Raw genomic sequence first — 57,671 nt, 5'->3', positions numbered from 1 at the left:
GGGCGGTCGGCGGCATCAAGGCCGCGATTCCCGGCGCGCAGGTGATCTTCGATGCCGCCGGGACCTCCACCGGCTCGACCGGGCCGGCGGTGCTGTCCGCGCAGACGCAGGCGGACATCAAGAGTGCAGACCTGGTGGTGGAATTCGTCGGCACGGACGGGTCCGTGGCGAACGAGGGCCACGACCGCAGCACGCTGGCGATCCCCGGCAACTACCACTCGCTGATCACGCAGGTCGCCGCGCTGGGCAACCCGAACACGGCGCTGGTCGTGCAGTCGGACGGCCCGGTCGTGCTCGACGACGTGCAGGGCAGCGTGCCGTCGATCCTGTTCTCCGGCTACAACGGGCAGGCCCAGGGCGCGGCACTGGCGGACGTCTTGACCGGCAAGCAGAACCCGAGCGGCCACCTGAACTTCACGTGGTACAAGGACGATTCGCAGCTGCCGCCGATGAACGACTACGGCCTGGCGCCGTCGGCCACCAACGGCCTCGGCCGGACGTACCAGTACTTCACCGGCACGCCCAGCTACCCCTTCGGCTACGGCCTGAGCTACTCGACGTTCGCCTACTCGCCGGCGTCGATCGACAAGTCGACGGTCAACGCCGACGGCACGGTCAACGTCTCGTTCACGGTGACCAACACCGGTAGGACGGCCGGCGCCACCGTGGCGCAACTCTATGCGGCGCAACAGTTCACCGTGCCGAACGTGGAGCTGCCGATCAAGCGGCTGGCCGGCTTCGCCAAGACGAACGTGCTCAAGCCGGGGCAGTCGCAGAAGATCACCATTCCGGTGACGATCTCCGACCTGTCGCTGTGGGACGGCACCCGCCAGACGGTGTACGACGGCGTGTTCCAGTTCCAGGTGGCGTCCAACTCCCGGGACGTGGCCGGCTCGGTGAAGACCACGGTGACCGGGGCCATCACGCCCAAGATCTCCTACGTCACCGTGCAGCCGGGCCAGGTGGAGTTCCGCGCCGGCGACACGATCGACCTCACCGGCAAGAACAAGTGGATCGCCGACGACACCGGCCAGCAGCACGCCGTCGCCGACGACATCGTCATGGCCGTGAACAACGACCAGTCCTTCGTGGACCTCTCCAAGGCCAAGGTCACCTACGCCTCCAGCAACACCGCGGTGGCCACGGTCGACGCGAAGGGCCTGGTCCGGGCGGCCGGCGACGGCGTGGCGACGATCAAGGTCACGGTCAACGGCGTCACCGGCACCGCGGTGGTCGTCGTCGGGCACTCGCTGACGCTGTCCATCCCGCCGATGGTCCAGGCGGGCAACAGCATCACCGCGACGACGTCGTTCGCCAACGGCGGCAACACGGCCATCACCAACGTGACGATGTCGATCACCGCACCCGCCGGCTGGACGGCGACGGCGACCTCGCCGGCCTCGTTCCCGTCGGTGGCCGGCGGTCAGACCGTGAAGACGACGTGGCAGATCACCGCACCCGGATCGGCGACGCCGGGGGCGTACGCGTTCAGCGCGTCGGCGACGACAAGTGCCGGCACCAGAACGGATGTCGGCCAGGTGTCGGTGCCGTACGGGTCGCTTTCCGCCGCGTACGACAACGTCGGCATCAGCGACGACCACAACACCGGCGCCGCCAACCTCGACGGCGGCGGCCTGAGCTACTCCGCGCAGGCGCTGGCCGCAGCTGGGGTCGCCTCGGGCGGCGCCGTGCAGCACGACGGCCTGACCTTCACCTGGCCGACCTCCGGCAACGGGCAGCCGGACAACGTGCTCACCGGCGGCCAATCGGTGCTGCTGACGGGTTCCGGCAGCAAGCTGGGCTTCATCGGCACCGGTGACTCCGGCACGCCGTCGGGCGGCGGCACGATCGTCTACACCGACGGCACCACACAGCAGTTCGCACTGGGCTTCAACGACTGGTGGTCCTCGCCGTCGATCCCCGGCGAGGACGTGGTGGCCGGGCTGCCGTATCTCAACAACAGCGGCGGGCAGCAGACGCAGCACGTCAACATGTACTACGCGTCGGTTCCGTTGCAGGCCGGCAAGACGGTCGCGGTGGTGACCCTGCCCAACGTCACCTCGGTGGCCACCCAGGGCCAGCCCAAGCTGCACGTCTTCGCCGTCGCAGCTGGCTGACGGACGTTGTGGGCGCCCCGCCCGGTCAGTGCCGACCGGGCGGGGTTTCCGCATGCCCAGAGTCGCGCATGTCGTAATCTTGCGCAAAGTAGTAGATCTATTGCAGCTTTCTGTTCAGAAGCCTATGGTCGTTTCACATCCGTGTTACATCGGCTTCCGAATGGACCCTGCCATGCGAAGCTTGAGAAGCCTGGTCGCCGTCCTCACCCTGCTCGTGGGAACGCTCGTCGCCGCCCACGCCCCGACGGCGCTGGCCCGTAACGCCGCTGGACTCTCCGACAAGGTCCAGCTCTTCTACTACCCCTGGTACGGCAGCCCGACCGTGAACGGCAGCTACCGGCACTGGGACCAGGGCGGGCACACCCCGCCCGACGACATCGGCTCCAACTACTACCCCTCGCTCGGCCCGTACGACTCCGGCGACGTCAACGGGGCCGTGGACCAGCAGATGGCCTGGGTCGCCCGGTCCGGCGCCGGCGTGATCATCTACAGCTGGTGGGGCCAGGGGTCCTATGAGGACGGCCTGGCCGCCGGCACGCTGGCCGCCGCCGCGCGCCACGGCGTCCGGGTCGCCTGGCACATCGAGCCGTACGGGGGCCGCACCGCCGCGTCCGTGGTGTCGGACATCAACTACATCGACTCCCACTACGGTTCGAGCCCCGCCTTCTACCGGGATCCCTCGCACGCCGACAAACCCGCGTTCTACCTCTTCGACAGCCTCGACATCGCCGACTGGTCCCCGCTGGACTCCGTGACCGGCTCGAACATCGTGCTGGCGCAGACCACCGACACGTCCAAGGTCGCGCACTTCAACGGCATGTACACCTACGACGGCATCGCCGCCGCGACCGCGCCCGGCTGGGCCGATGCCGGCGCGTACTGCCACCAGCACGGCATGGTGTGGGCCCCGTCGGTGGCGCCCGGCTACATCGACGACCGCGCGGTGCCCGGCAACAGCACGCCGACCGTCGACCGCGCGAACGGCGCCGAGTACGACAAGACGTGGAACAACGCGCTCGACCCCGGGATCGGCGGCAGTCCGGACTGGGTGTCGGTGACGTCGTTCAACGAGTGGCACGAGGGCTCCCAGATCGAACCGGCCAGCTCGAATCCGCCCGCGGGGCACGGATATCTCACCTACAGCGGCGCGTACGGGCAGACCGGCACCGCCTCGTCCACCGCGTACCTGGACCGCACCAGGTACTGGGTCGACAGGTTCGATCCGGGTTCGATCGGGCCGTCGCCCGTGAACCTGGCCCTGGGTAAGGCGATGACCGCCAGCGGCTCGCAGGGCGGCTTCCCGCCGGGCAACGCCAACGACAACAACACCAGCAGCTACTGGGAAAGCGTCAATGGCGCATTTCCCCAGTGGTTGCAGGTCGATCTCGGCGCCGCCGACGCCGTCAACTCGATCACGTTGACGCTGCCGCCCGCCACGGCCTGGGGCGCCCGCACGCAGACGCTCGCCGTCGGCGGCAGCAATGACGGCACCACCTTCTCGACTCTCGTGGCCAGCAACGGATATCGCTTCGATCCGGCCACCGGCAACACCGTGACGATCTCGCTGCCCGGCAGCGCGCAGCGCTACCTGCGGCTGACGTTCACCGCCAACACCGGCTGGCCCGCCGGCCAGGTGTCCGAGTTCCAGGTCTACGGCACGCCGTCGGCCCCGCCGCCGCCCGGTTCGCCGGAGCAGCGGGCCGACGCGCTGCTGGCGCAGATGACCACCGACGAGAAGCTGACCATGATGCACGGCGGGGCGTCCTGCGGCTACGGAGCCTGCGTGGATCCCATACCCCGCCTCGGGATTCCCGGCCTGCACCTGCAGGACGGGCCGGCGGGTGTCGCCGACGGCGCCGTCGGCGTCACCCAGCTGCCGGCGCCGGTCGCCGGGGCTGCCACCTGGGACACCGCGCTGATGAAGCAGTACGGCGGCGTGATCGGGTCCGAGGAGTGGGGCAAGGGCGCGAACCTCGTCCTTGGTCCAACGATCAACATCGTGCGGGATCCCCGCTGGGGGCGGGCCTTCGAGTCGCTCGGCGAGGACCCGTACCTGGCCGGCCAGCTCGGCGCCGCCGACCTGCAGGGCATTCGCGCGGCCGGCCCGATGACGCAGGTCAAGCACTACGCCGTGTACAACCAGGAGACGTACCGGAACACCCCGCAGGACAACGCCGTCGTGTCGGACCGCACCGAGCAGGAGGTCTACCTGCCCGCGTTCCAGGCCGCCGTGCAGCAGGGCCGGACCGACTCCGTGATGTGCTCGTACGCGGAGATCAACGGCACCTTCGCGTGCGAGAACGGCCAGCTGCTCAACACGATTCTGCGCCAGCAGCTGGGTTTCTCCGGCTTCGTCACGTCCGACTGGGGCGGCACCCACTCCACGGTTCCGGCCGTCACCAACGGCATGGACATGGAGATGGACGGCAGCCAGTACTACGGCGCGCCGCTGACGCAGGCCGTCGCCGGCGGTCAGGTGTCCATCGCGACCATCGACAGCCACGTGCGGGCCATTCTCGTGGCGATGTTCCGGGCCGGCCTGTTCGACCATTCCCCCACCGGCACCATCAACTCCGTCGTCACCTCGGACGCACATGCCTCGGTGGCTTCGCAGGTCGCCACCGAGGGCAGCGTGTTGCTGAAGAACAGCAACTCCGTGCTGCCGCTGGGTTCCGGGTCCATCGCCGTGATCGGTGATGACGCCGGTCAGAACGCTCTGACCGCCGGCGGCGGCTCCGCCCACGTCAACGCCCCGCACGTGGTGACGCCGTACCAGGGCATCAAGGCTCACGGCGGTTCGGTCACCTACTCGCAGGGCGTCGCCGCCCCCAACGGCGAGATCGTCGATCCCTCCGCGTTCGGCAACGGGCTGACGGCCACCTTCTACAACGGCACTTCCCTTTCCGGGCCGGCCATTCTGACCCGGACCGACCCCGACATCGACTTCATCTGGGGCACCCAGCCGCCGACCTCGGGCGTGCCCGCCACCAACTGGTCCGCCAAGTGGACCGGTACCCTCACGCCGCCGACCACCGGCACGTACACGTTCTCGCTGACCAGCGACGACGGCAGCCGACTGTTCGTCAACGGGCAGCAGGTGATCGGCAACTGGGCGGACCAGCCGCCGACGACCAGGACCGGCTCCATCGCCTTGACCGCCGGGCAGCCCGTCAGCGTCGAGGTCGACTACTTCCAGGACGGCGGCGGGAGCCAGCTCAACCTGGGTTGGCAGATCCCCAACCAGGATCTGTTGGGCCAGGCGGTTGCCGCCGCCCGGAACGCCTCCACCGCGGTGGTTTTCGTCAGCAATTCCGGCTCCGAGGGCGGGGATCTCCAGAACATCGACCTGTCGTCGGATCAGAACACCCTGATCAGCCAGGTCGCGGCGGCGAACCCCAACACCGTGGTGGTCGTCAACTCCGGTTCGGCGGTCACCATGCCGTGGGCCGGTTCCGTTCGGGGCATCGTCGAGAACTGGTTCCCCGGCCAGGAGGACGGCGCCGCCATAGCGTCGCTTCTGTTCGGTAACAGCAACTTCTCCGGGAAGCTTCCCGTGACCTTCCCGAACTCCCTCAACGACGTGCCGGCTCATTCCGGGGCGCAATGGCCCGGTCAGAACGGGAGTGTGCAGTATTCGGAGGGACTCGACGTCGGCTACCGGTGGTACGACAGTCAGCACATCGCGCCGATGTTCCCGTTCGGGTTCGGTCTTTCCTACACGAGTTTCGGCTACTCGGGGCTGTCGGTATCTGCTCCGGACGCTGCCGGCGACGTCCAGGTCGGGTTCACGGTCACCAATACCGGTTCCCGTGCCGGCACCGAGGTCGCCCAGGTGTACGTGTCGCAGCCCGCAGCCGTCGGCGAGCCGCCCGACAACCTCCGTGGCTTCTCGCGGGTGGCTCTGTCACCGGGCCAGTCGCAGCACGTCTCCGTCACCTTGGACGCGCGGAGCTTCCAGTACTGGAACAACGGGTGGACCAAGGCTTCCGGCGTCAACACCGTGTCCGTCGGCGGTTCGTCGCGGTCGCTGCCGCTGTCCGGCACCGTGACGATCTCGTAGATGTTTTGGGGTGGCCGGCCGGTTCCCTGTCCCAGCCGGCCACCCCTTCTGCCCCGGACCTACATTCGTTGTGTCCGAGAGCGCGACTCGCCGGGGTGCAGCTGCCCTCGATGGCCGACCGACGGACCTCGACGGCGGGATGCAGCCAACTCACGGGAGCCTCCACGGCAGGATCACGGCGAGGTGCAGCCGGCTCACCGCCGGCTCGGCAGGGGGATCACGGCCAAGTCCACGGCGAGGTGGATCTCGCCGGAGAACTCCTTGGCCGCCTCCTCCCGGAACCTCTCCGCCTCCTCGTACGGATAGCGCTGCGAGAAGTGGGTGAGCACCAACTCCCGCGCGCCGGCCTCCGCCGCCAGCCGGCCAGCCTCGCGCGAGGTCAGATGCCCGTACCGCCAGGCCAACTCCCGATCGGCGTCGACGAATGTCGACTCGGCGACCAGAAGGTCGGCGTCCCGGGCCAGCTCCAGGGCACCGGCACACATCCGCGTGTCCATGACGAAGGCGAAGACCTGGCCGGGGCGAGGAACGCTGACGTCCTCAAGGGCGACCCGCCGCCCGTCGACCTCGATCGCACCCAGGCGCTGGAGCTCGCTCACCATCGGCCCCCGCACCCCCAGCGCCGCCAACCGGTCCGGCAGCATCCGGCGGCCGTCCGGTTCGGCGAAACGGTAGCCGTAGCAGTCGATACGGTGATCGAGCGCCGCAACGGTGAGCGAGGAGTCGACGGGACCGTCAGCGGCCAACGGCACGGGCACCACATTCGCCCGTTCGTGGTACGAGGTCGAGTACCTCAGCCGATCGAAGTACACCTGGCCGGATTCCGGGTAGTAGCACCGGATCTCGTGCGGCACGTTGTCCAGCGACAGGCGCTGCAGCACGCCGGCCAGACCCAGACTGTGGTCTCCATGGAAGTGGGTGACACAGATCCGCGTGATCTCGGTGGCCGACCGCCCGGCCTGGATCATCTGCCGCTGGGTGCCCTCGCCCGGGTCGAACAGCACGCCCTCGCGGTCGAATCGCAGCAGGTAGCCGTTGTGGTTGCGATGCCGGGTCGGCGTCTGGCTGGCCGAGCCGAGCACCACGAGTTCACGCTGGGACACGACCCCATCCTCGCCGACCGACGGCCCGGCGCAACCAATTACTCACGGTGACTGGACTTCGACCGCACTGAAGGCCCTACCGTGAAAACCATGGCCGTCGAACTGAACCACACCATCGTCCCCGCCTCCGACCCGCACAAGTCCGCCGCATTCCTGGCCCAGGTGCTCGGGGTGGCCGACCCGATCACGTTCGGCCCGTTCCAGGTCGTCGCCCTGGCCAACAACCTCAGCCTCGACTTCATGCGGCACAGCGGCGACATCCCCGAACTGCACTACGCCTTCAAGGTCGCCGACGACGAGTTCGAGCCGATCCTCGAACGGATCCGCGCCGCCGGCCTGCCCTACTGGGCCGACCCCGGCCACCGGCGCCCCAACGAGATCAACACCAACGACTGCGGCCGGGGCTTCTACTTCCCCGACCCGGACGGGCACAACCTGGAGATCCTCACCCGTGACTACGGCAGCGGCTCCTGACCAAGATCAAGTGACCATTGCTGACGTTCAACGGCCAGGTTGTGGCCCCTTCCTGACGTTGAACCCGAAGGCCCTTCCTGACACAAAATGGGCTATGCGGGTTCGCCGATTCGGGAGCGGAGCTGGCGGGTGTCGCGCGGGAGGTTCCAGCCGACGACGCCGGTGACCCTGCCGTCGTGCCGGTACAGCACGGCGAACTTGCCGGCGCCGACGTCGCCGGCGACGACCTCGGGCACGGCGTCCTCGGGGAACAGGCCGTACGCCTGGATCTTCACGTCGTACTGGTCGGTCCAGAAGTACGGGATCGGCGCGTACGGCTCCCCCTTGCCGAGCAGCGTGCGCGCGGCGGCCATGCCCTGCTCGGTGGCGTTCATCCGGTGCTCGACGCGGATCCGCCGACCGTGCACGGGATGCGTCCACGACGCGACGTCGCCGGCGGCGACCACGTTCGGCGCGGCCCGGCACAGCGAGTCGCAGTCGACGCCGTCGGTCAGTGAAAGTCCGCTGCCGGCAAGCCAATCCGTGTTCGGCACGGAGCCGATGGCGACGAGCACGACGTCCGCCGGCAGCACCACGCCGTCGGCGAGCTCCACGCCGGAAACGCGACCGTCCCCGCGAAGCCCGGTGACGCCGACGCCGAGCCGCATCCGCACCCCGTGGTCGGCGTGCAGCTTGGCGACCAGACCGCCGAGCCATGGCCCGAACTGGCGGATCATCGGCGCGGGCAAGGGATCCACGACGGTGACGTCGGCTCCCATACCCGAAGCCACTGCGGCCACCTCAGAGCCCATGAAGCCGGCGCCGACGATGACCACGGACTTGGCCGCAGCCAGCTCCGCCTTGAACGCCAAGGCATCCGACAATGTCCGCAACGTGTGCACACCGGCCAGGTCCGAGCCGAACGGCAGCCGCCGCGCCGACACGCCGGTGGCGATCACCAGCTTCTCGTACGCCAGGTCGTCCCCCGTGGACAGTGCCAGCCGCCGGCCGGGGACGTCCAGCCCGACCGCCCGCACCCCCAACATCCACGATGCGTCCACAGTGGACGGAAGCGTGACCTTGGCAGGCTCCCACACACCGGAGAGCACCTGCTTGGACAGCGGCGGACGGTCGTACGGCATGTGCTCCTCGTCGCCGACGACCGTCAGCGGCCCGTCGTAGCCCTCCCGGCGCAGCGTCTGGACCGCGGTCAGACCCGCGGCCGACGCCCCGACGACCGCGATCACGACTCGGCCAGCTCGATCGCCAGTGCCGGGCACACCTGGGCCGCCTGCCGCACGGCATCGTGCAGCTCGGCCGGCGGATTCTCCTGCAACAGCACGACGACGCCGTCCTCGTCGCGCTGGTCGAAGACCTCCGGCGCGAGCAGCACGCACTGCCCGGCGCCGACGCACTTGTCCTGATCGATGACAACCTTCATGGCCAGAAGTCCTTACCAGGTAACGGGAAGCGAGTGGACGCCGTACACGACCATGTCGTGCTTGAACTGGACGTCGTCGAACGGGATGGCCAGCTCCAGCGTGGGAATGCGGCGGTAGAGCGTGCTGTAGACGACCTGGAGCTCCATCCGGGCCAGCGGCTGGCCCAGACACTGGTGCACGCCGTAGCCGAACGCGATGTGGTGGCGCGCCTGCCGGTGGATGTCGAGCCGGTCGGGCTCGGGGAACGCGGACTCGTCCCGGTTGCCGGCGTCGTTGGCGAGGATGACGCCCTCGCCGGCGCGGATGAGCCGGCCGCCGACCTCGATGTCCTCGGTGGCCACGCGCCGCCGCCCGCTGTGCACGATGTTCAGGTACCGCAACAACTCCTCGACGGCGTTGGCGATCAGCCCGGGATCATCGGCGTCACGGATCTCGGCGAGCTGCTCCGGGTGCTCCAGCAGCGCGAGCGTGCCCAGCGCGATCATGTTGGCGGTGGTCTCGTGCCCGGCGATCAGCATCAGCGACGCCATGCTGGCGACGTCCTCGCGGCTGAGCTCGCCGCTGGCCATCTGGTCGGCGACCAGCCGACCGATCATGTCGTCGGTCGGCGCCTTCTCCTTGGCCGCCACCAGGTCGAGCAGGTAGACGCGCAGGTCCTCGCCGGCCCGCAGCGCCTCGTCGGCGGGCGTCGAGCGGGCGACCAGCTTCTTGCTGCACGCCTGGAAGAAGTCGTGGTCGGCGTAGGGCACGCCGAGCAGCTCGCAGATCACCAGCGACGGCACCGGCAGCGCGAACTCGGTCACCAGGTCGGCGGGCTTCGGGCCGGCCAGCATGGCGTCGATCAGGCCGTCCACGAGCTCCTGGACGCGCGGCCGCATCGCCTCCACCCGCTTGATCATGAAGTTGCGGGTGAGCATCTTGCGCTGGCGGTCGTGCTCCGGGTCGTCGAGCACGATGAACGGCCGGCTCGTCCGCCGCCGGGCCAGCACGGCCTCGGACTGCACCGGGTAGCCGGGCCTGGTCGTGTCGGCACTGAAGCGCTGGTCGGCCAACACCGCCCGCTGCGTCGCGTAGTCGGTGATCAGCCACGGCGTGTCGCCGTTCCAGATGCGGACCCGGCTCATCGGCTCGGCCGCCATCAGCTGCGGCGGCGGGTCGAAGGGGCACTTGGCGTCCCGGGTCATGGGGAACGCGGGCAAGGCTTCGGGCCCGGACATGGTGTCGGTCATTGTGACCCCCAGTCACCAAACGATCGTTCACTGACTTGGGCAGCATAGCGCTATTTGGTTGCGCTATCCAACTAGTGGCGGGATATGGGTGACTCAGGTCACTCCGTGACCAGCGAGACCAGCTCGTCGACGAAGTCGAGGATGGCGTGGGCGTGCGTGGGGTCCTCGGAGGCGTGCCAGAGCGCCACCCGGCCGTGCGTGCCGACGAACACCATCACCGCGGCCCGCTGCGGCGGGATCCGCAGCCGCACGCCGGCCCGCTCGCAGCGCTCGAACCCCTCGATCATCTGCCGCACGATGCCGATCAGCGGCCCCGTCCGGGACACCGGCCGATTGTTGATCATCAGGCGGTAGTGGCCGGGGCTGTCCAGCGCGAACTGGCAGTACGCCTTCATCTGCGCCCGCACCCGGTCCAGCGGGGCGTCCTCCGGGCACTGCTCCTCGGCGGCCGACATGGCCGCCGACAGCTGCTCGTAGTCGTAGTCGATCAGGCCCTTGACCAGCGCCGACTTGTCGGCGAAGTGCTGGTAGATGCTGGCCGGCGCGATGCCCGCGGCCCGCGCCACGCCCCGAATGGTCAAGCCCTGCTCGCCGCCCAGCTCGGACAGCAGCCGCGCGGCCGCCTCCAGGATCTCCAGGCGCAGCCGCTCACCCTGCCCCCACGGGTTGCGCACGCGCTGCTCGGCCACGAGGCACTGTAACCGCTACGACCCGATCCGACGGACGATCAGCGCTGCCTGCACCCGGTTTCGCACGCCGAGCTTGCCCAGCAGGGCGGAGACGTGGCTCTTCACGGTCGCCTCGGTCAGCCGCAGCTCCGCGGCGATCGCCCCGTTGGAACAGCCGCTGGCCAGCAGGTCCAGCACCTGACGCTCCCGTGTGGACAGACCCTGCAGCAACTCGTTGTCCGGCAACGGGTTGCTCCGCAGCCGCGGCAACAGCGCGGCGGCGACCCGGGGGTCGAACACCACGCCGCCGGCGGCCAGGTCGAGCACCGCCCGCACCAGGCTCTCCGGCTCCGCGTCGGTGAGCAGGAACCCCTGCGCGCCGAGGTCGATCGCCCGGTGCACGGCATCGTCCACAACGGACGGCGCGAGCACCGCGACCGGCACGCCGGACAGGCCGCGCAGCGCCGACACGTCGTTCACCAGCACCACGTCCGGCCGCCGCGCGCGCACCACCGCCGGCAGCCGCGGCCCGGGATCGACCTCAGCGACGACCTCCACCCGGCCGCCGGACTCCAGCAGCAGGCGCAGGCCGGCCCGCAGCGCGGGCTCGTCCTCGGCGAGCACCACCCGTACCGCCATGCGCTACCCCTTGCGCGGCTTCTTCTCTCGCACCCGCACGGAAATCTGGATCGGCGTGCCGACGAAGCCGAACTGCTCGCGCAGCTTCCGCTCGATGAACCGGCGGTAGCCGGCCTCCAGGAAGCCGGACGTGAACAGCACGATCGTCGGCGGCCGGGTCTGCGCCTGGGTGGCGAACAGGACCTTGGGCTGCTTGCCGCCGCGCACCGGCGGCGGCGTCGCGGCGATCAGGTCCGACAGCCACGAGTTCAGCGCGCCGGTCGGGATCCGGGAGTCCCACGAGGTCAGCGCCGTGCGCAGGGCCGGCGCCAGCTTGCGCACCGAACGCCCGGTGGCCGCCGAGACGTTGATCCGCTGCGCCCACGGCACCCGCACCAGGCCGCGCTCCAGCTCCTTCTCCAGCTGGTCGCGGCGGTCCTCGTCGACCAGGTCCCACTTGTTCAGGGCCAGCACCAGGGCCTTGCCGGCCTCCACGACCATGGTCAGCACGCGCAGGTCCTGCTCGGCGATCGGCTCGCTGGCGTCCAGCAGCACGATCGCCACCTCGGCGGCGTCGATGGCGGCCTTGGTGCGCAGCGAGGCGTAGTACTCGGTGCCGCTGGCGAAGTTGACCCGCTTGCGCAGGCCGGCGGTGTCGACGAAGCGCCAGATCTCGTCGTCCAGCTCGACCAGCGAGTCCACCGGGTCGACGGTGGTGCCGGCGACCGAGTCGACCACCGAGCGCTGCTCGCCGACCAGGCGGTTGAGCAGGCTGGACTTGCCGACGTTGGGCTTGCCGATCAGCGCCACCCGGCGCGGGCCGCCGATGCGCTCCACGAAGTCGTCGCGCGGCGTCTCCGGCAGCGACTTCAGGATCGCGTCGAGCAGGTCGCCCGAGCCGCGGCCGTGCAGACCGCTGACGGGGTGCGGCTCGCCCAGGCCCAGCGACCACAGCGAGGCCACGTCGGCCATCAGCCGGTCGTCGTCGACCTTGTTGGCGACCAGCAGCACCGGCCGCTTGGACCGGCGCAGCACCTTGGCCACCGCCTCGTCCGTGGCGGTCGCCCCGACCGACGCGTCCACCACGACCAGCACGGTGTCGGCGGTCTGCATCGCCAGCTCCGCCTGCTGCGCCACCGACGCCTGGAGGCCGCTCGCGTCCGGCTCCCAGCCGCCGGTGTCCACCACCGTGAACTTCCGGCCGCTCCACAGCGCGTCGTAGGCGACCCGGTCCCGGGTCACGCCGGGGGTGTCCTGCACGACCGCCTCGCGGCGGCCCAGGATGCGGTTGACCAGCGTCGACTTGCCCACGTTGGGGCGGCCGACCACGGCCAGCACCGGCTGCGGCACCGCGCCCGCGTCACTGTCCCCCTGCTCCGCACCACCGTCGACGACGGCCCACTCGGCCTCGTCGCTCCAGGTGCCGTCCAACTCACTCACGCGTCCTCCTTCGTCGGCCACGTGAGTGCAAGCACTACTGTGCCCAATGGTGAGCTCGCAAGCTCCCTCACGCCTCGTGCTCCTTGCTCATGCTCGCCGGCGGGCTGCCCGCCCGCAGACGATCCAGTTCGGCGACGAGGGCCGCCAGCTCGACCCGGACCCGCTCGGTGGCGGCGGTCAGCGCGGCGCGGCCCTTGTCGGCCGGAAGTTCGAACGGCTTGCCCACCAGCACGTCCACGTGCGGACGGAAGCGCCGCTTGGTCGCGGCGGCCGGGCGCAGCGTGCCCCGGCAGGCCACCGGCAGCACCACCGCGCCGGCCGTGCGGGCCAGCCAGGCGGCGCCGTTGTGCGCCTCGTCGACGTCGCCGTCGCCGCGGGTGCCCTCGGGGAAGATGCCGACCATGCCGCCGGCCTTGAGCAGCCGGACCGCCGTCATCAGCGCGCCGCGGTCCGGCTCGCCGCGGGTGATCGGCACCTGGCCGATCTTCGGCAGCAGGAAGCCCAGCGGGCCCTTGAACATCTCCCGCTTGATCAGGAAGACCTGCCGCCGCGGCAGCACCGCGAACAGCACGGGGCCGTCGACCATCGTGCTGTGGTTGGCGATCATCAGCACCGGGCCGGTCCTCGGCACGTTCTCCAGGCCGTACGCGCGCAGCCGGTAGAAGGGCGCGAAGATGAAGGTACCGAGCCAGCGGGCGAAGTCGTGCAGCCGGCGCCAGGAGCCCCCTGGGAGATCAGCGCTGCGAAGGTCAGTGCTCACGTGAGCTCCCGGTCGGGACCGCCCGCAGGCCGCGGTCCTCGACCATCGCCAGCAGCTCCGCCAGCACGCCCGGCAGGTCCAGGTGCGTGGTGTCCAGCTCGACCGCGTCCTCGGCGGCCATCGCCGGCGACACCGCGCGCGTCGAGTCGTAGTTGTCGCGGCGGCGCACGTCCGCCAGCGTCGCGTCCACCGTCGCCTGGCGCCCCGCGGCCGTGTCCTGCCTGGTCCGGCGCTCCGCGCGGGCCTGCGCCGACGCCGTCAGGTACACCTTCAGGCCCGCGTCCGGGGCCACGGTGGTGCCGATGTCGCGGCCCTCGACCACGATGCCGCCGGCCTCGGCCAGCGCCGTCGCGATGATCGACCGCTGCTGCGCGACCAGCTGCGCCCGCACCTCCTTGACCGCCGACACCGGCGACACGGCGGTGGTGACCTCCTGGCCGCGGATCTCCGCGCTGACGTCCTCGCCGTCCAGCGTGGTGGCCTGGGCCTGCGGATCCGTCGTCACGCGGAGGTCGGCGCGGGCGACCGTGTCCCGCACGCGGTCGGCGTCCGTCGGGTCGACGCCGGCCCGCAGCACCGCCACCGTCGCCGCCCGGTACATCGCGCCCGTGTCGAGGTAGCGCGCGCCCAGCTGCGTCGCGAGCCTGCGGGCGACGGTGGACTTGCCGGTGCCGGAGGGCCCGTCCAGGGCCACCACACCACGCAGCTCGCCGCGTTCCACCGTTCCGCCTCCCGAGTTCGCCGACCGTCCACACCATTCTGCCTGGTGCCCCGGCCCAAGAACGAATCAGGTCAATGCAGGGAAGGACGCCTTACCCGCATTCAGCGAGGGTAAGGCGTCCTTCCCTGCATCAAGTCAGTGGGGAAGATCGGTGCGGAGGGCCGCGGCGCCGCGGAGGTAGGCGTGCTTGATCTCGGCCCGCGTGAGGTCCGTCTCCACGTGCGCCAGCAGTCGGATCACCCGCGGCATGGCGCCGGTCACGTCGATCTCCGTCGCCGACAGCAGCGGCACGTCGGCCAGCCCGGCCATCCGCGCAGCGTAGGCCGGGAACTCGGACTTGATGTCCGGCGTCGCCGTGAGGACCACGCTGATCAGGTCGTCGGGCACCAGCCCGTTCCGCTTGAGCACCTCGTTGACCAGCTCCGCGGTCGCCTCGAGGACCTGGTCCCGCTCGTCGGCGTCGATCTGCGTCGCGCCCCGCACTGCCCGGACTGCCATGACCCGACACTAACCGACGGTCACGTCACAGCGCCGCGAGGAGCAGGCCGCTGCGGGGTTTCGGCGTGAAATAGGTTGCCTTTCGAGGCATGCGGCGGCCCTCGGCGTGCACCGCGAGCACGTCCGCGAACGGCACCGGGGCCACCTGCACCAGGGCATCGGCGTCGGCCGGCACGGGGCGTCCGGTCGGGAGCGTGCGAAGCGAGGGACCGTCAGGATCGACGCCGAGCGCCTCCTTGATCAGCACCTGCTCGATCACGCCGTGATCGATCTGCGGCTTTTCCGCACCCATGTCCGGCAGCACGACCCGGAGCACGTCCCCGCCGGCGAGCACCACCACCACGCCCGGCAGCAGCGGCGGCGCCGGGTCGCCCCCGCGCGTCACCGTGAGGCCGATCTCCTGCCACCGTCGCTGCAACGTGTCGGCGTCGAGGCCGGTGCCGGTCAGCACGCGGTGGATCGCCCCGATACGCAGAGCGGGTCCGGCGGTGATCAGGGCCAGTAAGGACCCGGTGCTCGCGGCCGCGGCGACGCGGTGGTTGCCGTCGGCCACCAGCAGCGACTGGTCCTGGAGCAGCGTCAGCAGCTCGTCCTGGCGGCTTCCCTTGCCCAGCAACCACATCCGGTGGTCGCGGCCGGCCGAGTCCACAACGGACACCGCCGGCTCGGCCAGTTCCTCGCACACGTCGGCGAGCAGCGACGTCAGCACCGTGCCGTCCGCGACCGGCACGAGCATCGCCGCGCTGGTCGCGCAGCCCAGCTCCGACAGCACCGCCGACCGCTCCGCGACGACGTCCGGGAACACCTCCTCGGTGTGCCGGACGCGGCCCACCTCGGCCGGGTCGACCATGCACAGCACGCCGTGGGCGCAGCCGTCCGGACCGTCCACCCGGTACGGCGCGATGACGTCCCGCACCGCGCGATAGTGGTTGGCACGCAGGTGATCCAGCGCCTCTCGGGCGATCGGCAGCGCGTCCGTGAGGCTCAGCCGGCGGGCCCGCGCTGCCGGCGTGCGGTGCGGGTGCTGCACCGCCAGCAGCGTGCCGGTCGCCGCGCCCGGCGCACGCAGCGCCGCCGCCACCTGCTCCGGCTCGGCGAACTCGTCGACGTCCGGGCCCGGCACGAAGTCCCGGACAACCCAGCCCGATTCCACTGGACGCACCCAGCCGTTCATGACCACCATGATGACTCGTTACCGTGCGATCACTGGAGGCACCGGCGTGAAGCCGTTTCGAATTTCGGTCCCCACCCGTGACCTGGACGACCTGCGCGAACGGCTGGCCCGCACGAGACTGGCGCCCGCGCTGTCGGACGACTGGACGCACGGGACGCCGCCGGCCTACCTGGCCGAGCTCGTCGAGCACTGGCGGACCAAGTTCGACTGGGCGCGGGCCGAGCGGCGGCTCAACGAATTACCGCAGTTCACCGCGGCCGTGCAGGGCAGCGACCTGCACTTCGTACGGGCCGAGGGCGTCGGGCCGGAGCCGCTGCCGCTGCTGTTCAGCCACGGCTGGCCCGGCTCGTTCTGGGAGGTCAGCAAGATCATCGGCCCGCTGACCGACCCCGCCGCGCACGGCGGCGACCCCGCCGACGCCTTCACCGTCGTCGCGCCGAGCCTGCCCGGCTACGGCTTCTCGGCGCATCCCGGCACCCCCGGCATCAGCCCGGCCGCCATCGCCGAACGCTTCCACACGCTGATGACCGACGTGCTCGGCTATTCGCGCTACGGGGCGCAGGGCGGGGACTGGGGTGCCGTGATCACCGCCTGTCTCGGCCGGGACCACGGCGACCAGCTCGCCGGCATCCACGTGAACATGATGGCCGCTCGGCCCGTGGTCGGCGAGCACTCCGCGCCGCTCACCGAGGCCGAGCAGGCCTACCTCGACAACTCGTCGAAGTGGCGTGACCAGGAGACCGGCTACATCGGCATCCAGAGCACCAAGCCCTCGACCCTGGGCGCCGGGCTCTCCGACTCGCCCGCCGGACTCGCCGCGTGGATCGTGGAGAAGTTCCGGACGTGGAGCGACTGCGACGGCGACGTCGAGTCCGTGTTCAGCAAGGACGAGCTGCTCACCAACATCTCGCTGTACTGGCTCACCAACACCATCGCCAGCTCCACCCGTCTGTACTACGAGGCCTTCCGCGACCCGTCGACGCCGATGATGAGCCCCGGGTACATCGACACCCCCACCGGCTTCGCCAGCTTCCCCAAGGAGATCTCCCGGCCGCCGCGCGAATGGGTGGCGCGGGCCTACAACCTCCAGCGCTACACCGAACTCCCGCGCGGCGGCCACTTCGCCGCCCTGGAGCAGCCCGCCGCGCTGGTCACCGAGATCCGGGAGTTCTTCCGACCACTGCGCTGAGGCCGCCGCTCCTGACGTCCCCTCCGCGCCAGGGTCGGCGGCATCCGAAGTCTGACGGACGGGACTGCCTGCGGCCTTGCACAAGTCATGAATCCGCAGGTCGGAGCCTTCATGGCTACAATGTAGCCGGGTGTAGTAGCCTGGCGTCGTGCAGAGAAAAGGCCCCGTGAACGTCCGGTTCACCTCCGCGGTCGAGCGCAGGCTCGCCGCGTTCGTCGCCACGCACCCGGGACTGTCGCTCTCGTCCGCCACGAACCGGTTGGTGGACGAGAGCCTCCGCATGGGCGAGCACCCCGGCGTGATGTTCCGCGAGGGTCCCGGTGGTCGCCGGGCCGGCCTCATCGGCGGGCCCGACGTGTGGGAAGTCGTGCGGGCCGTGCGGTCGGCCCGCGCCGCCGAACCCGAGCTGTCCGAGGACGCCGTGGTCGATGTCGTCGCCACCAACGCCGACCTGCCCGGCCGGCTCGTACACGTCGCCGTGCAGTACTGGGCGACGTATCCGGAGGAGATCGACGCCGAGATCGACGCCGCCGACCACGCCGAGGAGCAGGCGGAGCAGGCCTGGCTACGCACCCGAACCCTGCTCGGTCGCCCGTGACCCAACAAGGCGCTGCTGGACGAGATGCTCGGCGAACGCCTCGCCCGCAAGCTCCGCGACCGCGGTCATGACGTCGTTTCCGTCGTCGCCGACCACCGTCTGGTCGGCCGATCCGACGACCAGATCCTGGCCCACGCCGCCGGATCGGGGCGTGCCGTGGTCACGACCAACATCCGCGATTTCGTGCTTCTCGACGGCCAGTACCGCGATCGCGGCGCCAGTCACGCGGGTTTGGTGCTCGTATCGACAAAAACCTTCCCGCAGGACGGTTCCTTCCAAGGCGCGATGCTGACGGCTTTGGACAAGCTGCGGTCCCAGGAGGACGTTTTCACCGGAGGGCAGGTCCGCTTCCTCGAGCGTTGAGCTAGAGGCTGATCACGACCTTGCCGAAGCGGGAGCCGTGCGCGAAGTGCTCGTACGCGGCCGGCGCCTCGTCGAAGGGGAAGACGCGGTCGATCACCGGCCGGAGCTCGTGCAGGCCGATTACGCGGTTCATCTCCTCCAGGTCGCTGCGGCTGCCGACGCCGATGGTGCGCAGGATGGCGACCCGGAGGAGCAGGTCCATCAGGTCGACGGCCTCGCCGGGACCGGTGAGGCTGCCGACCAGGGCGACGGTGCCGCGCAGGGCGAGGGCGTTGAGCGACTGGGTGATCGCGCCGCCGACCTCGACGACCAGGTCCACGCCACGGTCGTCCGTGAGCTTGCGAACGGCGGTTCCCCAGTCCGGCGTGTCGACGTAGTTGACGACATCGCTGGCGCCCAGGGCCTGGAGTTTCTGGGCCTTTGCCTCGCTGGACGTGGTGGCGATGACGCGCGCGCCAGCGGTCCGGGCGAACTGGAGCGCGGCCAGCGAGACGCCGCCGCTGCCCTGGATCAGCACGGTGTCGGCGGGGCCGACGCCCGCCACCGCGGACCAGCCGGTCAGGGCGGCGCACGGCAGCGTCGCCGCCTCCTCGAAGCTGAGGTGCGCGGGCATCGTGACCAGGGCGTTTTCGTCGACGACGACGTATTCGGCGAGCCAGCCGTCGATGTCGGTGCCGTACATCTGGCCGAACTCGCGGAGCGGGCCGCCGTACCAGGTCGGGGCGAACGAGTTGACTACGCGGTCGCCGACCCGGAAGCGTCCGGTGTCCGGTCCGACGGCCTCGACCACGCCGGCGCCGTCGGACAGCTGCACCAGGTCGGGCAATGCCGGCCACGGGTAGACGCCGGCGGCGATCATCGTGTCACGGGCGTTGAGGGAGGCGGCCTTGACGCGGACCAGCACCTGGCCGCGTCCTGGCGTCGGCACGGGGCCGTCGACCAGCTCGAGGGTGCGGGCGGCGTTCAGTCGATAGGACTTCATGGCGTTGACGCTAGGGTCCACGGCCTGGACGAGCGGTATCCTAGCGTCCAGCGTTTGCTACCGATCGTCCAGAGGAGAGCCCGTGGATCTCGTCGACGACGTGCTCACCACCATGAACATCGGGCCCTCCCAGTACGCCCGCGTCGAGGCACAAGCGCCGTGGGGCATCGCCTTCCGGCCCCGCGACTCCGCGCGGCTGGTGCTGGTCGTCGAGGGTTCGTGCTGGCTCACCGCGCAGGCGTCGCAGCCGCAGCGACTCGTCGCCGGCGACTGCTTCCTCGTGCAGAGCGACGTCGAGTTCACCCTCCGGGACGCCCCCGGCAGTCCCGTCGTCGACTGCGAGACGATCTTCGCCGGCCACACCGCCCGGCACGGCGGCTCCGGCGACCGGACCGTGCTCGTCTCCGGACGTTTCACGTTCGACACCACCGCCGCCGAGCCCCTGTTCTCCGCCCTGCCGCCACTGCTGCGACTCGACGTCGACAACGCCGCCGGCCGGTCCGTCCGCGCCACCTTCGACCTGCTGGAAACCGAGGCCTCCACCGGCGGCATCGGCACGTCGCTGATCGCCAGCCGCCTTGCCGACGTGCTCTTCGTGCAGGCGCTGCGCGCCTGCTGCGCCTCCGTCGGGGGCGGCGCCGTCAACTGGCTCGCCGCGCTCCGCGACCCCCAACTCTCCGCCGCCATGCAGGCCCTGCACGGCGACCTCGCCCGCCCGTGGACCGTCGCCGACCTCGCCCGCCTCGCCGGCATGTCCCGCTCCGCCTTCGCCGCCGCCTTCCGGGCCAAGGCCGGCGACACTCCCCTGGGCTACCTCACCTCGTGGCGGCTCTACCGCGCCAAGACCCTCCTGCGCGACACCCCGTTGAGCGTCCAGGAAATCGCCGTGCGCGTCGGCTACGACACCGGCACCGCCCTCAGTCGCGCCTTCACCCGCCACGTCGGCGTCACCCCCGGCGCGTGGCGGAAAAATCGGCGGCAGTCGCAGGCTGCCTGACCTACAGTCCCCGTCGTGGCAGACGAAGGCTTCACGCATCCCCGGCTGGCCGCGTTCTACGACGTGCAGGAGGGCGATCGGTCCGACCTCGATCCCTACCTCGCGGCCGCCGCGGAGGCGCGCAGCGTGCTGGACATCGGCTGCGGCACGGGGGTGCTGGCCCTGATGTTGGCGGATCGGGGCGTCGAGGTCACCGGCGTCGACCCAGCCGAGGCGTCGCTGGACGTCGCGCGGGCGAAGCCGGGGGCCGAGCGCGTGCGCTGGATCCACGGCGACGCAAGGGATCTGCCGCCGATGCAGGTGGACCTGGCCGTGATGACCGCCAACGTGGCGCAGGCCATCGTCGATCCCGCCGACTGGTCGGCAACCCTCGCCCACGCCCACGAGGCACTGCGCCCCGGCGGCGTCCTGATGTTCGAAACCCGTGTGCCCGCAAGGAAAGGCTGGCTGGGCTGGAACCGTGAGAACACGTTCCAGGAGCGCGACGGCGTTCAGGCCTGGGCAGACCTCCTGGCCGTCGACGGTCCCCTGGTGTCGTTCCGCTCGACCTGGATCTTCCCCGACGGCGAACGGCTCACCTCCGACTCCACGCTCCGCTTCCGCGAACGGGACGAAGTCGAGGCCGACCTCCGCGCCCATGGCTTCGCCGTCACCGACGTGCGCGACGCCCCCGACCGCCCGGGCCGCGAATACGTCTTCCTGGCAACAAAACTCACGGCCAGGTAGCCGCGCGAGCACGGCGATGCTCGCACAACCAGCGAATTCGCCCTCAGGATTTCCGACGCAGAATCGCCGCCACCAGCAACGCGGCGCTGATCACGGAGCGAAGACGCAGAACCCCGTTCACCCGATCACGACGCCGCGTCGGCTCCGCGTTCGCCGGTGCGAATCCGCACCGCCAACAGGACCTCGGTCACCCAGAGCATGCCGTCGCCGGCGCGCCCGGTGGCCGCCGCCCGGGAGATCACGTGCGCGACGTCGTGCACGTCCGGGTCCGTCACCAGGACCTCGATCTTGATCCTCGGAGCCAGGTCGAGGAGCCACTCCTGGCCGCGATAGATCTGGATGGTGGGCTGGCCACCGCTGCCGTACGCCTCCGTCACGGTCAGGCCCTGCACGTCGAACATGGCCAGGGCATGCTTCACCGTGTCGAAGACGGCCGGGCGGATGATCGCGGTGACCAGCTTCATCGCATCAGGTCGACTTGTCGCTCGCGACCGGGGCGGGCGCCGGTGCGGGGGTGGCCGCGGTGCCGGCCGTGCTCAGCGTCTCCGCAGGCAGCGCCTCCTCACCGTGCACGCCGAGATCACCGGACTCCAGCACCGGATCGGGCAGTCGCAGCTTCATGAACAGCCCGAGGAACTTCAGGATCAGGAATGTGATCAGCGCGTCCCAGACGATCACCGTCAGGGCCGCGCCGGCCTGCACCAGCAACTGCTGGGGATTGCCGTAGAACAATCCACCGAAGGACACGTCGGCTGCGCCCTTCTGGCCGAGATAGACGATCATGCCCGGATCGGCGAACAGGCCGACCAACAGGCCGCCGCACAGGCCGGCGACGCCGTGCGTGTGCACCACACCGAGCGCGTCGTCCACCCGCGTGAACAGCTTGAGCTTGCCGAGCTTGTTCCAGGACAGCCAGACGATCGCCGACGCGACCAGGCCCATGATCAGCGCGCCGGCGCCGTTGACGTAGCCCGCGGCCGGCGTGATCGCGACCAGACCGACGATCATGCCGTTGACCGCGCCGAGAAACGCCGGCTTGTGCTGCGGCGTGAATGCCATGTCCATCAACAGCCAGGTCAGCATCGCGGCCGCGGTGGCCAGGTTGGTGTTCAGCACCGCCGCGGCGGCGTCCGCGCCGGCGAAGTACGGGTCACCGCCGTTGAAACCGTTCCATCCCAACCACAACACGCCCGCGCCGACCGCCGCGAGCGGCAGGTTGTTCGGCGCGGCATGCGCGCGGTCGCGGGCCAGCCGCGGACCGATCACCGCGGCCGCGACGAAGCCGGACGTGCCCGCCGCCAGGTGGATGACGTAGCCGCCGCTGTAGTCGAGCGCGCCCTGCTGCGCCCACCAACCGCCGCCCCACAGCAGGAAGGCGTTGACCGAGTACGCCAGCGTCGACCACAGCGGGACGAAGATCAACCAGACCTTGAAGCTGATCCGCCCGATCACACTGCCCAGGAACAGCAGCGGGGTGATCGCGGCGAACACGAACTGGAAGTAGACCAGCGTCGACTGCGGGAACCGGAAGTCGGGCAGCAGCCCGTGCAGCAACGGAATCGCCGCCTGCCCCTGCTCGCTGGTCGGCCCGAGGACCGGCCCGGGTATGCCGACGATGTTGCCGAGCACCCCCGGTCCGAGCGGCAGCGCCTCGCCGAAGCCCATCCGGAACACCCACAGCACCCAGACGATCAGCACCAGGCCGAAGCCGCTGAACGCCATGACCATCGTGTTGACGGCCCACTTGCGTTGCACGATCCCGGCATACAGCACCGCGATGCCGGGAATGCTCATCAAGCCGACGAGCGTGGCGGCGATCAGCTGCCACGCGTTGTCGCCGGCGTTGAGCCAGTTGGGGTACGGTATCATCCTGCCCGTTTCCTCCCTCGTTGTCGGTTCGGGAGAAACGGCCCCGTAGAGCCCCCAGCGCGGAGCCGCTGACCTGGTGAACGGTCGAAGACATTGGCACCGAGGCATTTCCCGGGTATTTCCGCCTTGTTACCGTCAGAACAATGCGCCGGAGGTCGACCGATTACTTGTGACGCAGCCGGAAGACAGCGGCGGCCAGGAGCCCCGCACTGATCACGGAGATGATCGCTGCCAACAGGTGCAGCCCGCCGTCGGTGGCGTGGTCGCCGAGCCCCAACCCCACCAACGTCGCCGCCAGATTGGCACCGACGTACTGGGACGTGCGGTACAAGCCTGAAGCCGTGCCGACCTGACCGTCGGGAGCGGCGGCGTACATGGCCGTCTGGTTGCCGAGGCTGTTGAAGCCGTTGGGAATGCCGAGCACTGCGGAGACGATCACCAGCAGCAGCAAGGGGGTTGAGGCGCCGACGAAGAGGAGGACGAGGCTGCCGACGAGGAGTCCGGCGGAGCCGATGACGAGCAGGGGCCATCCCGAGCGGCGGGTGGCGATCACTGTGGCGACGATGCCCATGCCGGCGATGGGCAGCACGACAAGGCCGGCAACGGCGCTGCTGAGCTGACGGCCCTGTTCGAGCCACTGGGGAACGCCGTAGAAGACGGTGTAGAAGACGACGTAGGTGACGGCGACGCGACCGTAGGTGCGGCTCAGCGGCCGATTGGACCACAGCATCCGGACGTCGAGGAACGGCTGTGGGACGCGAAGTTCCCACCACAGCAGGAAGATCGCCAGCACCACCGACGAACCCAGGAACAGCCAGCGGAAGTCCAGCAGGAACACGAGCAGGCCGACCATGGCGGCGGCGAAGAGCAGGATTCCCAACGGGTCCAGGCCGGCCGAGGTGGACCGTGGGGCACGGTCGCGGGGCACCCAGAGCAGCACCAGCACCAGGGACGCTGCGGCGAGGGGCAGGTTGACCCAGAAGATCGACCGCCAGCCGGCGAGCAGCACCAGCAGACCGCCCAGCGGCGGCCCCAGCGCGACGGCGACCTGGCCGGCGGCGGAGATGGCGCCGAGGGCGCCGGTGGCCTCGCCGCCGATGCCTTGCCGGATAAGGGAAACCCCGGACGGATAGGCGGCGGACGTGCCGACGCCGAGCAGCACGCGGGCGGCGACGAGCCAGCCGAGGGTGGGCGCGAACGGGGCGCCGACGGCGGCGGCCATGACGATCACGAGCCCCCAGCAGAAGACCCGCCGCGCCCCGAAACGGTCGGCGAGCCGGCCCATGGTGGGCTGCGCGACGGCGGTCGCGAGGTACAACCCGGACACCAGCCACACGACCTCGGCGCCGGCATGGAACTCGTGCTGGATGTCCACCAGCGCCACGGCGATCATGGACGAGTTGACGGCGTTGAGCAGCGTCCCGAGCACGATGGGCAGCACCAGCCGCAGCCCACCGGCACGAACGAGGACGCTCACCTCGAGAGCACCTCCAGCAGTTTCGCTGCCGCCCGGAGGAACTCCTGCTCGACGGGCGTGAGCCGGTCGGCGATGACGCCGGCCAGCCAGGCGTCGCGCCGCGAGCGGTCCTCGTCCAGCACGGCCCGCCCGGCATCGGTGACGCTGACGACGGTCTGCCGCCGGTCGGTCGGATGCGGTTCGCGGACGACGAGCCCGCGCTCGGTCAGCACGGCCAGCGCCCGGGTCATGGACTGCGGCTGCACGTTCTCGGCGGCGGCCAGCGCGGAGGGGCTGGCCGGACCGAGCCGGTAGAGCCGCGACAGGACGGACAACGAGGTCAGTCCGAGCTCGTGCGGCGGCCGCTCCTGACGCAGCCGGCGCGCCAGCCGGGACACGGCCTCCCGGACCTCCACAGCCAGCTCGTCATCGCCCACAAGTAGTAAGCCTAGCTGATGACTTTCACGGCACAAATCACCCCGACATCGCGAAAGTCATCAGCTAGGGGAAGGAAGTCACCGAGGCACCGGCCACGGCTTGGGCGAGGGGTTCGGAGGTTCGCTCACACGTTCGATTCTACCACTTCGACGACGAAAACAGGGGCCCTTCCCGCACCGGAAAGGGCCCCTGAAATCAGTCGCTACTGAAGCGATAGTGGCTTACATGCCGACGGCCGAGTAGAGCAGGCCGACCTCGGCGCGGGTGAGCCGCCGCAGCGAACCGGGCCGCTGGTTGCCCAGCTGCACCCCGGCCAGCTCGGTGCGCACCAGCCGCTGCACGGGGTAGCCGACCTCGGCCAGCAGCCGCCGCACGATGTGCTTGCGGCCCTCGTGCAGCACCACCTCGACCATCGCCTTGCCGGGCAGCGAGTCGACCAGGCGGAACGCGTCCACCTTGATCGGCCCGTCCTCCAGCTCGATGCCGGCCTTGAGCCGCTTGCCCACGTCCTTGGCGACCGGCCCGGGCACCTCGGCCAGGTAGGTCTTCAGCACGCGGTAGGACGGGTGCATCAGCCGGTGCGCCAGCTCGCCGTCGTTGGTCAGCAGCAGCAGGCCCTCGGTCTCCACGTCCAGCCGCCCGACGTGGAACAGCCGCGCGCCGCCGGACTCCGCGCGCTCGCGCACGTAGTCGCCGACGCACGGGCGGCCCATCTCGTCGGACATCGTCGAGTGCACACCCTTGGGCTTGTTCAGCGCCATGTGCAGGGTGTCCTCACGGACGATCACCCGGCTGCCGTCCACGTGGATCACGGCCGTGTCCGGGTCCACGCGCCGGCCCATCTCGCGCACGACCTTGCCGTCGACGCTGACCCGGCCCTCCGCGATCAGCTCCTCGGCCGCGCGCCGTGAGGCCACGCCCGCCTGGGAGAGCACCTTCTGCAGGCGCACACCGTCATCAGAGTTCTTAGCCGACATCGTCGATCGCATCCACTTCGGGCAGCAGCGGAGCGATCGGCGGCAGATCCTTCAGCGAGGACAGCCCCAACCGCTCCAGGAAAAGTTCGGTGGTCCGATACAGGATGCCACCCGTGTCCGGGTCGTTGCCCGTCTCCTCGATCAGGCCCCGGGTGACCAGGGTGCGGATCACACCGTCGACGTTCACGCCACGCACCGCGGCGACCCTCGACCGGGTGACCGGCTGACGGTAGGCGATCACCGCCAGCGTCTCCAGCGCGGCCCGGGTGAGCTTGGCGCGCTGGCCGTCGAGCAGCAGCTTCTCCACGTACGGCGCGTAGACGTCCCGAGTGTGCATGCGCCACCCGTCGCCGACCCGCCGCAGGTCGATGCCGCTGCCGGCCTCGGTGTAGCGCGCCGACAGCGACTCCAGCGCCTCGCGGACCCGCTTCACGGGCTGGTCCAGCGTGGTGGCCAGCAGCTCGTCCTCCGCCGGCGAGTCGACCACCAGCAGCAGCGACTCCAGCGCGGCGTGCAGCACAGCGTCGTCGGACAGGTCGGGCCCGGTGGAGGCCGGGGCCTCCTCGTCGTCCTCGGACGCCGTCGCCTGGTATGCCGCCGCCTCGTCGAGGATCGCCCCCATCACCGCGGCGACATCGACGGGTGCCTCGTCCGAGTCATCGGCCTCGGATTCGGGCTCCGGCTCGGCAGGCTCCGCGGCCTCGGGCTCCGCCTCGGCCGGCGTCTCTGACTCGACAGGCTCCGGCTCGGCCTCAGGCTCGGCGGCTTCCTGCTCGGGCACCGCCGCCTCGACGGGCTCCTGCTCCGCCGGCGGCGGCTTGGCCGCGCCGCCGCCCGCCGGGCCCTCGAACTGCTCCTCGGGCCGCTCGTCCTCGGGTTCGGTCACCCGTACTCCTCCTCGTCGGCGAACGCCCGATCCACCTCGGCCGCCGCCCGTGCCTCCTCGACGCTGCCGCCGGACCAGCGCAGCGTCAGCTCCCCGAGCGCCTCGTCCTGTTCGAACAGCACGGCCGCCTCGCGGTACAGCTCCAGCAGCGCCAGGAACCGCGCCACCACCTCGATCGTGTTGTCGCAGTCGGCCACCAGCTCGCCGAATGTCGCGACACCCCGCTCGGCCAGCCGCACCCGCAGGATCGCCGCGTGCGCACGGACCGAGACGGCCCCCATGTGCAGGTGTGAGAGCGACACCGTCGGCGGCGGCTTGGGCCGGAACACGGCCGCAGCGAGCTCGGCGAACCGCTGCGGGCTCATGCCGATCATGACCTCGGGCAGCAGCGCGGTGTAGCGCTCCTCCAGCGACACCGACCGCGGGTAGCGCCGCAGCGCCCCCGCCTCCAGCTCGCCGAACAGGGCCGCCACCTGCTTGTACGCCCGGTACTGGAGCAGCCGCGCGAACAGCAGGTCGCGGGCCTCCAGCAGGGCCAGGTCGTCCTCGTCCTCGACGTCGCCGGCCGGCAGCAGCCGGGCCGCCTTGAGGTCGAGCAGGGTCGCGGCGATCACCAGGAACTCGGTGGTCTCGTCCAGGTCCCACTGCTCGCCGAGGGTCTTCAGGTGCGCGATGAAGTCGTCGGTGACGCGCGACAGCGCCACCTCGGTGACATCCATCTGGTGCTGCGAGATGAGCTGGAGCAGCAGGTCGAACGGGCCCTCGAAGTTGTTCAGCCGGACGGTGAACTTGCCACTCGCGGCCTGATCGGCAGGGACCGACGGGTCCACATCAGTCATCCCCGGCGATGCCCTTGACCAGCTGCGAGTCGGCGCCGTGGGTGGTGAAGTCCTCGAGCACGGCCGCGATCGCGGCACGCACCACCCGGCCGCGGTCCACGGCGATGCCGTGCGCGGCGCGCAACGCCAGACGGGCGTGTTCCAACGCCAGCAACTCCTCGTCGGACAGGTAGACCGTGATCTTCGCTTCGTGCTTGCGACGACCGGTGCCCGCCGAGCTTACGGGGCCGTCGGCGACCGGCTCGGACCGGTCGTCGGCTACGAAGCCGGCTCGGGGCACACTGGTGGACCGGAACAACTCGGCCGCACCCGGAAGCTGGACGCGGCGAGTCACCTGGCGATCACCTCGCGGGCCAGCGCGCGGTAGGCCTTGGCGCCCGACGAGCGCGGCGCCCAGGTGGTGATCGGCTCGCCGGCGACCGTGGTCTCCGGGAAGCGCACCGTCCGATTGATCACGGTGTCGAACACGGTCTCGCCGAAGGCCTCGACGACACGCGCCATCACCTCCCGCGAGTGCAGCGTGCGCGGGTCGTACATGGTGGCGAGGATGCCCGTGATCTCAAGCTTGGGGTTCAACCGTTCCTTGACCTTCTCGATGGTGTCGATCAGCAGCGCGACGCCGCGCAGGCTGAAGAACTCGCACTCCAGTGGGATTAAAACGCCGTCGGCCGCGGCCAGCGCGTTGACGGTGAGCAGCCCGAGCGAGGGCTGGCAGTCCACGAGCACGTAGTCGTAGTGGTCCATCACGGGTCGCAGCGTGCGCACGAGCGTGTGCTCACGGCCGACCTCCGACACCAGCTGCACCTCGGCAGCGGACAGGTCGATGTTGCTGGGGAGCAGGTCCATGTCGGGGACGCAGGTCTGCATCACCACGTCCTCGATGCCGACCGCGCGCTCCATCAGCACGTTGTAGATGGTGCGGTCGAGCTGATGGGGCTGGATCCCCAGCCCCACCGACAGCGCACCCTGCGGGTCGAAGTCCACCAGCAGCACGCGGCGGCCGTACTCGGTCAGCGCCGCGCCCAGGTTGATGGTGGAGGTGGTCTTGCCGACGCCGCCCTTCTGGTTGCAGACGGCCAACACCGTGGCGGGTCCGTGGGCGCCGATCAGCGCGGGCTCCGGCACGTACCGAACAGGCCGGCCGGTGGGGCCGATCTGGCCGTCACGGGCGACATCCGGCTCGTCGTTCTCGGGACGGGCGTGCGGCGCCAGGCTGAGCTCGACGGAGGGTCCACGAACGAGCCGCTCCCCGGAGTTCCCGGAAGGCTGCGGTGTCGACATGGCTCCAGTCTCCTCGTAACCTGACTCTCCTTGAGCCGCAGCGTAAGGCGCTGCGGGGAGCGCGGCAACGCGCCTCGCCGTGTGGACACCGCACGTTTGAACTGCGCTGATTGCTGCGAATGGCCTAAGTTACGCGAGAGCCCTGGGGTGGGCGGTGGCGTAGACCTCACGCAGCGTGGTCACCGTGACCAGCGTGTACACCTGGGTCGTGGTCACCGAGGCGTGGCCCAGCAGCTCCTGCACGACGCGCACGTCGGCGCCCCCTTCCAACAGGTGGGTGGCGAACGAGTGGCGCAGCGTGTGCGGCGAGACCTCGACGTCGATGCTCGCCCGATCGGCCGCCGTCTTCAGCGCCTGCCACGCGCTCTGTCGCGACAGCCGGCCACCGCGCGAGTTCAGGAACACCGCCGGGGTACCTCGTCCGTGGCGGGCCAGATCCGGCCGCGCGCGGATCAGGTACGCGTCCACGGCCGCCAGCGCGGGTCGCCCGATCGGTACCAGGCGCTGCTTGCCGCCCTTGCCGTCCAGCAGCACCGTCCGCTCGTCGCGGTCGATGTCGTCCAGGTCCAGGCCCACCGCCTCCGAGATGCGGGCGCCCGTGGAGTACAGCAGCTCCAGCAGCGCGCGGTCCCGTAGCGAACGGGCGTCCTGGCCTGCCGCCGTGTCCAGCAGCCTCAGCACCTGGTGGACGGGCAGCGCCTTCGGCAGCCGGCGGGGCGGCACCGGCGGGTGCACCTCACGGGCCGGATCCTGCTGCGCCAGGCCCTCGCGGAAGGCGAACTTGTGCAGGCCCCGCACCGCAACCACCGCCCGTGCCGCCGACGAGGCCGCCAGCGGCGGGTGGTCCGAGTCGCCCTCGCGCAGCGCCGCCAGGAATTCCGTCACGTGCGGCTCCGTGACGTCCGCCAGCGACGCCACGCCCGCGCGGGCCAGGTGTTCGCTGTACCGGCGCAGGTCGCGCTTGTAGGAGTCGAGCGTGTTGCGGGCCGTGCCGCGCTCGACCGCCAGGTGATCCAGGTAGCCCGCAGCGGCCTCTCGGAGTGCCACGGGTATGTCGGTGACGTGCGGCGCGCTCAGCGGGAGTTCACCTCATTCCAGGGCAGCTCACGCCGTAGCCTAGCCCCGCGATCAAGCCCCGGCCCGGGCTAACGAACTGCTGGTGGCCGCCGACAACACGGGTGAGATCGAAAATGTCGACGGCCACCGTTTTGCCAGGTGCCTGCGGGGAGGCTCAGCTGTCGCGGTTGCTCATGGCGGCTGCACCTCCCCTCGCTGATCCATCCAGGTCACGGTGGCTGACCTGGCTCGCTCGGTGTGATTGGCTGACCGGGTCAGGACAGTCACCGCAGGGAGTGCCGGAGCACGATTATGAACGACACCGGGCCGGGCATTGGCTCCTCGGTGCACGTCCGTGACCTCCTGGTCACTCCCGGTCGATGGACTCTGTGGCGGCAGCGGCCGCGGCTGATCGCGTTCTGTCTGGTCACCGAGGCCGTCGCGGTCGGAAGTACGGTGCTGGCGGCCGCCTGGGTTCAACCCGGCGCTAAAGACGTGCTGGTGACGCTGGCCCTGGCCGTCCTGGGCATCACGCAGTCGGAGCTGGGCCGGCAGGTCGAGCGGGTCCGCCGGCGGGTGAACGGCACGCCGCACATCAACATGACGTCGGTGTGGACGTTCGCGGGCGTCCTGCTGCTGCCGCCGGCGCTGGTGGCGGCCCTGGTCGCGATCCTGTACACGCACCTGGCGCTGCGCAGCTGGTACCGGCTCCAGCGGGTGCCGGCGTTCCGCAGCGTGATCAACGCGTCGGTGGTGGTGCTGACCTGCTACGTGGCGCGGCTGGTGCTGGGCCTGTTCGGCGTGACCGGAATCGGCGACGCACTGACGCAGGGGTGGCTCGGCGTGGGGGCGATCGCCGGCACGGTGGCGGCGTACTTCGTCGCGAACGCGCTGCTGATCCTCGGCGCCCTGAACATGACGCGCCGCTCCATCCGGGAGCTGTTCGGCGGCTGGGCGGACAACCTGGTCGAGCTGGCGACGCTGTGCCTGGGCACGCTGACCGCGCTGGCCATGGCGACGCAGCCGGTGCTGGTGGTGATGGTGGTGCCGCCGCTGCTCGTGCTGCACCGCGGCGTGCTGGTCAGGCAGTTGGAGGTCGCGGCCACCAAGGACGAGAAGACGGGGCTGTTCAACACGCTCGGGTGGCACAACCTGGCCACCAGCGAGCTGGCCCGCGCCGGCCGCACCAACGAGACGACCGGTGTGCTGATGGTCGACCTGGACCACTTCAAGCAGGTCAACGACACGTACGGGCATCTGGCCGGCGACCTGGCGCTGAAGGCGGTGGCCGACACGATCACGGCGCAGGTCCGCTCGTACGACTCCGTCGGGCGGTTCGGCGGCGAGGAGTTCGTGGTGCTGCTGCCGGGGGTCGGCGAGGCGCACGTGGTGACGGTGGCGGAGCGCATCCGGCACGCGGTGAGCGAACTGGTGGTGCCCGTCGACTTCGCCGACGACGGCCGGGTGATCAAGGACCTGTCGGTGTCGATCGGCGTCGCCATGTACCCCACCGCCGGCACGGTCGTCGACCGCCTCCTGCACGCCGCCGACACCGCCCTGTACAGCGCCAAGAACAGCGGCCGCAACCGCGTAGTCAGCTTCTGACCCCCGCGAGTCGCGCTCACAGACACACCGAAATGCGGTTTCAGGCAGAAACGAGCCTCAGGTCTCAGTTCTGCACGACACCGCATTTCGCCCTGACGCCAAGCGTGACTCGCCGGGGGTAGGTTTCGGGGGTGAGTCGCACGGTGCCGGTGGACTACGGCGACGACCTGTACTGGGTCTACGACGTCAGCCTGTCGGTCCTGTTCGCCGAGATGGCGGCGGAGCCGTCCGAGTGGGAGCCGGAGCTGCGAAGGAATGCGGTGGTCGGCGCGAACTCCGCGGTTCCGTTGGACGAGTGGACCGACGGCCGCGAGACGGCGTTCATAGCGCTGATACACGCCGCCTGCGCCAGGTTGGCGACGAAGGAAGTGATCACCGCGGCCGAGGCGGCCGAGTGGCGGGTTCTGGACGACGCCACGGTGATCTGGCGCGGCGGCAACGCGGTGAGCACGAAGCGGATCGTCACCCTTGGCGAGGCGCTGATCCGGATCATCGAGGGCGAGTACCCGCCGGCACCGGCCGGACACCTCTGGTACCTCGGCAACGACGACCCCGCCGCCACCATCCGCCTGAAGTCTTAGGCGGTGCGTTCGCGGGCGGGTTCCTCGGCGGGGGCGGCGACGATGCGGGTGGTCATCACGGTGCGGTTGCGGCCCTGGCGCTTGGCCTGGAACAGGGCGCCGTCGACGGCGAGCAACAGGTCGCTGAGCTCGACGGCGGTCCCCGGGAACAGCCCGGCCCCGACGGACACGGTCAGCCCGCTGACGGTGACGCCGCGCCCCTCGAGGTCGCACGTCTCCACGGCCAGCGCCTGCACGGCGGCCCGCACGCGTTCGGCGGCGGCGTGCAGCTCGTCGACGCCGACGGCCGGCACCAGCACGGCGAACTCCTCGCCGCCCCACCGCCCGACGAGGTCGAGGGACCGCACGGAGTGCTTGACGGTCTCGGCGACGGCGGTCAGCACCTGGTCGCCGGCCAGATGCCCGTACCGGTCGTTGACCTGCTTGAAGTGGTCCAGGTCGATCATCAGCACGCCGACGGTCCGGGCCAGCCGCCGCGCCCGGTCGAGCTGGTCGGCGGCGCGGTCGGACCACCAGGCGGCGTCCACCAGGCCGGTCCGGGAGTCGGTGTGCGCGGCGATCCGGAACTGCGGCAGCAGCAGCCCCATGTGCAGGGCGAGCACGGTGACCAGCAGGATCGGCATGGACCACGGCCGGTCCACGGTGAACACGCCGACGGCGTAGCCGAGGCCGACGCTGGCGGCGATGATCAGCTGGTCGGAGGCGTGGCCGAGGGCCTTGCGGGCCGGCTGCTCGGGGTTGGACGCGACGATGGCCCCGACCACCAGGGCGTAGTTGACCAGCCGGTAGGCCAGCCCGGCGACGATCACGGCGAGCGCCCCGATCGGGCCGCCGAGCTGGGCGGCGTAGGGCGGGCCGACGGCCGGGAAGAACGCGGCCAGCACCAGCTGGGCGCCGCCGACGGCGAGCACGACGGTCGCCGCGGAGAAGACCTTCCGGTACGCGATCGCCTGCCCGCGGAACACCCGGAACCACTCGTGGGTGAACGACAGAATGATCAACGCGGTCAGCAGCGGCAGCGGCAACAACAGGACGCCGGCGAAATACCAGACGCTCTGCATATGCGTGTACGGGCTGCCCTCGGCTGAGACTTCGCGAATACGTTCGATTCCCTGGGCGGCTTCGAGGTGAATCACGGAAGCACCCAGCAACAGGCCGAACCAGAGCCACGACGTGGACGTAATCGGGGTCAGTGACGCGGCCGTCACCAGCATGAGTACGGTCGCGACCTCCACCACGACGACGTACGCGAGAAGTCCACGTGGGAGAGACCATAGACGCCAGCGGCGTGGGTCGACCCGATTCACGTCGCGGCACCCCCGTCCCCGGAAAACAGTCACTGTAATCAGGGATCGACACAGTGTCGTGCTCCGCACGGGGGAAACGAAAATCACGCTCCACGCCCACACGGAGGCACATCATGATCAAGCGCAGCGAGTCCCCCCGCACCGGCCGTCCCTCCGAGTGGCGCCGCGTCGGCCGTCCCAGCGAATGGCGCTGACGGTCGCTAACCAGGTTCCGGGGCGGGTGTCGGTCGCGTCGTGGACGCGGCCGATCCGCCGCCCGCGGCCCGCCACAGCAGGCCGACGCCGGACGCGAAGGCCACCCCGATGACGCCGGCGAGCGCGACGGTCCCGTGCGGGCCGACCCAGTCCGCGACCAGTCCGGCGAGCCCGACGCCGACGCCCTGCGACACCTTCAGCGCGGTGACGGCCAGCCCGAACGCCTGACCCCGACGGTCATCGGGCACCAGCTGCATGAACGTCGTGCTGGCGGTGACCTGATACCCGCTGGCGAAGCCGCTGATCACGAACAACGCCACCACGACCGCCGCCGGCGGATCGACCGCGCACAGCACCAGCGGCAGGCACGAGCCGACGGCCAACATCGGCAGCGCGCGCAGGCGCGTCGCGGTCGACAACCGGGCCAGCACCAGCATGCCGGCGACCGCCCCGGCGGCGAAGCCTGCGAACAGCAGCCCGACCAACGTGGGCCCGCCGCCCAGCTCCGCCGCGTACGGGGCGGCCAGCGCCTCCCCCGCGATGTAGATGCCGGACACGCAGGCGAACGCGATCAACGCCCGCAGCTGCGGCGTGGTCGCGACGAGCCGGAACCCGGCGACGAGGTCGCTGCCCCAGCTCCGCTTCACGAGGTCGGTGGAGGTCGCGGCGGCGTCCCGATGCCGGATACCGAGCAGCGCGAGTGCAGCGGATGCGGCAAAAGTGGCGGCATCCGCAAGCAGGACCCCACTCGTGCCGATGGCGAGGATCAATGCGCCGCCGCCGGCGAAGCCCGCCACCTGTGCCGCCTGCCCGGCCGAGGACAGCCCGGCCTGGCCGATCGGGTACTCCTCGTCGGTGAGGATCTGCGGCAGCAGGGCGCCCCGCGCCGCGTTCGACGGCGACGCGGCCAGCTGCACGACCACCAGCAACCCGGCGAGCCCCAGGAACGTGGTGCCGGGCATCGCCATGATCACGACCAGCACGGCCCGCAGCACGTCGGCGGTGATCATCACGGTCCGGCGCGGACACCGGTCGGCGATGCCGGCCAGCAGCGGCCCGCCGAGCAGGTCGGGCAGGAACGTCAGGGCGTAGGTCAACGCGGTCAGCGCGGGCGACCTCGTGCGGTCGAACACCAGCACCGACACCGCGACCCGGGCGAACTGGTCGCCGGCCATGGAGATCGTGTACGCCGACAGCAGAGCCCGGTACTCGCGGTTGGCGAAGACATCACCGAACCGGGCCATGCGCGCCTCCCCCGAGGTCGATCACCAGCCGCGTCCCGGCTGTCACGCACGGTACGCCCGCAGATCCGGTCGACAATCCCCCCGATCGGGGGGCATCAATCGGCCACCGGAGGTGTTGTTCCGGGCATGACTGACTTCAACACCCAGGTGATCGAGGAATTTCGGGCCAACGGCGGCAAGGTCGGCGGCCCCTTCGAGGGCGCGGAGCTGGTGCTGATGACCACCACCGGCGCCAAGAGCGGCAAGCCGCACACCAACCCGGTCGTCTATTTCCACGACGGCGACCGGATCTACGTCATCGCGTCGGCCGCCGGCGCACCCAAGCACCCGGCCTGGTACCACAACTTGGTCGCCAACCCCGATCTCACCGTGGAGGTCGGCACGGACAAGTACCAGGCGCGGGCCACCTCCGTCGACGACGACGCCGAGCGCGACCGCCTGTACGCCAACGCGGTCTCGGTCATGCCGGGCTTCGCCGAGTACGAGCAGAAGACGAGCCGCCGCATCCCGGTGGTGTATCTGGACCGCGTCTAGACGTCGTCGGGCTCGAAGCGGAGCCGCCCCTCGATCACGTCCTCCGCGACGTCGGCGAGGCCGCGCCCGGTCAGGAAGGCGTGGCCCCGCAGGCGGAGGAATGCCTCGCTCAGGCCGCTGCGCAGCTGCACCGAGACCACGCCGGTGGCCTGGTGCACGATGTCCCAGCGGCTGCCGAAGCCGCCCGCGAACAGGTCGTGCTCCTGGGTGCTGGGCTCGTCGTTGACGTGTTCCAGCAGCAAGGCCATCGCGGCGTCGGCGTAGAGCAGCGCGTCCCGGTACTCGACGGTGGTCAGGTCGCCCGGCTCGGACCGGTAGACCTCCAGCACGCCGACCGCGATCGAGCCCATCTGCAACGGGAACGCGAACACCGCCCGCACGCCCGCCTCCACCGCCGCCTGCGAGAACATCGGCCAGCGCGAGCCGGTGGTCAGGTCGATGGCCACCATCGGGCGTTCCTCGCTCAGCGTGTCCACCGCCGGGCCCTCGCCCAGCGTCACCTGGAGTTCCGCGATCTGCTCGGCGGCCAGGTCGGTGGCGTAGACGGGCTCGCCCTGACCCAGGTCGGAGACCACGTACTGGACGACGCCGACGGCCCGCATCCGCTGGGCGCAGGCCTGGCAGACGTGGCGCACGGCGACCCGGGCCCCCTCGTCCTGGGCCATCTTGTTGATGGACGAGGTGACCTCACGCGCCCGGCCGTCCTCCACCTGCCACCATCCCCGGCCGTCGGGCCCCCTCGTGCAGCCGTACCACCTGGTGCGCCAGGCCGGGAGGGCATTTCGGCCTCGGTCCGGGTCACCGTAACAGCGGCCACTACAGCCTCGTCGACAGCGTAGGTATCGTCGAAACGCGTCGAGTCCCCGCGCCGGGGGTACCCATTGTCCGGCGGAAGGGGACAGATGCTCACAGGCGAGTTCGGGAACATCAGGTCGGTGCTGGCGCGCGCCTGTCGGACCGTCGGGCTGGACGACTCCGACGCCCGGCTCGTGCGCTGTGTCAACAACGCCGTCTATCGGCTGGAACGACATCCGATCATCGTGCGCATCACGCTCACGCCCGGCCTGCGCCGGCGGGCGCTGGCCGCCGTGGAGGCCGCGCGGCTGCTGGACCGGCACCGGGTGCCCGTGGTGCAGCCGGCCCGGGGCGTGCCGCAGATCGTGCACGTCGGCGAGCACGTCATCACGTTCTGGATGCGGGCCGCCGACACGGGCCGCGTCCCCACCAACGTCGAGCTGGCCAGACTGCTGCGGCGGCTGCACCGTGTGCCGGCCGCCGGCGCCGCCCTGCCACGCTGGGATCCCGTCACCGACCTGCGGACCCGGATCCACGACGCCCGCACACGCGGCTGGCCCTGCGCCGACCTGGACCTGCTGGCCCGCCGCTGCGACGCCATCGAGACCGCGCTGGCGACCGTGCGGTTCCAGCTGCCGGAGAGCGTCATCCACGGCGACGCCCAGGTCGGGAACCTCATCGCCACCCCCGGCGGCACCATCTGGTGCGACCTCGACACAGCCTGTGTGGGTCCCCGTGAATGGGATCTGGTGCCGGTGGCCGTGCGGCAGCTGCGGTTCCAGCACCGCACCGACCACCACCAGCAGCTCGCCGACGCCTACGGCTTCGACGTCACGCGGTGGCCGGGATTCCCCGTGCTGCGGGAACTCCGTGAGCTGAAGCTGGCGGCGGTCGGCCTGCCCATCGCCCTCGACACCGACGCCCGCACCGAACTCCGCCGCCGCCTGCACTCCATCCGCACCGGCGACACCACCACCCGCTGGACCCCCTACCGCTGACCAAACCCCCGCGAGTCGCGCTCACAGACACACCGAATGTAGGTCTCGTGCAGAACTGAGCCTTGAAGCTCGTTTCCGCCCGAAGTCAACATTCGGTGTGTCCCAGAGCGCGACTCGCGGGGGTTCGTTGGACTCGCGGGGGTCAGCGGGCGGCGAAGCGGGTCGGGCGGTCCTGCCAGGGGGTCTCGGCGGGGCGCGCCTCCGCCGCTCCGGACAGCACGGCATGCGCCGCCAGGATTCCGCCCACCGAAGCGCCGTTGACGATCTCGCCGGCCAACGCCATGCGCACCGCCTCCGACAGCGGGAACTTCCGCGAAACGAGGTCGGTTTCCTCGTCGCCGTCGGGGATCTCGCGCCCCACATCGGACAGGTCCCGCGCGAGGAACACCCGCACCACCTCGTCGGTGAAGCCCGGCGACGCGGCCACGTCCACGAGCGTCACCCACGACGCCGCCGCGAGGCCGGTCTCCTCGGCCAGCTCCCGCTGCGCCGCGAGCACCGGCTCCTCGCCGACCACATCCAGCAGACCCGCCGGCAGCTCCCAGATCCGACGCCCCAGCGGGTGCCGGTACTGGTGGATCAACGTCACCTGCTCGTCGGAATCCAGCGCCAGCACGGCAACCGCGCCCAGGTGCTCGACGACCTCACGGATCGCCGTGTTGCCGCCGGGCATCACCACCGCGTCGGACCTCAGCGCGATCACGCGCCCTATGTAGATGTCCTTGCTGGAAGCGACATCGAACACGTGGGACTGGTCGTTCACGCGTTCACCTCGGCCAGCTCGACGGGCAGCCGCTCCGCGGCGACGTAGTCCAGCGCCGCACGGATGAACGCGGCGAACAGCGGATGCGGCCGGGTCGGCCGGGACTTCAGCTCCGGGTGCGCCTGGGTGCCGACGAAGAAGGGGTGCTTGTCGGCGGGCAGCTCCACGAACTCGACCAGGTGCCCGTCCGGCGACGTGCCGGAGAACACCAGCCCCGCCTTGCTCAACCGGGCCCGGTAGGCGTTGTTCACCTCGTAGCGGTGCCGATGCCGCTCGGACACCTCGGTGGTGCCGTACGCCTTGGCCGCCTGCGACCCCGGCAGCAGCTTCGCCGGGTACGCCCCGAGCCGCATGGTGCCGCCCATGTCCCGCTCGCCGGCGACGACGTCGGTCTGGTCGGCCATGGTGGAGATCACCGGGTTCTTGGTGGGCTCGCCGAACTCGTCGGAGTTGGCGTCGGCGATCCCGGCCAGCCCGCGCGCGGCGTCGATCACCATGCACTGCAGGCCCAGGCACAGGCCGAGGGTCGGGATGCCGCGGGTGCGGGCGTAGCGGATGGCGCCGATCTTGCCCTCGATGCCCCGCACGCCGAAGCCGCCGGGCACCAGCACACCGTCCACACCGGACAGCGCGTGGGCCGCGCCGACCTCGGTCTCGCACTCGTCCGAGGGAACCCAGACGATCTCGACCTTGGCGCGGTGCGCGAAGCCGCCGGCGCGCAGCGCCTCGGTCACCGACAGGTACGCGTCGGGCAGGTCGACGTACTTGCCCACCAACGCGATCCGGGCCCGGTCGCTGGGGTTGTGCACCCGGTCCAGCAGGTCGCCCCACACGGTCCAGGACACGTCCCGGAACGGCAGGTCGAGCCGGCGCACCACGTACGCGTCCAGGCCCTCGGCGTGCAGCACCTTGGGGATGTCGTAGATCGACGGCGCGTCCGGCGCGGCCACCACGGCGTCGACGTCGACGTCGCACATCAGGGCGATCTTGCGCTTGAGGCCGTCGGGGATCTCCCGGTCGGCCCGGCACACGATGGCGTCGGGCTGGATGCCGATGTTGCGCAGCGCGGCCACCGAGTGCTGGGTGGGCTTGGTCTTCAGCTCGCCGGACGGCGCCAGGTACGGCACCAGCGACACGTGCAGGAAGAAGCAGTTGTCCCGGCCCACGTCGTGGCGGACCTGGCGGGCGGCCTCCAGGAACGGCAGCGACTCGATGTCGCCGACGGTGCCGCCGACCTCGGTGATCACCACATCCGGGGCGACGCCGTTCTCGTCCGGGTCGGCCATCGCCCGGATCCGCGACTTGATCTCGTCGGTGATGTGCGGGATGACCTGCACCGTGTCGCCGAGGTACTCGCCGCGGCGCTCCTTGGCGATCACCGCCGAGTAGACCTGCCCGGTGGTGACGTTGGCCGAGCCGGACAGGTCACGGTCCAGGAACCGCTCGTAGTGGCCGATGTCCAGGTCGGTCTCGGCGCCGTCCTCGGTGACGAACACCTCGCCGTGCTGGAACGGGTTCATCGTGCCCGGGTCGACGTTGAGGTACGGGTCCAGCTTCTGCATCGTGACCCGCAGGCCACGCGCGGTGAGCAGCTGGCCGAGGCTGGAGGCGGTGAGCCCCTTGCCCAGCGAGGAGGCCACACCTCCCGTCACGAAGACGTGCTTGGTCAGGCGTGACTGTGACAAGGGGGTCTCCCGTGGTGACTGGTCCGAACGTAGGCCGCCGGCTGGGCCGACCTGCCTTTCCACGGGATTTCACAGTAGCACCTCAGCCCGCCGGCGCAGCGGGTGCGGGGGCCTGCGCGTTGCCCGCGGTGCCGTACGCGCCGGTCTTGCCGGCGGCCGCGTCCCGCAGCGCGAGCACCGTCACGACCTGGCCCGCGGCGTTGTCGACGTCGTCCACCGTGGACAGCACCGAGCCGTCGGCGCGGACGACGGCCAGCGGCCCGAAGTTGTCGGCGGAACCGGTGCGGCCGGCCAGCACCGTGCCGCCGCCGGAGCGCTGCACCTGCGTGGCGAAGCGGGCGATCACCGCCGCCCGGTCGGCGGCCGCGTCGCCGCCGACGGAACCGCCGGTGAGCACCAGCGCCAGCTGCGCGGCGTGCAGGCCCTGGCCCTGGCGGACGTAGCCGCCGCTGGCCAGGCCGGTCAGCGCGGCGGCGGTCTCGTCCGGCGACGCCTGCGGCTTGCCGGTGGTCTTGTCGAGCAGCAGCAGCGGGCCGATCAGCCCGCCGGCAAGGGTGCCCGGGTCGGCGGCGGTCGGCAGCTGCACGCCGGCCGGCAGCAGCCGGGCCACCAGCGACCGGAGCTGGTCGGACTTCGTCGGGTCGGTGAACGCGTCGGTGAGCTGCAACTCGCCGGTGACGTTCGCGCCGGCGGCCCGCAGCAGCGCGGCGACGCCGTCCCGGTCGGTCGGCTTGGCGTCCGCGGTGGTGATCAGCACCACCGACTTGCCGTCCAGCGCGCCGTGCACGGCCAGCGGGCCGGTCGCCAGCGCGTAGCGGTCCGCGTCGGTGAGCCGGCCGCTCAGGTCGGTCTGCTTGGACTGGAGGTCGGACACCTGCTTGCTCAGGTTGGCCCGGTCGTCGGCGAGGCCGCCGAGCACCCGGTTGCTCAGCGACGTGGAGCCGAGCACGACGCCGACGGCGAGCGCGAGGAACACCGCGGCGATGGAGATGACGTGGTTACGCAACGAGATCACGAGACGAGGCCCCCAAGCCAGCCGACGAAGTTGTGCCACGCGCCGGACAGCAGCGCCGGGTAGACGCTGCCGACGTCGGACACGAGCAGCGCGACCGCGACCACCGCGGCCACGGCGAGCACCAGCAGCAGCACGATGCCCGCGGACACCCGGGACCGGTGCAGCTCGGCGACCGCGTGCGAGTCGACCAGCTTGCTGCCCAGCTTCAGCCGGGTGAGGAAGGTGGACGGGATCGACCCGCCGGTGCCGCGGTCCAGGAACTCCCGCAGCGTCGCCTGGAAGCCGACGGTGACCACCAGGCTGGAGCCGTGCGCCTCGGCCAGCAGCAGCGCGAGGTCCTCGGCGTTGGCCGACGCGGGGAAGGTCACCGCGCCGATGCCGAGGTCCTGGATCCGCTCCAGCCCCGGCGCGTGCCCGTCGGGCTGCGCCGGCAGCACCACCTCGGTGGCGGCGCGCAGCGCCTCGGTGGTGATGCCGTCCGGGTCGCCGACGATCACGGCCGGCGTGAGGCCGGCGTCCATCAGCGTGTCCGCGCCGGCGTCCACGCCGATCAGCACGGGCCGGAACTCCTTGATGTACTTGCGCAACCGGCGCAGGTCCTCCATGTGCCCGAGGCCGGGCGCGACGACCAGCGCCTGCCGGCCGCGCATCGGCACGTACAGCTCGGGCACGCCGTGGCCGTCGAGCACCAGCCCGCGCTCGCGGCGCAGGAACTCGATCGTGTTGGCGGAGAACGCCTCCAGCTGGGCCGACATCCCGGCCTTGGCCTCGATCAGCTGGTCGGCAACCGATTCCGGGGTCTGCTGGACGCCGCGGGCGAGCTCGCGCTCGTTGTGGAAGACCACGCCCTCGTGCAGCCGGAGCTTGGTGCCGTCCTTGATCGCGGTCAGCACGCCGGAGCCGACGTCGTCGATGAGCGGGATGCCCGCGTGCAGCAGCACTTCGGGGCCGAGGTTGGGGAACCGGCCGGAGATCGAGGGCGAGGCGTTGACGACGCCGACCACCTCGGCGGCGAGCAGCGCCTCGGCGGTGCGGCGGTCCAGGTCGAGCGCGTCGAGCACGGCGACGTCGCCGGGGCTGAGCCTGCGCAGCAGGTCGTCGGTGCGGCGGTCGACCCTGGCCACTCCCGTGACGCCCGGCAGCACTTCGTGTGTCCGCGACAGCAGTCCGGTGAGCTTCATGCCCTCGATGGTCACTCAGCCCAACGGGTTGACCCGTTCGCCACGCCGCACTGGTGCCGGCAGGTCAACCGGTACGGGTGAGTTTTCACGGCGACTGAACGCAAGTTGCACGCACAGCAACGGAGGGCGGCTGACACAACGCCGCCGGGAAAACGCTCACATTCGGTTGCCGCGCAGGTCAGCCACATTGGACACAATGGCCGTTTCAAGATCACTCTTTCCGGCGGTACCAGATTGGACGGTCCCCGATAGCGTCGTTTTCGTGGTGATCGGGACGCCGTTCGTGGGTCGTCGGCACGAACTGGATCTGTTGCGGGGCAAGCTGTTCGCCCCCGGTCTCGGCACCGCTCGGTTCGTCCGGGTGACCGGCGAGCCGGGCGTGGGCAAGACCCGCCTGCTGGCCGAGTTCGCCGCGCAGGCCCGCGATGCCGGCGTGGCCGTGCTGGCCGGCCGCGCCAGCGAGTTCGAACGGCACGTGCCGTTCGGGCTGCTGTCCGGGGACGGTCTGTCCACGGTGGACGTCGCCGACTCGATCGATACCGATGCCATCGACGTCGAGCGCTACCGGGTGCACCGGGCGATCCGCGCCAGGCTGGTGGAACTGGCCGCGCCCGCCGGACTCGTGCTGCTGCTGGACGACGTGCACTGGGCCGACGACGCCTCGCTGGAGCTGCTGGACCACCTGGTCCGGCACCCGCCCCGGGCCCGCGTGGTGGTCGTCGCCGCGTACCGACCACGCCAGGCTCCGCCGCGGCTGTCGGCCGCGCTGTCCGACGGCGTGGAGGAGATCTCGCTGGGCGCGCTCACGTTCGACGAGGCGCGTGAACTCGTCGGCGACGATCTGGATCGGACACGGTACGACGCGGCCGCCGGCAACCCGCTGTATCTGGAGGCGCTCGCCCGCCACCCGGACGCGGACGGCCACACCGCGCTGGCGGCGGAGCTGGCCACTCTCGGCCACATCGATCTTCAGGTGGCGCGGGCGGTCGCCGTCGTCGCGGACGTCGCCGAGCCGGCGCTGGTGGCCGTAGCCGCGGACCTGCCGCTGGCCGACACGCTGGCCGCGCTGGACCGCCTGACCGAGCGTGATCTTCTTCGTCCACTGGGGACCTCGGGCGGCGTCCGCTACCGGCATCCCCTGCTCCGAAGCGTGGTATACCAAGGCATCGGCAGCGGCTGGCGGTTCGCCGCGCACGCCCGCACCGCCGCCGCGCTGGCCGCCAGCAGGGCCCCGGCGACCATTCGGGCGCACCACGTCGAGCAGTCCGCGGCGCACGGCGACAAGGCGGCCGTCGACACGCTTGTCGAAGCAGCCGTCGCATACATGAACACTGCTCCGTCCACGGCGGCGCACTGGCTCGACGCGGCGCTGCGCCTGCTGCCGGCCGACCCCGCCGAGGAGCAGATGCGACTGGGGCTGCTGGGAATGCTGGCCAAGGCCCTCGGTGTCACCGGCGAGTTGCAGCGCAGCCGCGAGGTGCTGCACGAGGTGCTGGGGCTGATGCCGGCCGAGCCGGCGGTGCCGCGCGCCCAGGTGGTCGGCTTCTGCGCGCAGATCGAGCGGCTGCTCGGCCGACACGCGGAGGCGCAGGCGTTGGTACTGGGTGAGCTGAACGGACTGTCCGATCCGGACAGCGCGGCCGCCGCGGTGCTCAAACTGGAACTGGCCAACGGCGGACTGGTCGGCGGCAACTTCGCGGACGTGCGGGACTGGGCCCGCGAGGCGCTGGCGACCGCGCGCCGCGTCGGCGACGGCCCGCTGCTCGCCGCGACGATCGGCGCCTGCGTGCAGCACGCGTACATCAAGGGCGTGGTGGACGACGAGGTGCTGGCGCTGCTGGACGAGTCGACCGCGATGGTGGACTCGTTGCTGGACAACGATCTTGTCCGGCACCTGGAGGCGGCGGTCGCGCTCGGCTGGAACGAACTCGTCTACGAGCGGTGGGACGGCTCGATCCGCCACCTCGCGCGCGGCATGCAGCTGGCCCGCGTGTCCGGGCAGAACCACCTGGTGACCTACCTCCAGATCGGCCAGGGCACGGCGTACGGCCTACGCGGACAGCTTCGCGAGGCCGCCGCGTGTTTCGACGACGCCGCCGAGGCCGCGCTGCTGACCCGCAGCGACGAGCTGCGGACGATGGCGCTGGCGCAGCAGTCGTGGATCGTCACGTGGATGGGCGACGTGGACGAGGGCGTCCGGCTCGGCACCGAGGCGGTGCGGCTGGCCGGCCCGGTTCGCGACTGGTTCTCCGGTGTGGCGCACGGCATGCTCGCCCAGGCCAGGATGTACGCCGGCGACGCCGAGGGCGCGGTCGCGCTGCTGCGCCGAGCCGGCGGCGACGAGGATCTGTCGGGCTTCGAGCCTGTCACCCGTGTGAGTTACCTACAGCTGTTGGCGGAGGCCGAGGCCGAGTGCCGCCGCCCCGAGGACGCCCTGCGCTGGGCCGACCTCGCACAGAAGGTCGCCGTCACGCTCGGACGGCAGCTCCCGCTGGCGTTCGCGCGACTCGCGCGGGCGCACGCGCTGCGGGCCACCGCACCGCTGGAGGCCGCCGAGGAGGCGGTCGCCGCGGCCGAGAAGTTCGCTCACATGGGTGACCGGGTGGATTCGGGCCGGGCCCGGCTGGTCGCCGCCGGGGCGCTGGCCGCCGCCGGCAAGGCCAAGGCCGCGCGGGTCGAGGGCGACCTGGCCAACGCGCTGTTCCGCGAGTGCGGGGCGGCACTGTTCGAACGCATCGCGGGCCGGTTGGAGCCCGCGGTGCAGGTCCTGCTGACGCCGCGCGAGCTCACCGTGCTCGCGCTGGCCGCCGAGTCGCTCACCGCCGAGGCCATCGCCCGGCGGCTGGGCATCGCGACCGGGACCGTGCAGAAGCACCTGGAGAACGCCTACCGGAAGCTCGGCACTTCCGACCGGCTCACCAGCGTGCTGCGGGCGCAGGCGCTCGGCCTGCTACCCCGCGCCTGACTGTTTGACATTGACGTTGCGTCAACTTCTACCGTGGTTTCACCGAACGAGATCAGGAGGGCAGCGGTGGAGTGGTCGATCCAGGACATCGCCCGCTCGGCCGGCACCACCAGCCGGACCCTGCGCCACTACGGCGAGATCGGGCTGCTCGCGCCCAGTCGCGTCGGCAGCAACGGCTACCGCTACTACGACCAGGACGCGCTGGTGCGGTTGCAGCGGATCCTGCTGCTGCGGGAGCTGGGGCTGGGACTGCCCGCCATCGCCGAGGTGCTGGCCGGTCAGCGGGACACCGCGGCCGCGCTGCGCACCCATCTCGACCTGCTCGAGCAGGAGCGGCAGCGGATCACCCGCCAGATCGCTTCGGTGCGGACGACGTTGGAGAAGACGGAAGGGGGCCAGCAGCTGATGGCCGAGGAGGTGTTCGACGGCTTCGACCACACCCAGTTCAAGGACGAGGTGGTCGAGCGGTGGGGCAAGGACGCCTACGACAAGGGCGACCAGTGGTGGGGCTCGCTGTCCGACGAGGACAAGCGCGCCCACCAGCAGCGGCAGCTGGACATCGCGGCCGACTTCGGCCGCGCGCACCAGGCCGGGCTGGCGCCGGACAGCGACGTGGTGCAGGCGATCACCCAGCGTCTGCACGAGTGGATCGGGGCGGCGGCGACCGTGACCAAGCCCTACTTCGTGGGCCTGGGCGAGATGTACGTCGCCGACCCCCGGTTCACGCAGAACTACGACCGGCACGGCGCCGGCACCGCCGAACTGGTCCGCGACGCTATGAAGATCTACGCCGAGCGGAACCTGTGAGGACAACTGTCGCGAGGCCGCGCCGGCCTCTGGACCGCGGGATCAGCTCGATCGATGCCCGCGCGGAACGCGCAAATTGGACGTCAGTTCATCGATCGAGCTGAGCCAAGGGAAGAGGCCGGCTTGGAAGCGGCCTCGCCCCGCGCGGAACGCGCGACAACAAGCACGGTGATGATGGCGACGACGATCTCCAGCCACCATCCGCGCTGGAACTCGTAGAGCGCGTTCGGCGTGGCGGTCGCCATCAGGGCAACCAGCAGAGCCACGCCGAACGCGCTGCCGATCTGCCGGAACATGTTCAGCACCGCCGCGCCGGTGGTGGCCCGCTCCGGCGGCAGGGCGCTCGACGCCGCGAACAGCGGCGCCTGGGTCAGGCCGGCCGATGTGCCGCCGATGAGCATGCCCGGCAGCAGGGCCAGGTAGGTGGGCGTCGACGACACCGTGATCAGCCAGTACGCCGCCGAGACGCCCATCAGCGCCGGGCCGACGATCGCCGGCAGGCGGCGGCCGAAGCGGCGGGCGATGCGACCGGCGTTGATCGCGAACACGGCCGCCGTCAGTGGGCCGGGGGCGATGGCCAGGCCGGCGCGCACGGCGTCATAGTGCCAGACGTTCTGGAGGAACAGCACCGTGAGCAGCAGCCAGGCCGCGAATCCGATGTAGTACACGAACATCGCGAGCGCGGCGGTGCTGAACTCCCGGGTGCGGAACAGGCTCGCCTCCACCAGCGGGTGCGGGTGCCGCAGCGCGTAGACCACCGTCACGGCGATCGCGGCCACCGCCACCAGCGCGGCGCCGAGCACCGGCAGGCTGGTCCAGCCCAGGTTCGAGCCCTCGGACATGGCGAAGACCAGCAGGCTGACGCCGGCGAACAGGGCGATCGTCGACACCGGCTCCGGCAGCTCGGCGGTTCTCGGCGCGCGGATCTCCGGCAGCACGATCAGGCCGGCGATCAGCGCCGCGATGCCGACCGGCACGTTGACCAGGAAGATCCACCGCCAGTCCAGGGCGACCAGCAGGCCGCCGATCGGCGGTCCGGCGGTGGCGGCGACCGCGCCGACGCCGGCCCAGATGCCGACGACCAGCGTGTGCTTGTCCTTGGGGAACGCCGGGTAGAGCAGGCCCAGCGACGGCGGGACGATCATCGCGGCACCGGCCGCCTGTACCGCACGGGCCGCGATCAGCACGCCCAGGTTCGGCGCCAGCGCGCAGGCGACCGACGCCGCCACGAACACCGCGATGCCGCTGAGCAGGAACAACCGCCGGCCGTGGTGATCGGCCAGCCGCCCCGCCGGCACCAGTAAGGCCGCGAACGCGATCGCGTACGCGTTGAGCACCCAGGACAGCCCCGAGATGCCCGCGCCTTCGAAGGTGCGGCCCATCGCCGGGATCGCGATGTTGACGATGAACAGGTCGAGCTGCGCCATGAAGGCGACCGACGCCAGCACGGCGAGGATCAGCCACCGGCGCGGGTGGCCGACGTCGGGTCTGCTGGCGACCGCGGACACAGTCATGACACGTCTCCATTGGTTCGGAAGTTGAACTCACCGCCGACCGTAGCACGCTAAGTTCAGAAACTGAACCTAACTGCGGGTAGACTGGGCCGATGGCGACCGTCCGGGACTACTCCGTGGAACACTGCTCGCTCGCGCGCACCCTGGAGATCGTCGGCGAGCGGTGGACGCTGCTGATCGTCCGCGACGCCTTCTACGGCGTGCAGCGGTTCGCCGACTTCGTCGCCCACCTGAGGATTCCTCGGGCCATCCTGAGCGAGCGGCTCAGCCTGCTCGTCGAGTCCGGGGTGCTGGCCAAGGAGCCCGGCCCGGGCCGCCGAGAGCACTACACGCTCACCGACAAGGGCATCGCCCTGTGGCCCGCGCTGCGGACGCTCATCGCCTGGGGCGACCAGTTCTACGCGCCCAACGGCCCGCGCCGGTACTTCCTGCACGCCGACGACAACGGCGAGGTGGACCAGGCCGGCACCTGCCTGGAGTGCGGAAAGCTGTTGTCCGCCAGGGACTACGCCGCCGTGCCGGGCCCCGCCGCGCGGCCGCCCGGCCCGGACGCGGACGTGGTCACCCGCACCCTGGCGCGGCCGCACCGGCTGCTGGATCCGATCACGGGCTGATCTCCACCTGGTTGAGGTGGGAGCGCTCCCGGGTGTCCAGTCCGTGCTCGTGAACAGAACCGGTCTGGCTCTCGCCGCGCTGGCGTTGAGCGCGTTTGCCATCGGCACCACGGAGTTCGTGATCGCCGGCCTGCTGCCGGACCTGGCGTCGGACCTTCGTGTCAGCATCCCGACGGCGGGACTGCTGGTGTCGGGCTACGCGCTCGGCGTGGTGGTCGGGGCCCCGCTCGTCACGATCGCGGTGGCGCGGCTGCCACGGAAGTGGGCGCTACTGGGGCTGCTGGTGTTGTTCATCGCCGGCAATGTGACGTCCGCGATCGCCCACGGCTTCGCGATGTTGCTGCTCGGGCGCGTGCTGGCGGCCCTGTGCCACGGGGCGTTCCTCGGCGTCGGGTCGCTCGCGGCGGCGGAGATGGCCGGCGAACAGCGGCGGGCGCGGGCCATCGCGGCGATGGTCACGGGGCTGACGCTGTCCACTGTGGTCGGTGTGCCGATGGGGACGTTCCTCGGCCAGCACTGGGGTTGGCGCGTCACGTTCTGGGCGGTCGCGGCGCTGGGCATCGCCGGCATGGCGGGCATCGCCGCGCTGGTGCCGCCGCTGCCCGCCCTCGCGACACACAACGACCTGACGGTCTTCCGCCGCCCGCAACTGTGGCTCGCGCTGGCCATGACCGCCCTGGGCTTCGGCGCGGTGTACGCCCCGTACACGTTCATCGCGCCGATCATGACGTCGCTGGCCGGCTACGCGCCGGGCGACCTGTCCTGGCTGCTGATCGTCTTCGGCGTCGGCCTGGTGCTGGGCAACTGGCTCGGCGCACGGGCCGCCGACTGGCGGCTGATGGGCACGATCATCGCGCTGCTGACGGGACTCGTCGCGCTGCTGCTGATCCTCGCCGCGCTGCCGTCGGTGATCACGCTGTTCGCGCTGGGCGTCGTCGCCTTCGCGACCGTGCCGGCCTTCACCAGCCGCGTGATCGCCACCGGCGGCGGCACCACCCTCGCGTCCTCGGCGGCGGTCGCCGCGTTCAACCTCGGCAACGCCACCGGCGCCTACCTCGCCGGGCTCGCCGTCACCGACGGCTATGCCGCGACGGGTTGGGTCGGCGCGGCGATGGCTCTCGGCGGACTAGGCGTCGCCGTGCTGTCCGCCGCTCTGCCGAACCGTAAGGGAGACCGGGACCATCACCCGGCGGCACTCGCGCGCTAACACCATCCGGGTCGCCGTGGCGGCGTTCTCCTCGACGGTCTGCCGCACCGACGTCAGGCCCAGCGAGGCGGCGATGACCCCGTCGTCGAAGCTGACCACCGCCACGTCGTCCGGCACCCGACGGCCCATCGACGCCAACGCCCGCAGCGCACCGGCGGCCGTCAGGTCGCACGAGGCGAACACCGCGTCCAGGTCGGGGTGCTCCGCGACCAGCCGCCGGGTGACCCGCTCCGCCGTCGCCGCGGTGAAGTCGCCGTTGCCCAGCAACGGCTCCAGACCCGCCTCCCGGATGGCACGAAGTCCGCCTTCGCGGCGTTCGACGGCACAAGGATTGCTTTCGGGGCCGCCGATGACCGCAATCCGGCGCCTACCGGCGCGGTAGAGGTGGTCGACGGCCAGCCGCCCGCCGTCGGCGTTGTCGGGCTCGATGGACGAGACGCGCGGGGCGGACCGACCCATCGACACGATCCAGCCGTAGCGGTGGCGGAGTTGAGACGCCAGCTCGGGACGCACGTTGACCAGCACCGCTCCGAGACCTCCGCGCAGATCGGTCGCCTCGGACGTCAGCCGGATCTGGAGCCGGACATCCTTCTTACCCACCAAGGCATTCACCGTCCCGGCGATGACCCGTGCGTAGTGCGGATCGGCACTCAACGCCGCCGGATCCTCGTCGACGATCACCAGATCCACCGCGTCGGCCCGCCCCGAGGCCAACGCCCGGGCGCCCAGGTGCGGGCGGTAGCCCAGCTCGGCGATCGCCTCCTGGACCAGGCGCCGGTGCGGCGGCGCGACGCCGGGCTGGCGGTTGATCACCCGGGACACCGTCGACCGGGACACGCCCGCGAGCCGGGCGACGTCCTCCAGGGTCGGGCGGCCCACGTCAGCCCCGGTGGCCGTAGTGGATGAACATCCGCGCAGCCTCGCACCCCGCCCACGGCGCTGTCGAGACGTTTGCCCCCGCCTGACGTCTTGGCCCATCAGGCTGGTTGACCGGCAGACGAGATAACGCGAGGCCCCGCCGGTGCTTCGCACGGTTGCTGGATTTCGATCGCCCGCCACCCGACACGCCCCACCACTCAGCCGATGCGGGTGATCGAAATCCAGCAAGGGCGAGGCACCGGCCCCGAAGGGGCCGAGCCGCGACGCCGAAGGCGGCGCCAAGAACTCAGCGCTTGACGGCCTTCTTCCTCGTCTTGCGCACGGGCTCGTCGGCCTTCTTGTCGGTGCGGGCCGCGTCGAGCAGTTCCTCGGCGTGCGCCCGACCCGTGTACGTGAAGTCGAGGCCGGCGAGCATACGCGCGAGCTCCACCACCCGCTCCGACTCGTCCAGCACCCGCACGCCGCTGCTGGTCAGGCCGCCCTCGGCGACCTTGTTGACCACCAGGTGCCGGTCCGCGTACGCCGCGACCTGCGGCAGGTGGGTCACAACGATCACCTGGTGGCTGCGCGCGAGCCGGGCCAGCCGGCGGCCGACCTCGACGGCGGCGCGGCCGCCGACACCCGCGTCGACCTCGTCGAAGACGAGGGTCGGCACCGGATCGGCGTGCGACAGCACGACCTCCAGCGCCAGCATCACCCGCGAGAGCTCACCGCCGGACGCGCCCTTGTTCACCGGCAGCGCCGGCGCCCCCGGGTGCGCGATCAGCCGCAGCTCCACGTCGTCGACGCCGTCGCGACCGGCGTGCAGCCGCTCGCCCTTCACGAGCAGCGCCACCGAGTCGTCGGCCTCGGCGATCCGCGGCAGCACGGCGACCTCGACGGTCGCGTGCGCCATGGCCAGCCCGCCGAGCTCCTCGGTGACGGCCTTGCCCAGGTCCTCGGCTGCCGCGGCGCGCTCGGCGCTGACCTCGAGCGCCACCTCGGCCAGCTGCCCCGCGAGCTCGTCCCGGCGGCGCGCCAGCTCGGCCAGCGCCTCCTCGGACGTGTCCAGCCCGGCCAGCCGCTCCTGCGACACCCGCGCCCACTCCAGCACGCCGTCGACGTCCGCGGCGTACTTGCGGGTCAGCTGCTTCAGCTCGGCCTGCCGGGCCAGCACCTGCTCCAGCCGCGCCGGATCGGCGTCCAGCGACTCGATGTACCCGACGAGCTCCGTCGCCACATCGGTGAGCAGCACGGACGCCTCGGCCAGCCGCGGCTCCAGCTCCCGCAGCTTCGGGTCCTCGGTCGCCAGCAGCCGCCGCCGCGCCTCCGCCACCAGCGCCATCGCGCCGACGGCCTCGGCCTCGACCTCGGGCGGCCCGCTCAGCGAGTACTGCGCGCCCTGCGACGCCTCCCGCAGCTGGTCCACGTCGGCGAGCCGCCGCGCCTCGGCGTGCAGTTCCTCGTCCTCGCCCGGTTTCGGGTCGACGGCCTCGATCTCGGCCAGGCCGTGCTTGAGCAGGTCGGCTTCGCGGGCCATCTCGCGCGACTTCTCGGTGCGCTCGATCAGCTCCGTCGACACGGAGACCCACTGCTCGCGCAGCTCGCGGTACCGGCCGAGCGGCTCGGCGACCGCCTCGCCGGCGAACCGGTCCAGCACGCCGCGCTGCTCGGCGGGCCGGGTCAGCCGCAGCTGGTCGTTCTGCCCGTGCACGGCGATCAGCTGCTCGGAGATCTCCGACAGCACGCCGACCGGCACCGACCGGCCGCCCAGGTGCGCCCGGGACCGGCCGTCCGTGTTGACCGTGCGCACCACGATCAGGCTGCCGTCCTCGTCCGGGTCGGCACCCGCGTTCGCCGCGACCTCCGCCGCCGGGCTGCCGGCCGGCGTGTGGAAACGGCCCTCCACCACGGCCCGCTCCGCGCCCGTGCGGACGCGCGAGGCCTCGCCGCGCCCGCCGGACAGCAGGTGCAGCCCCGTGACCACCATCGTCTTGCCGGCGCCGGTCTCGCCCGTGACCACCGTCAAACCCCGGTGGAGTTCGATGCTGGCCTCATCGATCACGCCCAGACCCTGGATACGCATCTCGATCAGCACAGGTCGAACACTAGTGCCAACCCCTGACGATCCACGACCGGGGCGCGCCAAACCGGTCAGCGCCGCCAGCCCGAAGGGGCTGGTCAGTCGAGAACGGGGCCGCGCCATCCCTGCACCGGCAGCGCGAACTTGTTCACCAGACGGTCCGAGAACGGGTCCTGCTTCAGCCGCACCAGCTTCACCGGCGTGCTGGAGTGGGCCACCTCGACGCGGGTGCCGGCGGGCAGCTCGACCAGCCGGCGGCCGTCGCAGCACAGCACCGCCGGATGCCCGTGCGGGTCGATCTCGAAGGCCACCACCGACGTCGGCGACACCACGAACGGCCGGGCGAACAGCGCGTGCGCGTTGCTCGGCACCACCAGCAGCGCGTCCAGGTCCGGCCACACCACGGGACCGCCGGCGGAGAACGCGTACGCCGTCGAGCCGGTCGGTGTGGCGCACAACACACCGTCGCAGCCGAAGGAGGAGACCGGCCGGGCGTCGACCTCGACCACCACGTCCAGCACCCGCTCCCGGCTGCTCTTCTCCACGCTGGCCTCGTTCAGCGCCCAGGTGTGCGCGATGACCTCGCCCTGCACGGAGGCGGCGACGTCCAGCGTCATCCGCTCCTCGACGTGGTAGTCGCGGTCGATCACCCGCTGCACGGCCTCGTCCAGGTCGTCCATGTCGGCCTCGACCAGGAAGCCCACCCGGCCCAGGTTGACGCCCAGCACCGGGGTGCCGAACGGCCGGGCCAGCTCGGCGGCGCGCAACAGCGTGCCGTCGCCGCCGAGGGCGAACACCAGCTCGGTGCCGACGGCCGCGGTGCTGGCCGGCGCCACCTCGGCGTAGCAGGAGCGGTCCAGGTCGGCGGCCTCGTCCTCGACCACCCGCAGCCGGATGCCGGCCTCGGCGAAGCGGCCGGCGACCTTCTCGGCCAGCCGCAGGTTGGTCTGCCGGCCGGTCTTCACGACCAGCAGGATCTCCCGGTCGCCGTGCACGTTGAGCTGGGTCATTTCGGCCCCTCCCTGACCGCGGTGGCGACCATGGCCTCGGCCTGGTCGGCCGGCAGCGGCTCGCCGCGACGCAACCACACGAAGTACTCGACGTTGCCGGACGGCCCGGGCAGCGGGCTCGCGACCACGCCGTGCAGGCGCAGCCCCAGCTCGGCGGCCTCGCCGACGACGCCCAGCACCGCCTGCGCGCGCAGCCGTCCGCCGCGCACCACGCCGCCGGGGCCGACGTTGTCCTTGCCCACCTGGAACTGCGGCTTCACCATCGGCACCAGGTCGCCGTCCTCGGCCGTGCAGGACAGCAGGGCGGGCAGCACCAGGCCGAGCGAGATGAAGGAAAGATCAGCGACCACGAGATCGACGACGCCGTCGGTCAAGTCGGGGTTCAACGCGCGCACGTTCGTTTTGTCCAGAACCACGACCCGGTCGTCGGTCTGGAGCCGCCACAGCAGCAGGCCGCGGCCCACGTCCGCGGCGACCACCTGGCGAGCGCCGCGGCGCAGCAGCACGTCGGTGAAGCCGCCGGTGGAGGCGCCCGCGTCCAGGCAGCGCCGGCCGTCCACCGCGATGTCGAACGCGTCCAGCGCGCCGACCAGCTTGTACGCGCCACGCGACGCCCAGTTCGGGTCGTCGTCGTCCTCGCGCACGATGACCGGCGTGTCGGCCTCGATGGCCGTCGCCGCCTTCGTCGCCACGGTGCCGCGCACGGTCACCCGGCCGTTGGCGACCAGTTCCGACGCGTGCGCCCGGGACCTGGCCAGCCCCCGGCGGACGAGTTCCGCGTCCAGCCGCGCCCTGCGGGTCACCGGATCAGAACCCGTCGATGGCCGACAGCGCGTCGGTGAGCGTGGCGTGGACCGCCTCGAACCGCGCGGGGTGCTCGGCGACGTCGAGCGTGTCGAGCTCCGCCAGCCTCGCGACGGCGTAGTCGATGGTCGCCATGGGTGAGCCGGGGGTGTCGGGGGCTTGCCCCCCGCCGTTGTCGGCCGGCCACATCGGTCCGCGCGGTCCAGCGGACAGGCTGCGCCCCGTGGTCGGCGGGGGACCCGGAACTGGCGGCTGGGTCATCAGTGGCTCCTGGATGGAGTAACTCGTCTGTCTGTAGACAACGCTAGCCGATATTCAGCGCGGCCAAGGCAACCGTTGAGGCGTCATCGCCGGCTCGAACGGTCACCGCGCCGCCGCCGGCCGGCCACCAGGCCGCGCACAGGCCCCGCAGCAGGGCCAGCGGCTCGCCGTCACCCGATCCAGTGACGATGAGCGTCCGGTCGTCGACCTGCACGTCCCAGTCGGGCTGCTTGCCGATCTCCACCTCGGACACGGGCCGGAGCAGGCCACTCAGGTCGGCCGACAGGTAGCGGGGGCGCAGCTCCTCCGGCGCCTGCAAGATCTGCGCGGGGTAGGCGACGCCGGTGAGCACGAGCAGCGCGTCCAGCTCGGCGGCGGTGGCGCCGGCGATGTCGGTGTCCAGGCGGTCGCCGACGACCAACGGCTTACGCGCGCCGGCGGAACGGATCGCCTGGTCCATCAGCGGCCGCGCCGGCTTGCCGGCGACGACCGGCTCGACGTCGGTGGCGGCCTTCAGCGCGGCGACCATGGAACCGTTGCCCGGCAACAAACCCCGCTCGGTCGGCAGCGTCGCGTCGACGTTGCAGGCCACCCAGAACGCGCCGTGGCGGATGGCCAGCCCGGCCTCGGCGAGGTCGCGCCAGCCCGTGTCGGGGGAGTGGCCCTGCACGACGGCGGCGACCTCGGGCGTGAACTCCCGGGTCGGGGTCAGGCCGACCGCCGACACCTCGTCGGCGAGCGCCTGGGTGCCGATGATCAGCACCAGGTCGCCGGACGTGAGCCGCTCGGCCAGGACGCTCGCGGCGGCCTGGGAGCTGGTGCTGACCTCCTCGTCGGTGGCCTGGAAGCCCAGCTCGTTGAGGTGCGCGGCGACGCTGCCCGGCTTGCGGGAGGCGTTGTTGGTGACGTAGCGGATGCCCGCCCCGCGCCGCCGGCTCGCCTTGATCGCCTCGACGGCGCCCGGCACGGCCTCGCCGCCGCGGTAGACGGTGCCGTCGAGGTCCAGCAGCAGCGCGTCGTACTCGGCGAGCAGGTCCGTGTCGGTCACTCGCCTTCCTCTTCTCCGTCCAGGTGACCTTCGCTCAGCTCGACCGCGCGCTCCGAGGCGTCCGTCTCCTCGTCCTCGTCGTACTCGGCGGCCTGGAGGAACCAGCGGATGGCCTCCTCGGTGCGGCCGACCGCCGCGAGGTTGTCCGCGTAGGCGTAGAACAGGCGGGCGCTCCACGGCTCGTTCTTGGCCGGGTCGAGGTCCTCGCCCTGCAACGCGACCACCGCGGCGTCCAGCTGGCCCATGTCGCGGCGCGCGCCGGCGGCGACGATGCGCAGCTCGACCTGCTCCGCCTTGGTCAGCTGCTTGACGTCGGCCTCCTTGGCCAGCTCCAGCGCCCGCTCCGGACGGCCCAGCGCGCGCTCGCAGTCCGCCATCACGGCCAGGTGGCCCGGACCGGCGCTCATCCGCCGCGCCGCACGCAGCTCGGACAGGGCCTCCGCCCACTCACCCGCGTGGTACGCCGTCAGACCGGCGGCCTCGCGGACCAGCCCGACCCGCGCCGCCTTGGCCCGAGCGAACCGGGCGTGCGCCAGGGCCTCTTCCGGCTCGTCGTCGACCAGCATGCCGGCCGCCACCAGGTGCGCGCCGACAACCTCGGCCAGCGCCTTCGGCAGGCTCCGCAGCTCCATGCGCGCCTCGGCGTCCAGCGCGGAGAACACGGCACCTTCCGGCAGCTCCGGCGCGCCGGACCGGTCGCGCGGCCGCTCCTCGGCAACGCGCTCCCCGGCGGGGTGATCCTGCGGTTCGCCGTCAGCGGTGCGCTCGTGGGCCTCATCGGCGGCCGGGTCCTGCGCCTGGTCGTCGGTGGCCTCGCCCCGGGGCTCGTCGTGCCCGGCCTGCGGCTCCTGGTCCTCGTCCTGAGCCTCGACGTCCACGCCGTCGACCGTGTCGATGGCCTTGTCCGCGGCGACCTCTTCGGCGACGGCGGCCTCTACCGCGGCCTCCGTCGCGGCGATCTCGAGCTCCTCGACGGGCTCGTTGTCGACCACGGCGCGCAGCGGCGTGCGCTCCTCGAAGGCGCGCGGACGCTCGTGACGCGACTCGGTCCGCGGCGGCCGACCGGCCGTGCGCGGCTTGCGGTCGCCGTCGAACCGCTTGGGACGGTCCCCGTAGCCGCCGCGGTCGTTGCCGGTGCGCTCGGTCGTGTTGCGACGGTCCTGGAACTTGGCCGGCCGCTGCGGACGGCTGCTGGTGCCATCGCGGACGTCGTCGCGGTCCCGGTTGTTGAAGCGATCGTTCGACCGGGGGCGGTCGCCCGAGCGCTGGTCGCTGTTCCAACGCGGACGGTCGCCACCACGCTGGTCGTTGCGGTCGTTGAACCGCGGCCGGTCTCCCGAGCCCGAACGCTCACTGCGGTAGCCGCCGCGCTGGTCGCGGTCGCCGCCGGTGCGCGGCCGGTCGCTGCTGTTGTAGCGCGGGCGTTCGCCGTCGCCGCTGTTGTAGCGGGGACGGTCACCGCGATCGTTGTTGAAACGCGGCCGATCGCCTGAGCCGGCGCGGTCGGAGCGGTAGCCGCCACCGGAGCGCTGGTTGTCACGGTCGCTGTTGTAACGGGGGCGGTCGCCGCCGCGCTGGTCACGGTCGCCACCGAAGCGGGGACGGTCACCGCCGCGGTCGCTGTTGTAGCTGCGGTCGTTGCTGCGCGGCCGGTCGCTGTTGTAGCGCGGGCGGTCGCTGTCGCCACTGTTGTGACGGGGACGGTCGCCACCGCGGTCGTTGTTGTAGCGGGGCCGGTCGCTGTCGCCACTGTTGTACCGAGGGCGATCGCCGCCACGGTCGTTGCTGTAGCGGGGCCGGTCGCTGTCGCCACTGTTGTACCGGGGACGGTCGCCACCGCGGTCGTTGCTGTAGCGCGGGCGATCACCGCGATCGTTGTTGAACCGCGGACGGTCGCTGTCGCCACCGTTGTATCGGGGGCGGTCGCCGCCACGGTCGTTGCTGTAGCGCGGGCGATCACCGCGGTCGCTGTTGTAGCGCGGGCGGTCGCTGTCGCCACCGTTGTAGCGCGGACGCTGGTCACGGTCGCCCGTGCGCGGGCGGTCGCCGGAGCCGGCGCGATCGGAGCGGTAGCCGCCACCGGAGCGCTGGTTGTCGCGGTCGCTGTTGTTGTAGCGCGGGCGATCGCCGCCGCTGCGCTGGTCGTTGTTGCGGTCCCGGTAGCCGCCGCCGGCGGTGCCACGGTTGCTGCTGCCGCCACTGGTGCTGTTGTCACGGGAAGACCAGCTGCCGCGCTCCTGGCGGGGCGCCGAGCCCTGCTGACGGTCGCCGAAGGACCGCCGCTCGCCGCGATCGGTGCCGCGCTGCTTGTTCCCCCGGCCATCGCCTGAGCCGAAACCGCCGGTGCGCTGCTGACGGTCGCGCTGACCGCCCTCACGATCGCCGGGACGCTGCCCGAACCTGGACACAACAACCTCCTAGACATGGCAGAGCCCGCGAAGGGGTCTCCAGGTGACACGGTAGCCGTTCCGCAGCACCGGACGCGCCTTCAGTCGGCCTGCTGGGTAACGCACACATAGGAGAAGGCCCCTGCTTCGTGTCGCCACGATGCAGGGGCCTCCCCAAATTTTGTCCGGCGGCGTCCTACTCTCCCACACCCTCACGAGTGCAGTACCATCGGCGCAGGAGGGCTTAGCTTCCGGGTTCGGAATGGGACC

Annotated in this window: 53 protein-coding genes and 1 rRNA gene (1 of these 54 running past the window's edge); 16 read left to right on the top strand and 38 right to left on the bottom strand. The window is 71.2% G+C overall.

The window, feature by feature from the left end; genetic code table 11:
• Positions 1-2,117, top strand: partial view of a glycoside hydrolase family 3 C-terminal domain-containing protein gene (locus BCF44_RS05155; protein WP_116172959.1) — the 3' portion only. The gene continues 1,432 nt to the left of window position 1, outside the view; the window shows 2,117 of its 3,549 coding nt (coding positions 1,433-3,549); the start codon falls outside the window, past its left edge; it ends in the stop codon at positions 2,115-2,117.
• A gap of 172 nt (positions 2,118-2,289) precedes the next feature.
• Entirely contained in the window at positions 2,290-6,177 is a 3,888-nt protein-coding gene (locus BCF44_RS57365; protein ID WP_246014850.1) for a glycoside hydrolase family 3 C-terminal domain-containing protein, read from the top strand.
• Positions 6,178-6,371: 194 nt separating this feature from the next.
• Here the strand turns inward: BCF44_RS57365 and BCF44_RS05145 are convergent, their stop codons facing one another.
• Positions 6,372-7,280: a ribonuclease Z gene (locus BCF44_RS05145; protein ID WP_116172957.1), complete on the bottom strand. Its 909-nt coding sequence runs from the start codon at positions 7,278-7,280 to the stop codon at positions 6,372-6,374.
• 90 nt (positions 7,281-7,370) lie between these two features.
• Here BCF44_RS05145 and BCF44_RS05140 point away from each other — a divergent pair, with 90 nt between their 5' ends.
• A complete protein-coding gene (locus tag BCF44_RS05140; protein WP_116172956.1) occupies positions 7,371-7,754 on the top strand; it encodes a VOC family protein in 384 nt (127 codons plus the stop codon).
• Positions 7,755-7,846: 92 nt separating this feature from the next.
• Here BCF44_RS05140 and BCF44_RS05135 read toward each other — a convergent pair whose 3' ends face one another.
• From BCF44_RS05135 to BCF44_RS05090, 10 genes are all read right to left on the bottom strand, one after another.
• On the bottom strand, positions 7,847-8,980 hold the full coding sequence (locus BCF44_RS05135; RefSeq protein WP_211352897.1) for an NAD(P)/FAD-dependent oxidoreductase: 1,134 nt from the start codon (positions 8,978-8,980) through the stop codon (positions 7,847-7,849).
• On the bottom strand, positions 8,977-9,174 hold the full coding sequence (locus tag BCF44_RS05130) for a ferredoxin (protein ID WP_116172954.1): 198 nt from the start codon (positions 9,172-9,174) through the stop codon (positions 8,977-8,979). The genes BCF44_RS05135 and BCF44_RS05130 overlap by 4 nt, the downstream gene beginning before the upstream one ends.
• Before the next feature lie 12 nt (positions 9,175-9,186).
• Positions 9,187-10,392, bottom strand: coding sequence for a cytochrome P450 (locus BCF44_RS05125; RefSeq protein WP_246014849.1), 1,206 nt, complete (start codon positions 10,390-10,392; stop codon positions 9,187-9,189).
• A 110-nt stretch (positions 10,393-10,502) separates the two neighbouring features.
• Positions 10,503-11,093 carry a TetR/AcrR family transcriptional regulator gene (locus BCF44_RS05120; protein ID WP_246014848.1) on the bottom strand — a complete coding sequence of 197 codons (591 nt, stop codon included), beginning with the start codon at positions 11,091-11,093 and terminating at the stop codon, positions 10,503-10,505.
• A 15-nt stretch (positions 11,094-11,108) separates the two neighbouring features.
• Complete coding sequence (locus BCF44_RS05115) at positions 11,109-11,711, bottom strand: LuxR C-terminal-related transcriptional regulator (RefSeq protein WP_116172953.1); 603 nt, start codon at positions 11,709-11,711, stop codon at positions 11,109-11,111.
• A gap of 3 nt (positions 11,712-11,714) precedes the next feature.
• Positions 11,715-13,130 carry a ribosome biogenesis GTPase Der gene (gene der / locus BCF44_RS05110; RefSeq protein WP_116172952.1) on the bottom strand — a complete coding sequence of 472 codons (1,416 nt, stop codon included), beginning with the start codon at positions 13,128-13,130 and terminating at the stop codon, positions 11,715-11,717.
• A 67-nt stretch (positions 13,131-13,197) separates the two neighbouring features.
• Entirely contained in the window at positions 13,198-13,890 is a 693-nt protein-coding gene (locus BCF44_RS05105; protein WP_116172951.1) for a lysophospholipid acyltransferase family protein, read from the bottom strand.
• Positions 13,880-14,611, bottom strand: coding sequence for a (d)CMP kinase (cmk, locus tag BCF44_RS05100; RefSeq protein WP_116172950.1), 732 nt, complete (start codon positions 14,609-14,611; stop codon positions 13,880-13,882). Before cmk ends, BCF44_RS05105 begins: the two co-directional genes overlap by 11 nt.
• A 135-nt stretch (positions 14,612-14,746) precedes the next feature.
• The gene (gene aroH / locus BCF44_RS05095; protein WP_116172949.1) at positions 14,747-15,109 is read right to left on the bottom strand and encodes a chorismate mutase; all 363 of its coding nucleotides are present in this window, start codon (positions 15,107-15,109) and stop codon (positions 14,747-14,749) included.
• Positions 15,110-15,134: 25 nt separating this feature from the next.
• A complete protein-coding gene (locus BCF44_RS05090; protein WP_116173541.1) occupies positions 15,135-16,283 on the bottom strand; it encodes a DUF1015 family protein in 1,149 nt (382 codons plus the stop codon).
• 46 nt (positions 16,284-16,329) lie between these two features.
• Between BCF44_RS05090 and BCF44_RS05085 the strand changes: the two genes are divergently transcribed.
• From BCF44_RS05085 to BCF44_RS05075, 3 genes are all read left to right on the top strand, one after another.
• Positions 16,330-17,472: an epoxide hydrolase family protein gene (locus BCF44_RS05085; protein ID WP_246014847.1), complete on the top strand. Its 1,143-nt coding sequence runs from the start codon at positions 16,330-16,332 to the stop codon at positions 17,470-17,472.
• Between the two features lie 148 nt (positions 17,473-17,620).
• The gene (locus tag BCF44_RS05080) at positions 17,621-18,070 is read left to right on the top strand and encodes a hypothetical protein (protein ID WP_116172948.1); all 450 of its coding nucleotides are present in this window, start codon (positions 17,621-17,623) and stop codon (positions 18,068-18,070) included.
• 12 nt (positions 18,071-18,082) lie between these two features.
• Positions 18,083-18,433: a DUF5615 family PIN-like protein gene (locus BCF44_RS05075; RefSeq protein WP_342775580.1), complete on the top strand. Its 351-nt coding sequence runs from the start codon at positions 18,083-18,085 to the stop codon at positions 18,431-18,433.
• 1 nt (position 18,434) lies between these two features.
• Here BCF44_RS05075 and BCF44_RS05070 read toward each other — a convergent pair whose 3' ends face one another.
• Complete coding sequence (locus BCF44_RS05070; RefSeq protein WP_116172946.1) at positions 18,435-19,415, bottom strand: zinc-dependent alcohol dehydrogenase family protein; 981 nt, start codon at positions 19,413-19,415, stop codon at positions 18,435-18,437.
• Between the two features lie 82 nt (positions 19,416-19,497).
• Here BCF44_RS05070 and BCF44_RS05065 point away from each other — a divergent pair, with 82 nt between their 5' ends.
• Together BCF44_RS05065 and BCF44_RS05060 are read left to right on the top strand one after the other, a co-directional pair.
• Positions 19,498-20,412, top strand: coding sequence for an AraC family transcriptional regulator (locus BCF44_RS05065; RefSeq protein ID WP_170217345.1), 915 nt, complete (start codon positions 19,498-19,500; stop codon positions 20,410-20,412).
• Positions 20,413-20,427: 15 nt separating this feature from the next.
• On the top strand, positions 20,428-21,138 hold the full coding sequence (locus tag BCF44_RS05060; RefSeq protein ID WP_116172944.1) for a class I SAM-dependent methyltransferase: 711 nt from the start codon (positions 20,428-20,430) through the stop codon (positions 21,136-21,138).
• Positions 21,139-21,263: 125 nt separating this feature from the next.
• On the opposite strand, the gene BCF44_RS05055 is transcribed toward BCF44_RS05060, so the two are convergent.
• From BCF44_RS05055 to xerD, 10 genes are all read right to left on the bottom strand, one after another.
• Positions 21,264-21,602, bottom strand: coding sequence for a P-II family nitrogen regulator (locus BCF44_RS05055; protein WP_116172943.1), 339 nt, complete (start codon positions 21,600-21,602; stop codon positions 21,264-21,266).
• A 4-nt stretch (positions 21,603-21,606) separates the two neighbouring features.
• Positions 21,607-23,007: an ammonium transporter gene (locus tag BCF44_RS05050; RefSeq protein WP_116172942.1), complete on the bottom strand. Its 1,401-nt coding sequence runs from the start codon at positions 23,005-23,007 to the stop codon at positions 21,607-21,609.
• A 163-nt stretch (positions 23,008-23,170) separates the two neighbouring features.
• A complete protein-coding gene (locus BCF44_RS05045; protein ID WP_246014846.1) occupies positions 23,171-24,484 on the bottom strand; it encodes an MFS transporter in 1,314 nt (437 codons plus the stop codon).
• Positions 24,481-24,900 (bottom strand): MarR family winged helix-turn-helix transcriptional regulator, encoded by a 420-nt coding sequence (locus BCF44_RS05040; RefSeq protein WP_211352896.1) that lies wholly within the window; start codon positions 24,898-24,900, stop codon positions 24,481-24,483. Before BCF44_RS05040 ends, BCF44_RS05045 begins: the two co-directional genes overlap by 4 nt.
• A gap of 222 nt (positions 24,901-25,122) precedes the next feature.
• Positions 25,123-25,878 carry a pseudouridine synthase gene (locus BCF44_RS05035; protein WP_116172940.1) on the bottom strand — a complete coding sequence of 252 codons (756 nt, stop codon included), beginning with the start codon at positions 25,876-25,878 and terminating at the stop codon, positions 25,123-25,125.
• A complete protein-coding gene (scpB, locus tag BCF44_RS05030; RefSeq protein ID WP_379800672.1) occupies positions 25,868-26,764 on the bottom strand; it encodes an SMC-Scp complex subunit ScpB in 897 nt (298 codons plus the stop codon). Before scpB ends, BCF44_RS05035 begins: the two co-directional genes overlap by 11 nt.
• Positions 26,761-27,603, bottom strand: coding sequence for a segregation and condensation protein A (locus BCF44_RS05025; RefSeq protein WP_116172939.1), 843 nt, complete (start codon positions 27,601-27,603; stop codon positions 26,761-26,763). Before BCF44_RS05025 ends, scpB begins: the two co-directional genes overlap by 4 nt.
• Entirely contained in the window at positions 27,596-27,937 is a 342-nt protein-coding gene (locus tag BCF44_RS05020; protein WP_116172938.1) for a hypothetical protein, read from the bottom strand. Before BCF44_RS05020 ends, BCF44_RS05025 begins: the two co-directional genes overlap by 8 nt.
• On the bottom strand, positions 27,934-28,884 hold the full coding sequence (locus BCF44_RS05015) for a ParA family protein (protein ID WP_116172937.1): 951 nt from the start codon (positions 28,882-28,884) through the stop codon (positions 27,934-27,936). The genes BCF44_RS05020 and BCF44_RS05015 overlap by 4 nt, the downstream gene beginning before the upstream one ends.
• Before the next feature lie 129 nt (positions 28,885-29,013).
• Positions 29,014-29,931, bottom strand: coding sequence for a site-specific tyrosine recombinase XerD (gene xerD, locus BCF44_RS05010; RefSeq protein ID WP_246014845.1), 918 nt, complete (start codon positions 29,929-29,931; stop codon positions 29,014-29,016).
• Between the two features lie 321 nt (positions 29,932-30,252).
• Here xerD and BCF44_RS05005 point away from each other — a divergent pair, with 321 nt between their 5' ends.
• Together BCF44_RS05005 and BCF44_RS05000 are read left to right on the top strand one after the other, a co-directional pair.
• The gene (locus BCF44_RS05005; RefSeq protein ID WP_116172935.1) at positions 30,253-31,545 is read left to right on the top strand and encodes a GGDEF domain-containing protein; all 1,293 of its coding nucleotides are present in this window, start codon (positions 30,253-30,255) and stop codon (positions 31,543-31,545) included.
• Between the two features lie 131 nt (positions 31,546-31,676).
• Positions 31,677-32,126: a hypothetical protein gene (locus tag BCF44_RS05000; RefSeq protein WP_116172934.1), complete on the top strand. Its 450-nt coding sequence runs from the start codon at positions 31,677-31,679 to the stop codon at positions 32,124-32,126.
• On the opposite strand, the gene BCF44_RS04995 is transcribed toward BCF44_RS05000, so the two are convergent.
• The gene (locus BCF44_RS04995; RefSeq protein WP_246014844.1) at positions 32,123-33,361 is read right to left on the bottom strand and encodes a GGDEF domain-containing protein; all 1,239 of its coding nucleotides are present in this window, start codon (positions 33,359-33,361) and stop codon (positions 32,123-32,125) included. The genes BCF44_RS05000 and BCF44_RS04995 overlap by 4 nt on opposite strands.
• A gap of 272 nt (positions 33,362-33,633) precedes the next feature.
• Complete coding sequence (locus BCF44_RS04990; RefSeq protein ID WP_116172933.1) at positions 33,634-34,872, bottom strand: MFS transporter; 1,239 nt, start codon at positions 34,870-34,872, stop codon at positions 33,634-33,636.
• Between the two features lie 126 nt (positions 34,873-34,998).
• Here BCF44_RS04990 and BCF44_RS04985 point away from each other — a divergent pair, with 126 nt between their 5' ends.
• On the top strand, positions 34,999-35,406 hold the full coding sequence (locus BCF44_RS04985) for a nitroreductase family deazaflavin-dependent oxidoreductase (RefSeq protein WP_116172932.1): 408 nt from the start codon (positions 34,999-35,001) through the stop codon (positions 35,404-35,406).
• Here the strand turns inward: BCF44_RS04985 and BCF44_RS04980 are convergent.
• Entirely contained in the window at positions 35,403-36,116 is a 714-nt protein-coding gene (locus BCF44_RS04980) for a GAF and ANTAR domain-containing protein (protein WP_116172931.1), read from the bottom strand. The two genes, BCF44_RS04985 and BCF44_RS04980, sit on opposite strands and share 4 nt — an antisense overlap.
• Positions 36,117-36,308: 192 nt before the next feature.
• On the opposite strand from BCF44_RS04980, the gene BCF44_RS04975 reads away from it, so the two are divergent.
• A complete protein-coding gene (locus BCF44_RS04975; protein WP_116172930.1) occupies positions 36,309-37,199 on the top strand; it encodes a phosphotransferase in 891 nt (296 codons plus the stop codon).
• A gap of 142 nt (positions 37,200-37,341) precedes the next feature.
• Here BCF44_RS04975 and BCF44_RS04970 read toward each other — a convergent pair whose 3' ends face one another.
• From BCF44_RS04970 to steA, 4 genes are all read right to left on the bottom strand, one after another.
• On the bottom strand, positions 37,342-37,962 hold the full coding sequence (locus BCF44_RS04970; protein WP_246014843.1) for an NUDIX domain-containing protein: 621 nt from the start codon (positions 37,960-37,962) through the stop codon (positions 37,342-37,344).
• The gene (locus BCF44_RS04965; RefSeq protein WP_116172929.1) at positions 37,959-39,647 is read right to left on the bottom strand and encodes a CTP synthase; all 1,689 of its coding nucleotides are present in this window, start codon (positions 39,645-39,647) and stop codon (positions 37,959-37,961) included. Before BCF44_RS04965 ends, BCF44_RS04970 begins: the two co-directional genes overlap by 4 nt.
• Before the next feature lie 82 nt (positions 39,648-39,729).
• A complete protein-coding gene (locus tag BCF44_RS04960; RefSeq protein WP_116172928.1) occupies positions 39,730-40,662 on the bottom strand; it encodes a copper transporter in 933 nt (310 codons plus the stop codon).
• The gene (gene steA / locus BCF44_RS04955) at positions 40,659-41,843 is read right to left on the bottom strand and encodes a putative cytokinetic ring protein SteA (protein WP_116173535.1); all 1,185 of its coding nucleotides are present in this window, start codon (positions 41,841-41,843) and stop codon (positions 40,659-40,661) included. The genes BCF44_RS04960 and steA overlap by 4 nt, the downstream gene beginning before the upstream one ends.
• A 262-nt stretch (positions 41,844-42,105) precedes the next feature.
• On the opposite strand from steA, the gene BCF44_RS04950 reads away from it, so the two are divergent.
• Together BCF44_RS04950 and BCF44_RS04945 are read left to right on the top strand one after the other, a co-directional pair.
• Positions 42,106-44,808, top strand: a complete 2,703-nt coding sequence (locus BCF44_RS04950; protein WP_170217344.1) for a helix-turn-helix transcriptional regulator — start codon at positions 42,106-42,108, stop codon at positions 44,806-44,808.
• 66 nt (positions 44,809-44,874) lie between these two features.
• Entirely contained in the window at positions 44,875-45,615 is a 741-nt protein-coding gene (locus tag BCF44_RS04945; protein ID WP_116172926.1) for a MerR family transcriptional regulator, read from the top strand.
• Between the two features lie 83 nt (positions 45,616-45,698).
• Here BCF44_RS04945 and BCF44_RS04940 read toward each other — a convergent pair whose 3' ends face one another.
• The gene (locus tag BCF44_RS04940; RefSeq protein ID WP_116172925.1) at positions 45,699-47,129 is read right to left on the bottom strand and encodes an MFS transporter; all 1,431 of its coding nucleotides are present in this window, start codon (positions 47,127-47,129) and stop codon (positions 45,699-45,701) included.
• Positions 47,130-47,221: 92 nt separating this feature from the next.
• Here BCF44_RS04940 and BCF44_RS04935 point away from each other — a divergent pair, with 92 nt between their 5' ends.
• Positions 47,222-47,743, top strand: a complete 522-nt coding sequence (locus tag BCF44_RS04935) for a winged helix-turn-helix transcriptional regulator (RefSeq protein ID WP_116172924.1) — start codon at positions 47,222-47,224, stop codon at positions 47,741-47,743.
• A gap of 43 nt (positions 47,744-47,786) precedes the next feature.
• The gene (locus BCF44_RS04930; RefSeq protein WP_246014842.1) at positions 47,787-48,950 is read left to right on the top strand and encodes an MFS transporter; all 1,164 of its coding nucleotides are present in this window, start codon (positions 47,787-47,789) and stop codon (positions 48,948-48,950) included.
• On the opposite strand, the gene BCF44_RS04925 is transcribed toward BCF44_RS04930, so the two are convergent.
• The 8 genes from BCF44_RS04925 to rrf all read right to left on the bottom strand — a co-directional run.
• On the bottom strand, positions 48,870-49,829 hold the full coding sequence (locus tag BCF44_RS04925; protein ID WP_170217343.1) for a LacI family DNA-binding transcriptional regulator: 960 nt from the start codon (positions 49,827-49,829) through the stop codon (positions 48,870-48,872). The genes BCF44_RS04930 and BCF44_RS04925 overlap by 81 nt on opposite strands.
• Positions 49,830-50,115: 286 nt before the next feature.
• Positions 50,116-51,906, bottom strand: a complete 1,791-nt coding sequence (gene recN, locus BCF44_RS04920; RefSeq protein WP_211352895.1) for a DNA repair protein RecN — start codon at positions 51,904-51,906, stop codon at positions 50,116-50,118.
• Between the two features lie 83 nt (positions 51,907-51,989).
• On the bottom strand, positions 51,990-52,901 hold the full coding sequence (locus BCF44_RS04915; protein WP_116172922.1) for an NAD kinase: 912 nt from the start codon (positions 52,899-52,901) through the stop codon (positions 51,990-51,992).
• A complete protein-coding gene (locus BCF44_RS04910) occupies positions 52,898-53,704 on the bottom strand; it encodes a TlyA family RNA methyltransferase (RefSeq protein WP_116172921.1) in 807 nt (268 codons plus the stop codon). The genes BCF44_RS04915 and BCF44_RS04910 overlap by 4 nt, the downstream gene beginning before the upstream one ends.
• Positions 53,705-53,708: 4 nt before the next feature.
• Positions 53,709-53,840: a hypothetical protein gene (locus BCF44_RS58465; RefSeq protein ID WP_256449348.1), complete on the bottom strand. Its 132-nt coding sequence runs from the start codon at positions 53,838-53,840 to the stop codon at positions 53,709-53,711.
• A 169-nt stretch (positions 53,841-54,009) separates the two neighbouring features.
• Positions 54,010-55,014: an HAD-IIA family hydrolase gene (locus BCF44_RS04905; protein WP_116172920.1), complete on the bottom strand. Its 1,005-nt coding sequence runs from the start codon at positions 55,012-55,014 to the stop codon at positions 54,010-54,012.
• Positions 55,011-57,422 carry a hypothetical protein gene (locus BCF44_RS57360; RefSeq protein ID WP_246014841.1) on the bottom strand — a complete coding sequence of 804 codons (2,412 nt, stop codon included), beginning with the start codon at positions 57,420-57,422 and terminating at the stop codon, positions 55,011-55,013. The genes BCF44_RS04905 and BCF44_RS57360 overlap by 4 nt, the downstream gene beginning before the upstream one ends.
• Positions 57,423-57,584: 162 nt before the next feature.
• Positions 57,585-57,671, bottom strand: a 5S ribosomal RNA gene (gene rrf / locus BCF44_RS04895); the annotation flags it as partial.

The sequence above is a fragment of the Kutzneria buriramensis genome (genome assembly GCF_003387475.1).
GTDB lineage: Bacteria > Actinomycetota > Actinomycetes > Mycobacteriales > Pseudonocardiaceae > Kutzneria > Kutzneria buriramensis.
This window is presented reverse-complemented; position numbering and strand designations above follow the sequence as displayed.

Coding starts and splice junctions, on each gene's coding strand:
- BCF44_RS04915 (WP_116172922.1), bottom strand. CDS start 52,901: ATGACCCAGCTCAACGTGCACGGCGACCGGGAGATCCTGCTGGTCGTG.
- steA (WP_116173535.1), bottom strand. CDS start 41,843: ATGAAGCTCACCGGACTGCTGTCGCGGACACACGAAGTGCTGCCGGGC.
- BCF44_RS05025 (WP_116172939.1), bottom strand. CDS start 27,603: ATGACTGATGTGGACCCGTCGGTCCCTGCCGATCAGGCCGCGAGTGGC.
- BCF44_RS04975 (WP_116172930.1), top strand. CDS start 36,309: ATGCTCACAGGCGAGTTCGGGAACATCAGGTCGGTGCTGGCGCGCGCC.
- BCF44_RS05035 (WP_116172940.1), bottom strand. CDS start 25,878: ATGTCGGCTAAGAACTCTGATGACGGTGTGCGCCTGCAGAAGGTGCTC.
- BCF44_RS05140 (WP_116172956.1), top strand. CDS start 7,371: ATGGCCGTCGAACTGAACCACACCATCGTCCCCGCCTCCGACCCGCAC.
- BCF44_RS05125 (WP_246014849.1), bottom strand. CDS start 10,392: ATGTCCGGGCCCGAAGCCTTGCCCGCGTTCCCCATGACCCGGGACGCC.
- BCF44_RS05090 (WP_116173541.1), bottom strand. CDS start 16,283: ATGAACGGCTGGGTGCGTCCAGTGGAATCGGGCTGGGTTGTCCGGGAC.
- BCF44_RS04935 (WP_116172924.1), top strand. CDS start 47,222: ATGGCGACCGTCCGGGACTACTCCGTGGAACACTGCTCGCTCGCGCGC.
- BCF44_RS05130 (WP_116172954.1), bottom strand. CDS start 9,174: ATGAAGGTTGTCATCGATCAGGACAAGTGCGTCGGCGCCGGGCAGTGC.
- BCF44_RS05115 (WP_116172953.1), bottom strand. CDS start 11,711: ATGGCGGTACGGGTGGTGCTCGCCGAGGACGAGCCCGCGCTGCGGGCC.
- BCF44_RS05070 (WP_116172946.1), bottom strand. CDS start 19,415: ATGAAGTCCTATCGACTGAACGCCGCCCGCACCCTCGAGCTGGTCGAC.
- BCF44_RS04985 (WP_116172932.1), top strand. CDS start 34,999: ATGACTGACTTCAACACCCAGGTGATCGAGGAATTTCGGGCCAACGGC.
- BCF44_RS05005 (WP_116172935.1), top strand. CDS start 30,253: ATGAACGACACCGGGCCGGGCATTGGCTCCTCGGTGCACGTCCGTGAC.
- BCF44_RS04940 (WP_116172925.1), bottom strand. CDS start 47,129: ATGACTGTGTCCGCGGTCGCCAGCAGACCCGACGTCGGCCACCCGCGC.
- aroH (WP_116172949.1), bottom strand. CDS start 15,109: ATGGCAGTCCGGGCAGTGCGGGGCGCGACGCAGATCGACGCCGACGAG.
- BCF44_RS05055 (WP_116172943.1), bottom strand. CDS start 21,602: ATGAAGCTGGTCACCGCGATCATCCGCCCGGCCGTCTTCGACACGGTG.
- BCF44_RS57365 (WP_246014850.1), top strand. CDS start 2,290: ATGCGAAGCTTGAGAAGCCTGGTCGCCGTCCTCACCCTGCTCGTGGGA.
- BCF44_RS04990 (WP_116172933.1), bottom strand. CDS start 34,872: ATGGCCCGGTTCGGTGATGTCTTCGCCAACCGCGAGTACCGGGCTCTG.
- BCF44_RS05050 (WP_116172942.1), bottom strand. CDS start 23,007: ATGATACCGTACCCCAACTGGCTCAACGCCGGCGACAACGCGTGGCAG.
- BCF44_RS05015 (WP_116172937.1), bottom strand. CDS start 28,884: ATGTCGACACCGCAGCCTTCCGGGAACTCCGGGGAGCGGCTCGTTCGT.
- BCF44_RS58465 (WP_256449348.1), bottom strand. CDS start 53,840: ATGGCGACCATCGACTACGCCGTCGCGAGGCTGGCGGAGCTCGACACG.